Source organism: Lapidilactobacillus concavus DSM 17758 (genome assembly GCF_001435835.1).
Classification (GTDB): domain Bacteria; phylum Bacillota; class Bacilli; order Lactobacillales; family Lactobacillaceae; genus Lapidilactobacillus; species Lapidilactobacillus concavus.
The window spans coordinates 1-57,671 of record NZ_AZFX01000080.1 but is presented as its reverse complement, the minus strand read 5'-3'; the positions used below and the strand labels follow the sequence as shown (position 1 = coordinate 57,671).

Sequence of the window (57,671 nt, the reverse complement as noted above, 5' to 3'; positions counted from 1 at the left end):
GTTGAGACTGATCATCGACTTTCGTAATGCCGATGCTTGAACCTGCATTGGCTGGCTTCACATAAACAGGATAGCCCAATTTGTCAGTCACTTTTGCAAAAAGTAGTTCATGATCGGTGACGGTCTGATAATCTGTAGCTAAAACAGGAAGATATGGTACTTGCGGAATGCCGAATTCATCAAAGATGATCTTTGACATAATTTTATCCATAGCGACTGCACTGGCACGAATCTCTGCGCCAACATATGGCACATCAAGAACTTCAAGCAATCCTTGGATAGTCCCGTCTTCGCCATACGTCCCGTGGATCATTGGAAAAACAACCGTATCCTTCGCATTGGCTAGTTCTTCTAATTCAAAACGCGTCCCGAATGAATGTGCCGGTTCCTGACGCCAACTTGCTTCTTCTGCCACATCCATCTTAAGTGCCTGATCTGCGTCAACTGGCGCCGTGATTGGCAGCCCTTTGATGAACTGGCCTTCGTGGGTGATATAAACTGGAATCACTTCGTACTTACTGTAATCAATTGCCTCAAGTGCAGAATGTGTACTCATGATTGTGACATCATGTTCAACCGTGCGACCACCATACATCAAGTAAAGTTTCATCAGTTCGTGACCTCCTCATAATCAAAAAAATAATGTTTGAAAACATGGTGTTGCCAATTTGTCTTAAAAAACTATCATACTACAAAAGAACACCGATAAAACAATGTGACCAAAAATTTACTCAACTTATTTTACCTTTTTCAGGCGCTTAAGCCAACCAAATCAAAAAAAAAATAACAGCTGTCGTTAAAATAAATGTCGACGTGGTTGGGTTTCGTCGCACGATTCATTCGGATTCAATTCGACGGTATTCCCCAGCTTTTCTCCCACTGATTGCTGAATCAAAGTCTAAAAATCACGTCACTACTCGCACCAAAAAAAGGTTTCGAATCAGCATCTGCTCATTCGAAACGTTTTTGAAATCATTATTTTTTAGTTGTGGTCAACTCTCGAGTAGAAAAACGTACCCAGATGAGATTGATCATGACCAACACTGTTGATGAAATAAAGACACCACTGTAACCGAAAGAACCAGAAACAAATGATCCCAACATTGGCCCGATGACATTTCCAGTCGCTTGAAATGACTGATTATAACTGAAAATACGTCCGGTAATTTCGTGTGGTGCATACTTAGCAAGTAAGGTTTGAACCTGCGGCAACATCGCTGCATCGACGATGCCGACCAAGAAACGCAGGAATCCGAGTTGCCAAATATTCTGAACGAAAGCCTGTGGCCAATAGACTAGCAAGCCAAGCACTAGACCAAAGAGTAAAATCTTGTGGGTGCCAATCCGATCTCCCAATGCACCAAACCTTGGCGCGGCGATCAACGTCGCAATCCCGGGAATTGATGCGATAATGCCACTCGCAATATTTAAACCGCTTGATTGCCCCATCAACTGACGGACATAAAGACTCAGGACTGGGTTGATTGAATTATTTGATGCTTGAATAATCAGTGTGGTGACAAACATCCCAAAGATAATCTGTGGATGAGAAAGACTCTGAAATAATTCTTTGACTGGCTTCTGTTCACTTCGCGCAATTGGTGTGAAATGTTCATGAACCATGAACACCGTCAACAAGAAGACGATGAATAATAACGACCCCGTAATGAAGAACGTGGCACGATATCCAAAGGCAGTCGCCACAATTCCACCCAATAATGGGCCTAGGAGCGTTCCTGTGACGTTACCAGTAGTCAGTGTCCCGAGTGCCTGTCCACTACGCTCACGAGGCGTTTCTGTGGCAATTAAGGCATTAGCATTACTAATATAGCCTGAGAAAACACCTTGTAAAAACCGGAGCGCGACTAATTGATAAACATTGGTGACTAATCCCATTAAGGCGATGACAATGGCCATTCCCAAGGAAGCGCGCATCAGCATTAATTTTCTACCTTTAGCGTCGGCTAATCTGCCCCACATCGGCGAAATAACGGCAGTAACCAAAAATGTCGATGAGAAGGTGATCCCACTCCAGAGGTTCAATTGGACCTGAGAGAACTTGCCTAGCGAATCAATATATAGCGACATGAACGGTGTGATTAGACTAAACCCGATACCTGCCATAAAGTTACCAAACCAAAGGACATGTAGGTTCTGTTGCCATTCAGGCAGCTTTCTTTTTTTGTTCACTTTTGTCACGACTTCACTCCGTTCTGTGACGATTTGAAAAAATAGAGGCTAGAACAGGATGTCCTGTTCCAACCTCTATCCCAGATGATATCATCAATTAATTACTTGTCTGAGTTAGCATCTGTAAAACCATACTTCTTGTTAAAGCGATCAACACGACCATCTGCTTGGGTAAACTTCTGCTTACCAGTGTAGAATGGATGTGAGTCTGAAGTGATTTCCACACGTACTAATGGATATTCTTCGCCTTCAAATTCAACAGTTTCTTTTGATTGCTTAGTTGATCCAGCGACAAACTTGAAGCCAGTCGATGAATCCATGAATACAACTTTATGATAATCTGGATGAATGCCTTGTTTCATAATTTTCCTAACTCCTTTTCCCTAACATATTTGCTATGCTAGAGTCCATCTACTCAAAGTTTCTAACAATTACCAATGTTACCATGTTCAGGTTAAATTTACAATGCTTTTTTTTCGACAAGTGAATGATCATCCAGCTCAGTATCCTCTGGGTCCTCATCTTCATTCAGCATTTCGACATCGGCGCCCAAACGTTCGAGCTTCCACATCACACGATCATAGCCACGCAAAATATTCTCCACCTTATGAATCGTGGTGATGCCTTCTGCCATTAATCCGGCAATCATTAGTGAAGCACCCGCACGGATCTCATCTGCAGTGACATCTGTTCCTTGTAACTTGTCAGTATGATGTAACAAAATAATATCGTTCTCAACGGTAATATTGGCACCCATTCGCACAAGTTCGGGTACATGACGCACGCGTTTCGGATAAATCGTGTCGACGATCATACCTTCGCCTTGTGCTTTCAACAATAGTGGCGTGATTGGTTGTTGTAGATCGGTCGCAAAACCTGGGTAAGGCATCGTTTTGACCGTGACCATCTTCAGATCGCCAGTTGGATAAACATAAATACAATCTTCAACGATTTCGAAATGAACACCAATCTCCTCCATTTTTGCTAAAAAGGAGTCTAAATGTTCACTAATAATATTCTTCACCGTAATACCATTACCAATTGCAGCGGCCATCGCCAAATAAGTTCCTGCTTCAATGCGATCAGGAATGATGGTATGCGAATTGCGCGCGTACAAATGTGGAACCCCATCGATACGAATCGTATCTGTTCCCGCGCCCCGGATCTTAGCCCCCATATTATTCAGAAAAGTTGCTAAGTCGATGATTTCGGGTTCTTTGGCAACATTCTCGATGGTTGTTGTTCCAGTTGCACGAACCGCGGCTAAAATAACGTTGATCGTTGCACCAACGGAAACCATGTCAAAGTAAATTTTTGCCCCGTGTAGTCCCTCAGGTGGCGCTTGAATAAACATCGCCCCTCGCTCGTTACTGACCGTTGCGCCCAAGGCTTCAAAGCCCTTAATGTGCTGATCAATCGGGCGTGGACCAATATCGTCTCCACCAGGTAAACCAACGATAGCACGACCAAAGCGACCTAATAAGGCTCCCATAAAATAATATGAGGCCCGTAAGCTCTTGATTTTACCATTGGGTAATGGCTTAGAGATGATGGCCGTAGGGTCAATCTCTAAGCACGTTCCCGTTAATTCAGAAGGAACATTCATGTCAACCAGAATCGATCTTAAATTTGAAACGTCTTGAATCAAAGGAACACCATCAAGTTGAACCTTCGACTCGGAAAGAATTGAAGCGGGAATCAGTGCAACCGTACTATTCTTCGCACCGCCGATGACAACTTCACCGGATAATTGCTTTCCGCCGTGGATAATCATTTTTTTCATGTGGCAGGTTCCTTATCGTCTTGTAATTGCGAGAATAATTCGAAGTGATTTACGTTTTTTTCATTAAAAAACTTATCTTAGTATGATGCTAAAATGTTTGAGGTGCTGCATCTAGTCATCATCTACAATCATATAGAATTCAGCTATAAAAAACAAGACTTTTGTTGAAAGTACCTCATGAAAAGCCTTTCCATTTTCACAATTTAAAATGAGGGCATCCGTCAAAAACACCCATCGATTCTTTGAAAACAATCGATAGGTGTTTTAAAAAGTTAGTGTCTAGTCAACGCGATTACTTCGCTGCAACTTCCCAGTCATGTTCTGGTAAGTCAGAAGCTGCCTTGATGAATGCTTTGAACAAGCCTTCTGGACGCATTGGACGCGATAGAAATTCAGGATGGTATTGTGCCGCAACGAAGAATTTTTGTGTTGGTAATTCGATAATTTCAACGAGACGATTATCGGGTGAAACTCCCGAGAAGACAAAACCATGTGCAGCCATCTCATCACGGAACTTATTATTAAATTCATAGCGATGACGATGACGCTCTTGGATCACACTCTGATTGTCATAAGCAGCAGCTGCAACCGAACCAGGTTTGAGTTTGCATGGATAAAGTCCCAAACGCAAGGTACCCCCGATATTCTCGACGTTCTCTTGATCAGCCATCAGATCGATGATGTTATGTTTCGTATTGCTGTCAACTTCAGTTGTGTTAGCATCTTCATAGCCCAAAACATCGCGTGCAAATTCAACACAGGCCATCTGCATTCCCAGACAAATTCCTAAGAATGGAATGTCATTTTCACGTGCATATTTGATGGCAGCAATTTTACCTTCAAGGCCACGATTGCCGAAGCCACCGGGCACTAAAATCCCCTGTGTATCGCCTAAGATCTCAGCCGCATTCTCATTGGTGAGATCTTCTGCCTGAACCTTGACTAGGTCGATATCAGAATCGAATAAATAACCCGCATGCTTCAACGCTTCAGATACCGAAATATAAGCATCTTGTAATTCGACATATTTACCAACCAATGTAATTTTTGTCTTGTGGTCAAGATGTTGGACACGTTGTTCCAGCGTCTGCCATTGTGCCATATCTGCCTTTGGTGTGTTCAAGTGCAGATAATCGCAGACAATCTGATCCATATTCTGTTTTTGTAAGTTCAGCGGAATCGAATATAGCGTTTGAACATCGAGTGATTCAATGACTGCTTCAGGATCAACATCACAGAAGGAAGCAATTTTATTACGCATTTCTTGAGAAATTGGTTTTTCAGTACGAACAACCAAGATATTTGGTTGAATACCGACACTTCTTAATTCCTTCACACTATGCTGCGTTGGTTTAGTTTTCATTTCGCCAGCTGCACGCAAGTAAGGCACTAAGGTCGTGTGAATGTAAACAACATTCTCTGCACCGACTTCGGCTTTCATCTGACGCAAAGCTTCCAAGTAAGGCAATGATTCGATATCACCAACAGTCCCACCGACCTCAGTGATGATCACGTCTGAATCGGTTGTATTGGCAGCGCGCATGATTTTATCTTTGATCATGTCCGTAATATGTGGGATCACCTGCACTGTTGCGCCGTTATAATCGCCACGGCGTTCACGTTTGATGACCTCAGAATAAATTTTACCCGTTGTTACATTCGAATAACGATTCAAGTCGTTGTCAACGAAGCGTTCATAATGACCCAAGTCCAAGTCTGTTTCTGCACCATCGTTAGTGACGAAAACTTCACCATGTTGGTAGGGATTCATTGTGCCGGGATCAACGTTCAAATAAGGATCGAATTTTTGCATAGTTACTTTCAATCCACGGTTCTTAAGTAAACGGCCAAGTGATGCTGCCACAATACCTTTACCTAATGAAGAAACGACGCCACCGGTTACGAAGATATACTTTGTCATTTTGACACTCCTTTTGAAATTGTGAGATGCACAGGGGAATCTTAAAAAAACAAAACAAAGCCTCCTATCTCAGTTGCTGAGAATAGGAGGCTTTGACGCGATTGCCTTTACTCAAAGAAGTAAAGTGCCCAAAAGATATAGTACCTAGAATTGATGAAAACGTCAAGTCATTCTACCTCACATTTTCAAAAACTTGCTTTCACACAGACGTCAACATAAAAAAGCCAATTTCAAATCGCCGTCATACGACCGCCGGCTTCATCTATGACCTGTCTTTTGATCAAAATGACGTTGACTTTAAGCGTTAAACTAGCCCCGACTTCTGGCAAAATGTTATCTTAAAATTGATCAGAAGGAGGTTTTGACAATGGACAGTTTACAATCGGTCTTTAAGTTTATGGTTGCAAGTACCGTGATTGTTGGCGGTGTTTTAATCGGTGGCACACTGCTCGCATCTAAAAAAATTGATGAGGCCGGCGACAAACTACGACATAAATTACAGCGTTAAAGGATGACTAAGAATTCGCTGGACGTCTGCTGATGCCAGCGTTTTTTTAATTGTTGACAGCCGTGTTAATCATTGCGTCTAAGTTAGCTAAGCACACCAGAATCATTGGCATAGAAAAGAGCTACGATTCAATTTAATCGTAGCTCAGAAGAAACAGATGTGAATAATTAACGGAAAGGACTAGTTTTCGTCGTTAGTCTCATCGCCGTCATCATCAGTATCGGCATCATCGTCTGCACTGAAATCGGCATTGTCCGTATCAACGAGTTCATCATCATTAAACTCAGATAATTGGCCTTCAATGCCATCATCCAGTTCATCTGTATCATCGTCATCATCATTGTCATCGAGATCACTGATACTTGGTGTTGCTTTAAACGGCGCAACAGAAGGTGTATCGGTCGTGTCATCTTCCTCATCGGTGTCTGCCACGATCAACGTATCATCATCTTCTGGATCATCATCATTATAGTCGATGACGTCATCGTCGTCAGAAACATCTGCCAAGAAGGCATTGACCTTGTGACGACGTTTCTTACGAGGTGTTTCTTCATCATCTTCTGGATGGTTAACTTCTTCATCAACTGAATCGAATGGGTACCACTCGCGTAAGCCCCAAACATTCTCACCTAAAGAAATAAAGCTACCATCTTCATTTAAATCTGTATAAAATTGGCCTAAACGGGCACGAATTTCTTCGTCGCGTTTGCCTAAATAGGTTTGAATTTGGTTAACAATATCAGCAAAAGACATTGCTTCGCCGCGTTCTTCTAGAATCGCGTGAGCAACCTCAATCATTGATAGTTCGGATTTCTTCTGACCCGCAAAAATTTCTAGTTGCACGGGGACACATCCTTTCAGCAATCTACTTTTAATCATACTCGCCTAACGCTGGAAAATCAATCTTAATTGATATTTTCCTAACGCTTGTTGTTGCGTCAACAACTGATAATCAACTTCAATTCGACCACTCGATGCGTCGTCTGCGCGCTGAATATCGATTCGTGTCGTGTGAATCATCAACGGAATTTGACCGTACGGCGTCGCATAGGCCATTTCCACCTCTTGATTGAGATAAAAATGAAATTGGACCCGCAACTGACCTTGACCACGAGTGAGAATGATCCCGCCATCTTCTTGAAGTTTAAATGTGACTGGCGTTTGCGTACGTGTTTCTCGATCATGCTCCTCATAACGAAGGTAGCTCGTCGTCCCTATCTGGATCAATTGACCAGGTTCGTTGAAACGATGATCTTCAATCTGACCATCTTGTTCTAAATGCGTCCTTAATTGAATCTGAATAGGAATTTGCGTTTTGTTTTCCAGTTTGGATCACACCTCCTCACAACAATCATCCCGATAACTGACCCCACCTCACGATAACTCATGTCAAAATTAACTGAGATTGATTTAATTATAATTCATTTGCGAAACATTGGCAGATAAATTGCATTTTTTATGATAATTTATTCTTTTGTGACGCAAAAAGTCCCGAGTTACGCTATACTTAACTCAGGAAAATCATTTTTTAGTTTTCATCGTTACCTTGAACATCATGCCAACTAATGATTATTCTCATTATTTAGATAAGGAAGTGGTCAGATGCGAAATGTTGTCGTGCTGCCTCGTGAAAAAGTGCTTCGCGATCCTGTTCATAATTACATCCACGTCACACATCAAGTTATCCTTGATTTAATCAATACTTCAGAATTTCAGCGGCTACGTCGCATCAAACAACTGGGTGCCTCGGCCTTTACCTTCCACGGTGCTGAGCATTCACGATTCACCCATTCACTCGGCGTTTATGAAATCACCCGACAAATTTGCAATAATTTTCAACGCAACTATCCTTCAAGAACACCCGGCGATGGCTTGTGGGATGATCACGAGCGGATCGTTGCTTTATGTGCGGCGTTGCTGCACGATATTGGGCATGGCCCCAATTCACATACCTTTGAACATATCTTCAATACGGATCACGAGGCAATTACCCGTGCAATTCTCACGTCGCCCGATACTGAAGTCAATCATGTCTTGAAAGAAGTCAGCGATACCTTCCCAGAAGAAGTTGCCAGTGTGATTGCCAAAACTTATCCGAATCCACAAGTCGTTCAGATGATCAGCAGTCAGATCGATGCCGATCGCATGGATTATCTACTACGCGACGCTTATCATACCGGAACTAAATACGGCATGTTCGATCTTACTCGTATTTTACGTGTGATGCGCCCTTACAAAAATGGCATTGCATTTGAAAGTAACGGCATGCACGCCGTGGAAGATTACATCGTTTGTCGTTTCCAAATGTATCAGCAAGTCTATTTCCATCCCGTCAGTCGCTCGATGGAAGTGATTCTAGATCATCTCCTACATCGTGCTAAATTTTTATATGATCATGGCCAAATGACTGATGGCCAGACACCCACCTTACTCGTACCATTCTTAGAGAATGATTTTTCATTGAAAGACTATTTGAGACTCGATGATGGCACCCTGACCACATACTTCACCATGTGGCGTGATTTCCCCGATGATATTTTACACGATCTAGCTTCACGTTTCTTAGATCGTCGGCCGCTTAAATCTGCCCGGTTCACACAAGAGACTCGCGATTTGATTCCAGCATTACAACGTTTGATCGAAGAAGCAGGGTTCGACCCGAATTATTATACGGCGATCAACGATAGTTATGATTTACCTTATGATGCTTATGACCCTTCATCACGTGAGCCCAAAACGCAGATTGAATTGATGGAACAAGATGGTACGTTACGCGAGCTTTCCACAGTTAGCCCAATTGTGGCAGCAATTACCGGTAAAAGTACCGGCGACGAGCGCTTCTTCTTCCCACGGGAAATGATTTATCCCGATGAACTTCAACTATTCGAACCTCTTTATCAACAGTTCAAACAGTATCTACACAATGATAGTTTAGTGGACCCTGCTAAAGGCTAATTCGTTTCAAAAAATAAATAGAAAGCGAGCGATAAGATGTTTAAAGAATTCAAGATTTTCATCTCACGAGGAAATGTTCTCGACCTAGCCGTTGGTGTTTTAATCGGTGGTGCGTTTAATAACTTAGTCACCTCTCTAACCAAAAATTTACTCAGTCCGTTGATCGGTCTGTTCGTCAATTCGATCAACCTCTCATCCATTAAGTTTTCTGCTGGCGCGGCAACGTTCACCGTTGGAGCATTTCTAGATGACGTCATTCGTTTTTTGATCATGGCCTTCGTGATTTTCCTGATTGTGAAAGGTTTCAACCATTTACGCGATCGTAACGCGACTGCAGAATCCGAGGAAGAACCAGAAACAATTCCTGCAGAACAAGCCTACTTAAAAGAGATCCGCGACCTACTTGCGGCACAATCAACCCATTCTGACCAGCAATCCTAATTGTGTGTGATTGCAATCGATCTCAATTCAAAAAGCTTCACGACAAAATTATTGTCGTGAAGCTTTTTTCGATTGACGACTTGAATTAATTCAATGAATTAACAATTAAGGTTGAACGAAACGATTAACAAACAATGGGCTGACTGCCTCATTTTCATGAATACGGCGAATTGCATCACCAATTAATGGGCCAACAGAAACTTGAATCATCTTATCGATGACTTTTTCTTCTGGTAAGTTGATGGAATCAGTCACGACCAAACGTTTGATTGCTGAATCCGTGATTCGTTGAATAGCTGGGCCAGAAAGAACAGGATGTGTACAGCAAGCATAGACTTCAGTAGCGCCCGCATCAACCAACGCTTGTGCGGCAAGTGTGATCGTGCCAGCGGTATCGATCATGTCATCGATAATGATGGCGCGTTTGCCCTTAACATTACCAATGATATTCATCACCTCTGCGACGTTAGCTCTTGGCCGACGTTTATCGATGATGGCAATTGGTGCCTTCAAAAATTCAGCCAAACGACGTGCACGACTCACGCCACCATGATCTGGTGAAACGACAACGGCACCTTCTTCGAGGTGATTAGCCAAGAAGTAGTCTGCCAAAAGTGGTGATCCGACTAAATGATCCACCGGAATATCGAAGAAGCCTTGAATTTGAGCTGCGTGTAAATCAAGGGCAACGATCCGGTCGGCACCGGCACGTTGCAACATATCTGCGACTAATCTTGCCGTGATCGGTTCACGTGCTCTGGTCTTACGATCTTGACGCGCATAACCATAGTACGGAATAACGGCATTGATCGTCTTAGCTGACGCACGACGCAAGGCATCGATCATAATCAATAATTCCATCAGATTATCGTTAACAGGTGCTGAGGTTGATTGAATCAAATAGATGTCACAGCCACGAATACTCTCATCGATATTGATTTGAATTTCGCCATCTGAGAAACGCGTCACTGAAGATTTACCGAGCGGTACACCTACAGCATCCGCAATTTTTTCTGCGAGTGGTTTGTTCGAATTCAGTGCAAAAATTCTGAGCTTTGAATCTGCATAATTAGTTGTCATCGTTTCCTCCCAATTTTAGACCCATTAGATTAAATTTTATAACCAATTCTGGTCATGAGCAAGCGGTAATTTTTGCCAGTAGTCGTTTTTGTTCACTTGACGTGCACGAGCGATCGCCATCGCGTGTTCCGGCACATCGTCTGTAATCGTTGATCCAGCGGCGACGAAACTATGATCTTCTAGTTTAAGAGGCGCAATTAAATTACTATTACTGCCGATAAAACTATGGTCGCCAACTGTTGTATGAAATTTCTGAACGCCATCGTAATTCACGAAGACAACCGCGCAACCGACATTAATATCCTCACCGAGGGTAGCGTCGCCGACATAGGTGAGATGACCAATTTTTGTACGTGCTCCAATTGTTGCATTCTTGATTTCGCAGAAGTTACCGACATGAACTTGCTCACCAATGATTGCTTTTGGACGCAAATGACTATTGGGTCCAATATCCGAACCATTCATCATCTCAGCCTCTTCAATTGTCGAGCTGGTCACATGGACGCCATCGTGAAGCTTGGCATCGATGAGTTCAGAATGAGCGCCGATATAACAATCACTACCAATCTCAGTGTGACCTTTAATCGTCACTTCACCTTCAACAATCGTGTCAGCAGCAATTTTGACATCAATATCAATATGCGTCGTTGCGGGATCAACCAAAGTCACCCCATTGCGCATGTGTGCTTCATTGATGCGCTGTTGCATGATTTGAGTTGCCTTGGCAAGCGCGACCCGATCATTCACACCCAATGACTCTGAAAAATCAGGCATTTGATAAGCGGCAACAATACCGCCAGCCGCCTTGATAATTTCAATGACATCTGTCAGATAGTACTCGCCCTGTGCATTGTTATTGGTCACTTGATGCAGTGCATTGAACAGGGTCTGATTGTCGAAGCAGTAGACACCCGTATTGATTTCTGTCACGGCTGCTTCCTCACGTGAAGCGTCCTTTTGCTCCACAATTTTTTCAACGATGCCCAAGTCATTACGAATAATCCGACCATAACCCGTTGGATCATCTGCCTTAGCAGTTAAAATAGTGGCTTTTGCACCCTTTGCTTGATGATAGGCGAAGAGCTTCTCGAAAGTCTTGGCGGTCAATAAGGGTGTATCGCCACTGACGATCAGTGTCATACCTTCTTTATCACCGAGTCGTTCCTCAGTCTGCAAAACTGCGTGGCCGGTCCCTAATTGTTGCTCCTGAAAAGCATATTCACTGCGTTCTCCTAGCAAACTTTCAACGGCTTCAGCGCCGTGACCTACAATTGTCACAATCTGATCCAAACCCGCTGCTTCAACTTGTGTTAAAACATGGTCAACCATTGCGCGTCCACAAACACGATGCAAAACTTTGTAGAGCTTTGATTTCATCCGAGTTCCCTGACCTGCAGCCAGAATTACGGCATAACGACTTGACATAATGAACTTCCCTTCATCTCGTTCAAATTAGATAATACTTCTAGTTTATGATAGCTTACTACGACAACTTTCTCAATATCAATGCAAATAAAAGCAACTATTCCTGTGCAGCGGTCAGTTTATCTAGATAATTCCCCAACTGCACCTCAATCTGTGCAGCACGCGTATCGATCTCAACGACTTTTAATAATGAGGTATAGTCTTGAACCAATCGTTGACCACTAAAGTTGGCTTCGGCAAAAACGGTGATGCCAACAAGATGCGCGTTGAATTCTTTCAGAAGATCGTGCATCCCACGTACAGTACCGCCGCCCTTCATGAAATCATCGACGATTACGACGTTTGCTCCCTCAGAAAGACTCCGTTTAGAAAGCTCCATCTTTTGAATTCGGTCAGATGACGCGGAAACGTAATTGACGCTGACGGTAGCACCCTCGGTAATTTTGGCATCACGACGAGCAATCACAAAAGGAACACCTAAATAGCTGGCGACGCTTTGTGCAATGGGAATTCCCTTGGTGGCAACGGTCATCACCGCATCGACCTTCTGACCGGCATATTGGGCCGCAATTAATCGGCCGATAATCTTCAAATCGTTCGGATTTCCTAGTAAATCGGACAGATATAAATAGCCGCCGGGCAAGAGTCGCTCATTATCAGCGAGTTTCGTGGCTAAAGCCTGCAAAAATTCACGTGCAACCGCCGGACTGACACCTGGAAAATATTCGACACCACCCGCAGCACCCGGTAATGTCTGAACATTGCCGAGACCTCGCGCTTTAAACGCACGTTTGATAATCGCCAAATCTTCACTGATCGATGATTTAGCAGAATTGTAACGTTGCACAAAAAAAGGCAACGAAACTAATTGTCGTGGATGGTCTAACAAAAAGTTGGTCATATCGATTAAACGGTCACTGCGTTTTACTTTCATTTCCAATAACTCCTCAGTTTTAATAAGTGGATGAATCCGTTCATGAGCGCACGATAAAATGACTGATCATCATCGACCGTTGCCCAGTCACAACTTACGTCAGAAAGGTAACAAAACGAAGACTTTATCGATCATTGTTCGTCTTTTTATCATACCACAAAAATTATCTAAAATTATAGTCTTGATGCATAAACTTCGAGAAGAATCATGACGCAAAAAGAGACCACAGTCAGCACTGTGATCTCTTCAATCTAAATCTTATTCTGTGATAAACTCGTTCTTGTCGAATTCGATTGCAATCGATTTCGTTAGTAGGTCCGTGTAACTATATGACACTCGTTCAAAAGCATTCTCGTCTTGATTCAAATCAACGACGAAAACTGCGGGATATGTTTCCTTCAAAGTCCCATGGCGACGCGTGATCTTCTTACGACCAGCTTGCGCAACAACGGTTAAATGCTGACCGATATGATCGTCTAATTGATGCTTGATTGTTGATAGTGACATTGGCATATGCACCCACTCCTTGTGAAACATTATAACACGAATTATGAAAGAAGACAAGATGCTCAATGTTCGTTGAAAAACGTCGTCTAATCAAGCTATCGGCACACATTTTGTTTTAATGTTTCGCGAATCGTTCGGCGCATTGATCGGTTAAGGCAATGAATTGATCGATGGATAATTGTTCTGCGCGCACTTGTGCTGGTAAATCCAAGGATGAAATCAAATCAACAATCTGATCTCGCTGATTCTTACCGAAGATATGGCATAAGTTATTTTGAAGGCTTTTACGACGTTGTTGAAAGCTGCCAGTCACAATCTTTTCGAATAATTCTGGCTCGCTGATTCGATAAGGTGATTCGGTATAACGTTGTAGAACCAAGACGGCAGAATCAACGTTTGGTTGCGGGACAAATGCTGTTTTAGGAACGATTGCGGCAATATTTGTTGCCATTAAAGTCTGTACACTGATACTCAGCGAACCATAATGTTTGCTCTTTGGTTTGGAGGTAATCCGTTGTGCAACTTCCTTTTGCATCATTAGGACCAGCCGATCCGGTTGAATCTCACCTTGAATCAAATTAAACATGATTGGTGTCGTAATATAATATGGCAAATTCGCAACGACTTTAACAGCGCCATGACCTGGGTAGGACGCAAGCAGCGTCTTCAAATCCGTCTTTAAGATATCTTGATTGATCACCTGAACATTATCATATGGCGCCAACGTCTCATCTAAAATCGGCATCAATCTTGAGTCGATTTCGACCGCGATGACTTGCTGCACACGTCGAGCAAGTTGTTCGGTTAATGAGCCGATGCCCGGACCGATTTCGACAACAATATCTGTGGGTTGTAGGTCTGCCGCGTCAACGATTTCTGATAAAACTCGTTGGTTGGTCAGGAAATTCTGTCCAAGACTTTTCTTAAATTGAAACCCATAGCGACGCAAAATTGCTTGCGTTCGAATGGGATCCGCGATATCTAGCGCGTGTATTTCAACCATCAAGCCATCTCCGTTTCTATTTCCGCCATAGCCGCCTTCAATTCTGACAACGTGATTTGGAACATCTGCAATTTCGCCGCCAACTGTTTACCGTTCGCATAACCAATATGCAATCGATCCCCTAATAATTCGCGACGATGTTTAGCTTCGGGACCGGCAATCAATCCAAAATACATCAGAACCTCACGCGGAATCAAGTCAACCTCAGTCGTGTCTGTGCTTAAGATATTTTTTAAACACGCACGCAAATCTTCGGCAGATGCATGTTCAACGCCCAGACTACCCTTACCATTTGGCTTGGCTTGTGAGCGTGGTAGAAATGCTTGTTTCGCCTCAGGGACAACTTCTAAGACCTTACGGCGAATTCGCTCGCCATTAAAATCCGGATCCGTTAAGATCACGATCTCGCGAGTTTGTGCAATCGTTTCGATTTGTGCCAATATCGTCTCCGGCACTGCGGAGCCTTGTGTTTCGATCGTGTCGATCTCACCAAAGACTTCTCGCAGACGACGGGTGTCATCTCGGCCTTCAACTATGATTACTTGGTTGATCATCCTTCATCCTCTAAACTTAAATTAAAAACTTCATGAGCATTTCGATAAGTTTGCTGAGCAATCGTCGCCACAGGCAATCCCAACGTATCAGCGATTCCTGTGGCAACATAATAACTATAGCCTGGCTCGTTTTGACGACCGCGATATGGCATCGGCGTTAAGTATGGGGCATCCGTTTCAACCAGCAGCTTATCCAATGGCGTTTGACGCAGACTTTCACGCAGGTAATCAGCATTTTTAAATGTGACGACGCCACTGTATGATAGATATGCTCCGAGATCAAGAAACGGCTTGACCCAAGATGGCTCCGCGTTAAAACTGTGCATGATGATTCGACCCGCAGGCAAATTGGCAGCTTTCAGCAAGTCGTACGTTTCCTGCAACGCTTCTCGGCTGTGAATCGAGACCGGCAAGTCTAAGGCTTTTGCTAACGCCAATTGTTTGGCAAAAACCTCTCGTTGGACCTCACGCGGTGAAGTATCCCAATGATAATCCAGACCGATTTCACCAATTGCAATCACTTTGGGTAACTGCAATTGGTGCTTGAGCTCCGCTTCAGCTGCGGCATCGAAGTTCTTGGCATCTTCTGGGTGCCAGCCAACGATGGCATATAACTGGTCAAATTGCTCAGCAAGCTTAACTGCACCACGGTTCAATACTGTATTCGATCCCACGATCGCCATTTTGACCACACCGAGTTGTGCTGCATGTGCGACAAATTCGGCTTCTTGTCCAAGAAACGCTTCGTCGTTCAAATGCGTATGTGTATCAAAGATTTTAACCAATCAGTGCACCATTCTCATGTTCAGCACCTACAATAGCTAATTGAACATGGCCTTGTTCATCTTCGGAAGAGAGCAACATCCCGTTAGAAACTTCACCGCGAATTTTACGAGGTTTCAAATTCGTTACGGCCAAGACTTTTTTGCCAACCAATTCTTCGAACTGTGGATAGAATTCGGCGATGCCTGACAAAATTTGACGCTGCTCGTGATTGCCAAGATCCAATTGGAACTTCAACAACTTGTCTGCGTGTGCGACCTTCTCGACACTTAAAATTTCAGCAACTTTAATCTCAACTTGATCAAATTGTTCGAAGTTGATTTCTTTCTTGCCTGTTTCAGCGGGCTTTGTTTCTGGTGCTGGCTTCTTCTGTTCCTTCGCCATTTGAGCCTTGATATAAGCAATCTCTGCTTCACGATCTAACCGTGGGAAAATTGGTTCACCCTTTGCGACCACTTGACGCTCTGCAGGAAATTGACCGAAGACAGGATGGCTATCCTGTAACTCATCTTCACGCAATCCTAATTGGGCAAAGATTTTCTTTGGTGCGTGGGTCATCATCGGTTGAATCAAAATTGCAATGATCCGCAAACTCTCAGCTAAATGTCCCATCACATTCGCGAGTTCGTCTTTTTGTGCAGGATCCTTAGCTAAATTCCATGGCTCTGTCTCGTCAATATATTTGTTGGCACGGCTAACTAATTGCCAAATAGCTTCCAGTGCAGCAGGGAATTGATAATGATCCATCGCGTCATCATAATTCTCGATCGTTGTGGTTGCTGTCTGTGCAAGTTGAGCATCGAAGGCTTGACGCTCACTCAACGTTGCCGGAACTTTGCCAGCTTCATATTTGTTGATCATGGCAACGGTCCGATTCAATAAGTTGCCCAGATCATTGGCCAAGTCAAAATTGATCCGATCAACAAAATCTTCAGGCGTGAAGACGCCATCGTGTCCAAATGGAAAGGCGCGCATCAAATAATAACGCAACGCATCGAGGCCGTAACGTTCAACCAACATTTCTGGATAAACGACATTGCCTTTCGATTTTGACATCTTGCCATCTTTCATCAACAACCAACCATGACCATAGACCTGCTTAGGTAATGGTAAATCGAGTGCCATCAAAATAATTGGCCAATAAATGGTGTGGAAGCGGACAATTTCTTTACCAACAAATTGGACATTAGCTGGCCAATACTTATCAAATAAACTTTGATCATCCGAACCATAACCTAATGCCGTAATATAGTTCAACAAGGCATCGACCCAAACGTAAACGACATGTTTAGGGTTACTTGGAATCGGCACACCCCAATTAAAAGTCGTCCGCGACATTGCCAAGTCTTCCAAACCAGGTTTGATAAAATTATTGATCATTTCATGCTTGCGTGTTTCTGGCTGAATGAATTGTGGATTCTCATCATAGTAAGCAAGCAAACGATCGGCATACTTGCTCATTTTGAAGAAATAAGATTCTTCACTGACCAATTGCACTTCGTGGCCTGAGGGTGCCTTACCACCGATGACCTTGCCCTTTTCGTCGCGATAAACTTCGGCTAATTGAGATTCGGTGAAATATTCCTCATCAGAGACGGAGTACCAACCCGTATACTTCCCTAAATAAACATCACCTTGTTTAATCAAGCGTTCAACAATCTTTTGAACGGCTTTGACATGATACTCATCCGTCGTCCGAATAAATTTGTCGTTAGTGATTTCCAGCAGTTGCCACAATTTCTTGATACCTGCAGCCATTTTATCGACGTAAGCTTGTGGTGTGATACCTTGAGCTTCGGCTTTTTGCTCGATTTTAAGTCCGTGTTCATCGGTTCCCGTTAAGAAAAAGACATCGTAACCCTTAAGGCGTTTGTAACGTGCCAATGAGTCCGTTGCAATCGTTGTATATGAATTCCCAATCGTTAATTTACCTGATGGGTAATAAATAGGTGTTGTAATGTAATAAGTTGGTTTTGCCACTCGAAAAACCTCCAGCATTCGTTAATTCATAGTTGATATTATAGCACAGCCTGTGTGAAACCACGGGGTAAAATTAAGGATCTCTTGAGACCTTCGTTACTTTTTGAAACATAGTACTGATTGTCAGCAATCTTTGAAGCCTTCAACAGAATAAATCGCGCGCAATATAGGTTTAGAACAAATCGAGTTGCTCATCGCCTGGCGCTCGATAATTCAACCCGAGTAATTCACTAAATCGAAGCGCATTATCAGCCGCATCAAAATTGGCATTGTTGTTAAAAATAATATAATTGCGATCCACTTGCCGACTCACCTGCTGGACTTTCTCAGCAAGCTCGACCAGTTCCGGCTCAGAATAACGATACAACGTCCGCCCTTTTTTGCTGCCAAAACCCTTCTTCGCCCAATTCTCAGCGTTGCGTCCATGAAAGCGCCAAAAGCTTAACTGCGGCGTCGTGATCAGGGGAACTAATGGGACGCTTTCTTCACCAACGTCCGGCTCGTCGATATTTGCAATCGTGATCTGCAATTCTCGTAAGAGTGTTACTAATGACCGTTGAAACTCGGGTCGATACCAACTCCGGTGACGCAATTCCAAGAGTATCGGCAGCTCCGGTAATTGTTTGCGAGCAAATTTTAAATAATTCAATGTCGTTTCAGTTAAGGTAAAATCTGGCGGAAACTGTAATAAGATGCCGCCAACTTTACCCCGCTGTTGAATTGGTGCGATGGTCTTTAGAAAGTCCTGAAATAGCTGTTCATAAGTTTGATTGACTGCTAATTCTGTCTGCCAGGTCAGTTCGCGCGGCACCTTCAAAATAAACTTGAATTCCTCTGGCACCTGCAACGCCCACTTCTCAGTCACACTTGGGGCCTTTAAACCGTAGAAAAAGGTGTCCAATTCCACGATTGGAAAAACTTCCGCGTAATCACGCAGAGCTAGTTTTTTGAGATTTGGCAGCAAATGAGGATGTTCACTCCAAGTTGTTAAGCCTATCGCATCCATCTGATCACCTCACGTTTAGTTTACCTTAAAGCGAGTGTAATTGAAAAGCGTCATCTTTTGTTTTTATTGAATGCGGTTTCGCCAACTTGCACAAAAAGTTTTGTGCAAGTTGGCTGTACACACCGAAAACGTTTTCTTCTATGATGGACTTGTTATTTAAAGAAAGGTGTCTTGCATTATGGTAAAAGTAGACTTAGATCACATTTATAAGGAATATCCCGATGCGCAAGAAGGCGTTTATGCTGTCTCAGATTTCGATCTGCATATTGACGACCACGAATTCATCGTTTTCGTTGGGCCTTCTGGCTGTGGGAAGTCAACGACATTGCGGATGATCGCCGGCTTGGAAGATATTACCAAAGGCGATTTAAAAATCGGTGGCAAAGTGATGAACGACGTTGCGCCAAAAGATCGCGACATCGCCATGGTTTTCCAGAACTATGCCTTGTATCCACATATGACCGTGTTCGATAACATGGCGTTTGGTTTGAAACTGCGTAAATACGAGAAGGCTGATATCAAGAAACGGGTTGACGAGGCTGCTAAAATCTTAGGTTTAACCGACTACCTTGATCGTAAACCAGCCGCTTTATCTGGTGGTCAACGCCAGCGTGTTGCTTTAGGACGTGCAATCGTTCGTGATGCACCGATCTTCTTGATGGATGAACCTTTATCTAACTTGGATGCTAAGTTACGTGTGACAATGCGTGCCGAAATTGCTAAATTACATCAACGCTTGAACACAACAACTATTTACGTGACCCATGATCAGACGGAAGCGATGACGATGGCCGATCGAATCGTTGTGATGTCGATGGGTGAAGTGCAACAAATTGGGACACCACGGGAAGTTTATGAGACGCCTAAAAATAAATTTGTCGCCGGATTCATTGGTTCACCCGCCATGAACTTCTTCGATGCCCATTACGAAAACGGCGTGATCACTGATGCGGGTGATGGCATTAAATTAAAGGTACCTGAAGGTCGCGCCAAGATTTTGGACGACGATGGTTACAATGGCAAAGATTTAACTTTGGGTGTTCGTCCAGAAGATATTCATCCTGAAGAAGCCTTCATGGAAACATTCCCTGAAGCAACTGTCAGCGCTAAAGTTGTCGTTTCTGAATTATTGGGCGCCGAATCAATGCTCTACGTCACCTCAGGCAAGACTGAATACGTTGCTAAGGTTGACGCACGTGACTATCACAAACCTGGTTCAGAAATTAAATTCGGTTTCGATTTAAACAAAGCTCACTTCTTCGATAAGGATACGACTTTATCGATCGTTGAAAAGGCGAAAGACGAAAATCGCGCCTAGTGATTGAAATAGGCCTGCAAATCTAATTAGCTCTGAATCTCTAACTCTAAATAATCACCGCAAAATTAATCCACAACAAATCACCTATTTGTTGTGGATTCTTTATTTAACCTATCATTTCATTCAAATCTGACTTCATTCCTACAGCCAATTAATCGACTGAGGTAATCAAACTCATCTTGACGCTCCTTCACAAATAGCGTAATCTGAGAAAAGCAAAAAATAAGAATGGAGTTTACGACTATGTGGTTTCTACCTGCACTAATTACCTTGCTCGCTTGGGGAACTGCGGATCTTTTCTACAAGCTCGGCAATGACGAGCGTGAGAAAGACAGCGCCCTAAAAACCGTCGTGATGGTTGGCCTCGTGATGGGTCTACATGTGATTGGCTACTACTGGATCTATCAGGGCATCAACTATGATTGGAAGAACTTGATTGTTTACCTGCCCGTTTCTGCCATGTATATTTTATCAATGGCCGTTGGTTACTTTGGACTCCGCTATATCGAAGTGTCTATTTCGAGCCCAATCAGCAATTCATCTGGCGCCTTCGTCGTTTTGCTGTCATTTCTGTTCATGCATGGTAATATGAAGCCGCTGCAATGGTTAGCCGTCCTTATCATCATCGTTGGCATGTTCCTACTTGGCGTCTTCGAGAAGCAAGAAGCCGACGCAGAATTGAAAAAGAGTGGCGCAGTCATCGATAAAAAATATCGCGTGAGTGCGATTGCAATTATTTTCCCGATTATCTACGCCATTTTGGACGCGATGGGAACTTACTTGGATGGGGTTTATCTGGATTACAAGAAGATCCTACCCGAAGATCAAGCCAACATGAGTTATGAGCTCACCTTCCTCTTCGTTGCAATTCTCGTTTGGCTTTATCTTGCACTGGTCAAACACGAAACCATGAACATCTTCAAGGAACGTACGCGTGGATTGGCCGCTATTTTTGAAACGCTGGGTCAATTCTTCTATGTCGGTGCGATGGCTGGTAACTCTATCATCGCTGCACCAATGATTGCTTCATACAGCATCGTCTCAATCATTCTCGCCAGAATTTTCATCAAAGAAAAATTAAATGCGAAACAATATCTGGTCGTCGCCTTGATTATGGTCGCAATTGCGATTCTGGGCTTCTATGATGCTTAAGATCATTGACTGATTCTCTGGATACTCAGTCCCTCTAATCGGGCGCTAACCCGTTAAATTCGAACAATTTCATCACACCAAGCAGGGGCGACCATCAATGAATGATGGCCGCCCCTTTTGAATGTCCTCTTGTTAGTTTTGTTCAGCTTGATCTTGGATCTCTTTGATCAGATGTGCTTGATATTGCTTAGAGACCAAGATGAGGTCTTCAAACAAGGTATGCACATAGGGGCGAACTTCTGACGCAACTTGCTGGTCCAACTTGTCAAAAATTTCTTGTTCACGTGGTTTATTCGTCAATGGCTGATGTGTACGCGCCTTTTCTTGAGCAATCTCTTTAGCCACGGATAAACGGGCGACCATTAATTCAATCAGTTGTGCATCGATCGTGTCAATTTTTTCTCTCTTTGTTTCTAGACTCATTTATAAAACCTCACTTATTTTTTTAAAGACCGCCAAAGCATCATCCTGGATCATCTTGATGCCAGGTTCCCAAATGGGTTCGCGATTAATGGCATAGATTGCGGCAGATGCCGGCGCGTCTTGCAAAAGCTGTGCAAAAGGATAAACGCGAAAACTAGTCCCAACAATCAAGATCAGATCTGCCAGTTGCATCGTCATGACCGCTTGCCTTAATCGCTCACTGTCAATTGGTTCACCGTACAAAACAATTCGGGGACGAATAATGCCCTGATCAGCCTGATGATGAAAGTCGTGCAAATAAGTCGCTGCATCCACAGGTTGTCCACAAGTTTGACAGTATAGGTCATAAAGATCCCCGTGAAACTCGATCACGTGTGGATTGCCTGCCTTTAAATCGAGACCGTCCACATTCTGTGTGATCAACCGACCGCCATTTTGACACAGACGAGCGATTTCACGATGAATCAGATTCGGTTGGGCTTGTGGATAATACATCCGCGTCTTAACAAACTGATAGAACGAAGCTGGGTGTTGCCGCAAATTCTCGTGGCTCAGCAATTCTTCAGGACTAATTTGGTCCGCGTAGATTCCGGTCTTCGAACGGTAATCCGGAATACCCGAGTGAGTTGAGACGCCGGCTCCCGTTAAAAAGACCGGATGTTGTGCACGCTCAAGTGCCGCTACCAATTCATCAAAAGTTGACATACTAGTCACCTGCCCGTTCAAAAATCACGAGATCTCGTGGCGCAAATGGCAAGTGAGACGCCTCAAAAAAGGAACCAATTTTTGATTGATAAATGCCCATCATCTTTGCCTGTTGTTCAGCGTCAGATAACTTAGGCAAGCGCAGTTCAAAGGCAGCTTGTTGGTCATTACGCCCTAATCCAAGATAAAGGCCAGCCGAATCGGTGACGTGATAGAGTTGAAATAACTGGCGGACGTCTAGCTTTAGCTGGCGGTCTGAAAAAACCGGTGTGACGATCAAATCACGACTCAAATCGATTGCGGCTAATTCCGTTGACTCGAAGTAATCGGTCAAGGTCTGATTTAATGCCAAGAACAGATGCCGAAGATGTCGGTTAGTCGCTAGCGGCGCATCCTGCATTAACTGCCACATACGTTCTGCTAGCATAAAACTGCGCGGATAACGGACACGCCACGCCGGAATTTGACCAATGAAAGTAAAGGTATCCATCATTTGTAGGGCGGTCAATACAATCTGCAAATGACTCGATTGCGCCGTTTCTGCAGGCAATTCTTGCTCGAAAGTTGATTGCACAATTAAGTTGAAACGCTCAGTGAATAACTCAAACTGCTTAAGTTGCGAATGCATACCCTGATGTAACACCGTATTCATTAAGCTTTGACTAATCACGTACAAAACTTGCACTAATTGTTGATCTTCAAGACGAACGAATCCAATCTGAACGATTTGCTGGCGTTCTTGTTGTAAATGGATCAATTCATGGACTACAATGAAATCAGCGAAGGCTTGATTCCAAACTGGAATCTGAATGTTACCCTGATCATCGTGTCGGGTTTCAAATTCCTCGGGATCAAATGATCCAGCTGGTAACTGAGAAGTCTTTAGCTGTAGTTCAATCGTGTGTGGTGCAAGTGTCGCCCGCATTTCCTCTAGAAAAGCAAGCACTGACGCTGAAAGCTGAATCGATGCTGTCATGAGTTATCTCCTTGATGAATTGATTTTAATGGTCATTGAAGAAAGCAATGGACGGGAAAGTTGGCATTGTTGGTGGCGAACCGCATCCCTCACACTTCTTCGAACTTAGTTCCGATTCGTCCGTGATCACGACTACCTAGCTAAGGGGGTTGAACCAACTATCGCTTGGTCCGCATGAACCACCACAAGTCATCACTTTATTATAGCCCATTTCATAAAATCGTGAAGATTGGAGTTGTTCTGATGAAAATAGATATTCCGCTGACCCCTAGCGGTTATTTGCCAGATCGTTATAGCAAACATGCCGCATCCACTGAACTTTATCAAGGGTATCCCTTGGTCTCACCACCCTTGACCATTACCGATATTCCTGCAGGAACGGTAAGTCTGGCACTCACTTTTTTGGACTTCGATGCCGTACCCGTTGGTGGATTCGTCTGGATTCATTGGTTAGCTGCAAATATAGCCCCACAGGAAGTCGTTCAGATTCCTGAAAATGCTAGTCAGCTGACCTCAACCGATTTCGTTCAAGGACGCAACAGCAATGCCGGTAAATTGGTCAACATCACCGATGCAAAAATTTCGCAACACTATGTTGGCCCTCAACCGCCCGATCAAGATCATGACTACCAATTATGCGTCTACGCGCTTAATCGACGACTTGATTTAAACAACGGTTATTGGTATAACGACTTTCATCGCCAATTAGAAAATTCAGTCATCGCTTCCACAACCATTCACGTCCCTGGTTGTGTGTAGTATAATGAGCTTGAGCCACATGTAGGCAAGCACCATTTGCATTAAAATGATCTTTAGGAGGCTATTATGCGTCAAGTAAGCATAGGACTAGATAATATCAACGCATCAGAAATCGCACTCGGCATGATGCGGATTGATAGCAAGACGACTGACGAAACTGTCAAGTTACTAGAAACTGCCGTTGAACATGGCGTCAACTTTTTCGACAACGCCGACATTTATGGCGGTGGTGATTCCGAGCGCCGTTTCGGAGATGCTCTAGCTGCATCTTCAATCAAGCGTGATGACATCCTGATTCAAACCAAGGTTGGTATCAAGAAAGGTGAATACGATTTTTCGAAGAAACATATTCTCGAGTCGCTCGATGGCTCACTTGAGCGCATGGGACTCGATCACGTTGATTTTCTTTTGTTGCATCGCCCTGATATCTTAATGCAACCAGACGAAATTGCCGAAGCCTTTTTTGAATTACAAAAATCTGGCAAGGTCCGCGAATTCGGTGTCAGCAACTTCAACCCAATGCAAATTGAATTGCTGCAACAAGCTGTTGCTCAACCACTGGTCATTAACCAATTACAACTTGGCCTGATGCACACGGGCATGCTCGATTTTGGCATTCACACAAATATGACCGATGCACGCAGCACGAACCACGATGGTAGTGTTTATGAATATTCACGCTTGAATAATATCACGATTCAAGCATGGAGCCCTTATCAATATGGCTTCTTCGATGGCGTCTTCATTGACAATCCGAAGTTTCCAGAAGTGAACACCGTCTTGAAAAAGATGGCTGATAAATATAGCACCAACGTTAATGCGGTCGCTGCTGCCTGGATCTTACGTCTGCCAACCAGCGTCCAAGTGATCGCCGGCACGACCAATCCAGAACGTCTAGCCCAAATCTGTGAAGCCGACCAAGCCCCACTCACGCATTCGGAGTGGTACGAACTGTACTTGGCAGCTGGCAACGATTTACCTTAGCGATTACGTTTCATCATCAATTCGACTTAGCATGCTGAAATTCGGCATGCTTTTTTGTTTGCGATTTTAAGTTGGCCCCCTCCTGACCTAAAAGCAGGACCCACAGTTATCTCATCATAATTAAATCAACAAATTAAAAGAGCCTGCGTAAAAAACGCAGGCTCTTTTAACACCGATAACGATGAAGTTGCACACTGTTTTGAAATAGATTAAGACTCAATCACGTTTTCTGGCTCATCGGCTAATTTTCTCAAGTGTCTCATTGTTCGAACATAGGAACTGATCAAAACGAGTAGCGAGCCGATCCAAGCGAGTGGGTTGGCCATACTTGCACCAGCAAAGCCAAACATTCCGACTAAGACTAACCCGGCGAACGTCCGCATCAACAATTCCATGATACCGGCAAGGGTTGGCACTAAACTCTGGCCTAAACCTTGCAACGTATAACGTACCACGAACAAAATCGATAAGAGCCAATACAAGCTACTGTTGAAATGAAAATAAGTTTGGGCGGTGCTCGTCACAAGTGGTTGATTATTGCCGATGAATAGATTCACCAGCAGCCGGCCGAAGATAATGATCAATGCACCAGTCACTGCGGAAAAAATCACAGACACGGCCAACGTTTGCAAAACGCCTTGACGAATCCGATTAAATTCGCGCGCACCCAAATTCTGAGCAGCAAAGGTCGCCATCGTGATACCGAACGACATCGCTGGCATCGTCGCCAAGCTGTCGATTCGTCCCGCAGCCGTATACGCAGCGACTGATGTTGACCCCAACGTATTCAACATCAATTGTAAAATCACTGAACCCATCGCAATGATCGACGACTGAAATCCCATCGGTAATCCCATTCGTAAGTGTTCCTTGATCTCGGCTTTCTCTAATTTGAAGTCGGATTTCGAAATCTGCAATAACGGAAATGATCGATAAATAAAGACCAGACACATGATTGCCGAAATAAATTGGGCAAGTAATGTCGCGACTGACGCACCAGCAATTCCCCATTTAAACACGAGAATGAATAATAGTTCGAGACCGATATTGATGACACAGGCAAAAATCAAAAAATATAACGGTGTTTGACTATTGCCCATCGCCCGGATCATATTGGCAAACAAATTATAGGCGACAATTGCAAAAATACCGCCAAACTGAATACTCAAAAACGTATAAGAGTTCGCAATTATATCCGGCGGCGTTTGCATGAGTCGTAAAATTTCACCACAAAATGTCAATCCAATCACCGAAAGAATCAGTGACAGTGCCAAGCTGATGACAATACTCGTCGCAAAACTTCGCTTGACACCACGTAGATCACCGGCACCATATCGCCGCGCGGCAATGATGGCAAATCCATTCGTTGCGCCTTGCGCGATCCCGATGATCAGAAACGACAAGCTCCCCGTTGCCCCAACTGCGGCCAGTGCCTTAACACCAATCGTTCGCCCAACAATAATCGTATCCGATAGCGTGTAGACCTGTTGAAACATATTCCCAATCAACAACGGAATCGTAAAAAAGATAATCTGAATAATTGGTTTACCCTTAGTTAAGTCGCGCAATAGTATCCTCCATGTCGGTGACGCGTTAATCAATCAAGCGCTTCACCATTTTACTTAAAAAAATAAACTCAACTGAATTGGTTTGTACAAGTATTGTAGCATTTTCCCAGATAAATTAAAGATAGCTGCGCTAAAACTTCTTAAAAAATCTGCGAATTTGAACCATAAATTTGATTAACGCAACGATTCAAATCAATTTGATCAAAATAAAATATAAACCGTTTTCTTTGCATAAAAATTAGCACTTTGTTATGATGACTTCGCAACAAGTTACTGAACTCAAAAACGGAGGACATCCCCATGGAAAACGATTATCAATATCCACAGACCAAAGATCAGTTGAACCAGCTTGTCGCCGATATCAGTCAGTTAACGGTGAACATTCACCAAATACACTGGTATATGCGCGGTCGTGAATTTTTCCGTCTGCACCCTCTAATGGACGACTACATGGATCAGCTGAATGAGCAGCTCGATGAAATTGCTGAGCGACTGATTGCAATCGGCGGTTCGCCATATTCAACGACTCAAGAATTCATCGACCACACTGGTTTGTCTGAAGAACCTGGTGAATTTGGTAAATATTCACTCAACGAATACATGCAACGTCTAACAGATCAATTCAAGTATTTACGGGATCAATACCAGAAAGGCATGGAGATTTCCGACAGCGAGAAAGATTGGCCAACGCAAGATATGTTGAACGGCTTCAAAGCAGCTGTTGATAAAAATATTTGGACACTGAATGCATTTCTTGGGCAAGATGCTCAGGCATAATACATGGTGCTAAAAGGAATGAGGCTCGAACCCAGTTTAGTTGGATTCGAGCCTCATTTTTGCGTTGAAGTGGTTTGACGAAGTTGCTACGGAAGATGGTTGTTCCTGCTGTGGGGCCGGCTTCCGCCTTTTTGTAGCGCGCTTCGCTTGCTGCAAAAATGGCTCCAGCCTAAAATTGGAGCCTTCAAAAACGTGCTCCACAAGGCAACTATCTGTGCTTAACAACAACTTCTAAACGATTCGCAAGCGAATCATTCAGAAGTTATCGTTAATGCTCGATAGCTGACCGCCTTGTTCCACACTCTATTCAAAGTCTCCAATTTACCCGTTTTGTAAGACTGCAAGAAGCATGCAGTCCAACAGAACTTTCACAGCCTCACAACCATTTTCCTCCGCAACTTCTGATTTAGTCTAAACTATTGAATAACTGGCTCAGTGATAATTATGAATTTCTACTTCTTAATTTTACATCCCAACTCTGCCTTCACATCTGAGTCAGGGAACGGAGTGGACTGACGGGTCAAATTCAACCCGTGAGCTGTCACACTCTAACCGCCTTGTTCCGCACTCTAGTCAAAATAATTTAATCCTATTGCTGCTCTTACTTCTTGCAAGGTTTGCTCTGCAACTTCATTTGCTCGCTCGCTGCCTTCTTTTAACATCTGGTAGACTGCTGGGATGTCTTTTGCGAATTCTTCTCGGCGCTGGCGAATTGGTCCAAAGGTTGCTTCTAGAACTTCATTTAGGTAGCGTTTAATTTTCACATCACCTAAACCACCATGCTGGTATTCTGCCTTTAATTCAGCGACATGTGCCTTGTCATCGTCAAAAATGTCCAAATAAGTGAAGACCATATTGCCTTCAATTTTTCCGGGATCTGAGACGTGAATATGGTTGGGATCGGTATACATCGACATCACTTTTTGTCGGAGTTCATCCGCGGTGTCGGCGAGATAGATCGCGTTGTTCAGCGACTTGCTCATCTTCGCGTTGCCATCTAAGCCTGGCAAGCGCCCTTGTCCCTTTGGTGGAAAATAGCCTTGGGGCTCAACTAAGACATTCGTTTGATACGTGGTGTTGAATGTTCTGACGATCTCACGCGCTTGTTCCATCATCGGTTCTTGGTCATCGCCAACAGGAACAGTATCGGCCTTAAATGCTGTAATATCTGCGGTTTCACTGACAGGATAAACTAAGAAGCCTGCTGGGATCGATTGTCCAAAGGCTTTTTGCTGAATCTCACTTTTGACGGTTGGATTTCGCTCTAGCCGTGAAACAGTCACAAGATCCAAGTAATACATTGTTAATTCATTTAGCGCGGGGATCTGTGATTGCACGAGGATCGTCGATTTTTTAGGATCGATTCCGACAGCTAAATAATCCAAGGCGACTTGAATTAAGCTTTGACGAATTTTCTCGGGGTTACGTGCATTATCAGTCATTGCTTGCACGTCGGCAATCATAACGTAGGTGTTATATTCCCCTGAATTTTGTAGCGCAACACGGTTCTTGAGTGAACCTAAATAATGACCAATGTGTAGCTTACCGGTTGGTCGATCCGCTGTTAAAATTGTTTTCTTAGCCATTTGAATTTCCTCCAAAAATAAAATTAATGCATTAAAAAAGTCCTATGATGATCTTCAAGATCACAATAGGACGAAATTTTTCCGCGGTACCACCTAAGTTGCGTTCAATAACACGCCAACTCGACTGATTTAAGGCATCATCTACCGTCACGACTTGCGCCTGTGACTCCCTTAGGATCCATTCGGACATGTGTTGATATAGTGTTGCAGCAACCCACTACTCTCTGAAATAAACACACGTCTTACTCTTTCCTAGACCATCTGTATCCATGGCAACTATTAACGTCATCATAGAAAATCTGCTGGCAAAAGTCAAGCGGATTCAAAAACGAAGACGCCTAACCAGCAACAAGCTTTGCAAATAGACTCGTCAAACCAATCTGCCGACGACAAGATTTGAGTGGTCAGTCACGCGAGGAATACTTTAGAAATTTTAAAGAGTCGCCTTAATTATCGCAATCTCAGTGGCTTTATTGTATGCTCATACTTAGTAAATACAAACACATTATCGGTTAGGGTTGAATCAGATGAAAAGTCCAGCATCATTAATTGGCAATCTTGTGCGCTATACTATTTTTATCGCGATGGTTCTCATCACGACTTGGCTCAAAGATCAGGCGTTTGAGCAGGGTAAGCTTTCGGGAATCTTTCTTGTGCTCTGCTTGTCGGCGGCAGCGTTGAGTTTGCTCTTCTTTATTCGCCAATTCAATTTGGAGCAGAAATATTTCTCAGACAGATTGAATTCACGGCCTAAAGTCCTCGCGAATGCCTTTGGATTTTTGTTTTTATTGGTTCTGATTATCGGTGGCCTCAACTTAGTCATTGGTTGGTTGCAAGTTGCCGGATCCATTCCAAAATTTGAAACGACGGTCACGAAATTTGATCTCAAAGATGGTGGGTTCTGGCTCAACATCTTGATTGTCGGTATCATCCTGCCAATCTTGCAGCAATTCATCGCCACTGGCTTCTTCTTCAATTATTTCTTCCGACGCGCAACGCCAATCAACACCGTGCTTGGCATGTTGATCAGTGGCTTGATCTTCGCCGCGTTACAATTCCAGCCTTTCTTCATGCCTGCCTTCTTGCAACTCTCCCTTGGCTGGCTGTTCGCCTTGAGTTTCCTTTACACACGACGATTTGAAGTCCCCGTTTGCTTAAACATCTTCAGTGCGATTCTGATGATCATCTTAGCTTAAAAAAATAAGAGACCATCGAGCCTGCCATTGTGGCGGGCTCTTTTTTTCGTGATCACTGATGCGATATGCCAGTAAAAATCGGTGCTTCTCATATTTTCTCAGACAATTTCCTCATCATTCGTTAGAATCAATTCATGAGGTGACACAAATGAAACTGGCAGTCGTAGAAGACAATCTTCAGACACAGCAACAAATCCGTACACTATTAAACGCGGTTAACTCCCACAGGCAGCCGATTATCACCACTTTTTTCGATAGTGGTGAGGCTTTTCTCTTTCAATTTTCAACCCAACAAGAGGTCGATTTAATTCTGTTGGACATTCAACTTGGCGGTCAGAACGGGATGACGGTTGCGCGCAAAGTTCGTGAGTTTGATCCACAAGTCGCGTTAGCCTTCCTGAGTAACTATGACGATTATGTGTTCGACGGCTATGATGTTGGGGCACTAGGCTACATCATGAAGCCGCTAACGGCTGACAAACTGCGTGCACTCCTTCAGAAAGTCGCCGCACAAACGCAAGTGGCGTATTTTCTCGCCGAGGTCGAACACGAAGCCATCAAGATTCCCTTATTTGATATTCTCTACTTCGAGGTTCAAGATCATCAAATAAATATTCATACGCAAACAAAAGTCTATCAGATCAAGTCGCAGTTAAAAGAAATCCAACAACAACTAAGTCCCGATTTTATTCAGACTTATCGTTCTCTGATCGTCAAATTGAATTTTATCAGTCACCTGACGAAGACTGGCCTGGTACTGAATGATGGCACCTCGCTACCGGTCTCACGCCAACAACGTGCTAAGGTCAAGCAAGACTTTCTCACTCATTATCGAGGACTCGCTCATGATGATTTACACTAAACTCACCTTCATGCTCATCCTATTGATCTGGTCAACGCGTCATTACTGGCTGCTCGATTTCAAAGCCATCATCGCGTTGGTCGTGATGATCTCATTGGGATTTTTAGCGACCGTCAATCCAGTTGGGTTGATGGTGTACAGTTGCTTGATTGCTAGCGTCGCGATCATCCGCTTCGGGCACAAAAAAGACCACGGACTAAACGCCATCATCGCCGGAAGTTGGTTGGGGCTCGCCGTCGCTGCAGCTTTTCTGACAGCAAGTTGGTTTAACTGGGCAGTCCTGCTCGTCACGATTGTCATTAATTTGATTGAATTACTCAAGCAACAACACCACCGGCCATTAATCGTCATGACGATTTGCTTCGATACATTGGTTTTAACGGTGTTTCCTTTCGTTGATGCCCCGCTACAATTAGTGCTGACTAGCTTGGCGGGACTGATGATTTTAATCACGACGAGTTTGATCCACTACCTTTTCCAAGAAACAGACATGGTCTTCGCGCGTTCACTGGATAAGATGATGACTAGTTATACCCAGGAAGTGCAGACACTGTATGAAGGCATGCGAGGCTGGCGACATGATTATCATGATCATTTGCAAACCTTGAAAGCCTATCTGGATCAACAAGAAGTTAAAGAAGCGCGTCACTATTTGGATGACCTTGAGGATAAATGACAAGAAGTCAATCCGATCGTTCATTCAGGTAATCCAGTTTTGGATGCCGTGGTCAATAGCAAGCTTACGCTAGCCGAGCGCTTAGATGTCGAAACGAATGTCAAAGTCTTCGTTGGTACACAGCCGTTGATCCACGACGTCGATCTTGTGGTCATTATTGGTAACTTGATGGATAATGCGCTGGAAGCCATTGCCGAACAAAACAGTGATGAGCAGCGCCTATTGCGAGTTTACATCTCTATTCTCAAACAACAACTTTATATTTCGATCACCAACAGTCGATCAGCCGATCAAATCATCGACCCAGAATACGCGTCAACCAAAAACGATAAACGTGGTTTGGGCATCCGCCGCATCAACCACCTCGTTGATAGTTATGACGGCATGATCAATCGCCAATATCAACCAGGCGTCTTCGTCACAGAAATTTTATTGCCATTGACGACCATTCACGCGGCCAAATGAACCACTGACGTTAAAAACGACTCAATTGGGTCGTTTTTTTGTAAGCTGATAATGTCTTAAAGTGATTCATTCGACAATCGCCCTCTTTTTCCAACGATTCAGTGGCGAATGAATCAGATCTCAAGGAGGTTCATCCCATGATACAACCCAAATCAGTGGCCACCCACTATTCATTTCTCAATAACTGGCGATTTTATTGGCGAATTGCCCGCCAATCGAGTCCGACTTTACTTCCAACGCTAATTGGTTACGCCGTCTTAGAGACATTCCTAAATCTCGGCACGATTATTTTGCCGACTCTGGTTGTACAACTCCTGACTCAACAAGCCGGTTTGCCTTATTTAGCAGCCGTTGTGATCAGTTTCGGTGTTGCCTTAGCCGCAATCACAGTCGGGCACGGCTTTCTCGATATCGTTGGCACCGACCATTCAACCATCCCTCGACTCGAAATGGCCAACCAACTCAATGCAAAAATAATGGCAATCGACTACCAAATGACTGAAGATCCAAAAATTCAGCAATTATTTTCAACTGCGTTTAATAATGGTCTTAGTTATACCTTAGCGGGTGGTCAAGCTTTCTTCTTCGGAGTTGAACGACTCTTGCGAGACATCTTAAGCCTGATTGCACTGACCATCACGATTTCATTCTTCACGCCGCTGATTTTCGCCTTAATTCTTTTTTCAGGAGTGATCAGTTACCTGATGTTGCAATGGTATCGTCGTTGGTACACGCTGAATCACCATACAAAGGATGAGACCAAACGCCGGCAAGAATATTTACGCGAGAATGCCTATGCTACCGAGAACGGCAAGGACGTCCGCTTATACGAGATGGCGACTTGGTATCATCAACATTTTGAGCAGTTGAACCACGATCTCGATCAGTGGCAACAGAAAGAATCTACCCGCCAATTCATCAGTGATCTCGTTAGCGATGGCGCAACGATTATCCGGGACGGTTTCGCCTATTTGTACCTCGCGCTGCAGATCATGGCAAAATCAATCACGGCGACACAACTGACGCTGTTTTTTACGACCATGACTCAATTTTCTCAATTGATCGACGGGACGATCCAAGATCTGCACATGTTGCAAACGGCCAGCGTTGATTTACAAGAGCTACGGCAATTCTTGGACTTACCGGAAGCGCCAAAAGTCAGCACCTTAACGACAACACAACAAGACCAATTACACCAGTCAAAGACACAGATCCAATTCAATCATGTGAGCTTTACCTATCCCGGCGCGGCCCAACCGACGATTCGCGATTTATCCTTCGCTATCGCGCCCGATGAAAAAATCGCCTTGGTTGGTGCAAATGGTGCTGGCAAAACGACGATCACACAATTAATGATTGGATTGCTCAAGCCTACCAGTGGTCGAATCCTGATCAATGGCATCCCAACCTCAGAATTAATTCCGACCGAACAATATGAACGCTTCAGTCCCGTTTTTCAAGATTCAACCATCATGGCTTTAACGCTAAAGGAAAACATCTGTCTATCGACTCATCCAGATGATGCTCGAGTCTGGCGAGTCTTAGAACAAGTTGGTTTAGCCGATTTGGTTAAAAAATTGCCACAACAATTGGAGACGCCAATGACTCGTTACGTTGATCAAAATGGTGTCGAATTCTCCGGCGGTCAGATCCAGAAACTGATGTTGGCACGAGCGCTGTATAAAGACGCCCCATTTCTGGTCTTAGACGAACCAACCGCCGCACTGGATCCAATTGCCGAGAGCGACATGTATCAACAATATGCCGCAATGACCATTGGCAAAACTTCACTCTTTATCTCTCACCGGTTGGCCTCCACCCGCTTCTGTGATCGAATTCTCTACGTCGATCAGGGTGAGCTGAAAGAAAGTGGCACCCACGACGAACTCATGAGCCAACACGGTGATTACGCCCATATCTATGACATTCAAAGTCACTATTACCAAACAAAAGCATCCCCAAAGGAGGTAGCGGAATGAACTCGAACAAAAATATCGTCCAACAATTTTGGGGACTCTTGAAATTGATCCAGTGTTATGAAAAACATGTCCTGTTCTACGCTTTCATGAAGGCCCTGACCGAATTATTACAACCCTACCTCGACTTTCTATTCTTGGGTATTTTCCTGGCCCAACTCACGAGTCATCATCAACAATCTCTGACGATTCTGGGGATCTATCTTGGATTGCGGGTCTTGATTACCCTGAGTTATCGCCTATTCACGAAACTCGCCGCGGACAGTAATGCACGGCTTGGCAATCGCATCGATACCGATGCCGGGGAAAAAATGCTCAAGATCAAATACGCCGATCTAGAAGATCCCAAAATTCGTCAAGCTTATCAGACTGCCATTGAAGGCCAACATTATACCGGTCCAATTGGTGCCTTCGTCAAGGATTACGCCACTCAATTATTCTCGTTCATCATCTCGTTGATGTTCGCGCTAGCGACAATTATCACGCTAACCACGCAAAAATCGGTCCGACTTTCCGCAATTGCTCAATTCAGCAACTCGATCTGGTATGGACTTCTCGTGGTGATTTTACTTTTTATTCCTGGATTCATCGCATTCTTCGCGATTAAAAAGACGACACAGATTCAACAAGACATGATTACTAACGTCGCCGACTCAAATCGCAAGTTTGGTTATTTCGCCCAGTTTTTCTTCCAGTACCAAAATGGACGCTTAATTCGACTTTTTCATCTTCAACCATTTCTGACCAAAATTGCCAACTACAACAAATTAGATGTCCAAGATACGTATTATCAAGGTCAACTCATAGCCTATCACTATTTGATGCTGCCGCAAATTCTCAGCAATATTCTGATTGGCGTCCTCTATCTCCTAGTCGGTGCCAAAGTGGTTGTTGGCGCAATTGCCCTGAGTTACATTGTCACCGCAGTTGGCTATCTTCATCAATTCATGACGACCACCAATGAACTAGTCGAATTGATTGGCTACATGATCAATATGATCCATTATTTGCAATACTACGTCGACTTTCTCAATCTGCCAGAAGGTCAAGCTTCAGGCACATTACCCGTTGAGAAGCGTGATGATAACGACTTCGAGCTTGCTTTTCACGATGTCTCCTTCAAATATCCCGATTCCAATCAATGGGTCCTACGCCATATTGATCTGACCATCAATGTCGGTGAACGTCTGGCCATCGTTGGCAAAAATGGGTCTGGCAAAACGACCCTGATCAAATTACTGACTCGGTTGTTCGTCCCAACCGAAGGAACGATCACCCTCAATGGCATCGACATACAGAAATACAGTTTAGCGGAATATCGTAGCTTGCTTGGCGTCGTGTTCCAAGACTTCAAATTATTCGCTTACTCACTCGCCGAGAACGTCAGCGCCAATCAAAACTTCGATGAATCCCGCATCTGGCAAAGTCTTGACGTCGCCGATGTCAAACAGCGGGTCACCGAAATGTCGAATCAGATCAACACGCCGTTGACTCACAACCTGGACGAGAATGGTGTCGAGATTTCCGGTGGTGAGGCTCAAAAAATTGCAATCGCCCGCACCTGGTACAAAGACGCCCCGATTATTATCTTAGACGAACCAACCGCCGCGCTCGACCCAATTTCTGAGTTCGAAATTTATCAACGTTTTGATGACTTGATTGGTCACAAAACCGCCATTTATATTTCACACCGAATGAGTTCTACTCAGTTTTCACAGCGTATTATCGTGATGGATCAAGGCCAGATCATTCAGGATGGTAATCACGACACTCTAATGGCGGTCGACGGCCTCTATCGCCGCCTTTTCAACGCTCAATCGCAATACTATACCGCAGATAAAATTGCTGCCGAACGAAAAACCAACGACGAATCGTTCGCCATCTCCTAACCCGGCACGACTAACTCAATCCAGACACGCAAAAAGCACTCAGAATTCTGAGTGCTTTTTTTCGGCTAGTCATTCACCATGAGCCACACTGTCATTAGCAAGCAATCGGCATTTCGGTCTGATCAAGCCTGTGCTTCAACTGAACTTCCATTGCGCGAATAAAGTGACGGCGGTAATTCAGTCACAATGTGCGTAGGTGTGCCTAGTGAGAGCAAGATCAATTCATGCATTGCTCGTGACGCGATTGTGTAGAGAATTTGGTGGTCACCCGGTTGTGAGAACGACTTTTCGGAGACATTATAGCCAACCACAGCATCGAATTCGAGTCCCTTCGCAAGGTAAATTGGCATGATCATCACCCCATGATTCAGTCGCCGCTTATTTTCCGTCATCAGCGTGACTTCGGCGTCAACTTGTAGCGTTGCAAAGATTTGTTCAGCCTCGGCCTGCGTCTTCGTCAAGATCGCGATCATCCCATATTTCGCCAGCAATCGGGTACACGACCGACTTAATTCGCGATTAAGATCGACCAGACGCGGACAAACCAGTAATTCTGGTCGCGGACCGGGACGGTTAAACGCAATGATCTGCGGTTGTTCCGGTAACAAGGCACTCGCAAAATTCGTGATCTGAATCGTCGAACGATAGCTATTGTTCAACTCATGAATCTGCACCCGTTGCTGCGGAAATAACTGTTTGACCGTCTCAATAATGTTCGTCGACTGATAATTTCCTGCAAATAGATCCTGAGCATAATCTCCGAGCAGCGTCATTTTTGCGAGTGGAAACGCATGGTGCAAGTAGAAAAGTTGTGCTGCCGAATAATCCTGCATCTCATCCACAAATAAATATTGGATCTGACGATTCTGACCGCCACCGGTTAATTGGTCCCGTAAATATAAAAAGGGGACCACATCACTCAATCGAATCTGATGGCGTTCGAAACGTGTCTTGACACTTTCCAGACGCGATTGCCAAGCAGACGCCATAATTTTAGGTGGTTGAAGTTGACCCAGTAGCTGCAAATATTGCCGTTCGATGTCTAAAAATTGATTATTATAGATGGCTTCATAGATGGGATAAAGCCGCTGCCGGGCGACCTGTTTCAAAAGAAAAGCCTGTTCAGCAGCAACTGAGTGGAAATGATGGTCAATCACGAGATCTTGATAATCGGATTCATCCATCAACTCCAATTGTTCCTGCGCCCAATCGGATGCGGCTAGTTCACGGACTTTTTGCTGTAAACGACGAATCAAACGATTTTTTGTGGCAAGCAGCTTATCGCTCAAACTCAGGTGACTTGCCGTTTCCTGATAGATTGCCTGAATCTCCGACACGGCAAAGACAACTTCGCCAGCTAACATTAAATCGTTAAAATACAAGTCTGGCCGCGACCCCTGCAAGTGAAGGTCGATGGCTTCTAAGACGGCTGTACTCTCCAAATATCGACGCATGACCTTCGTTGATTCCGGTAATGACGCCTGATCCTGCTCGAAACGCTGGAATCGATCCTCCACGTGAAGCCCATGCAATCGCTGAACAAAGAACTCATTCAACGTCACCTGACGCATATTTTTCTCTCCTAAGCTGGGTAAGACTTGGGAGATATAATGACTAAATAAATGATTCGGTGAAAACATAATGATCTGGTCCGAATCCAACTGAGTGCGGCTATGATACAACAAATAAGCCACCCGTTGCAAAATTGCGGAAGTCTTACCGGAACCTGCCGCACCTTGAACCACCAGCACATCGGCATTTGTATTGCGAATGATCTCGTTTTGCTCACGTTGAATGGTGGCGACAATATTCTGCATGTAAACATTGGCATCCGTACCCAACACCTGCTGCAAGATCTCATCACCAATCGTCTCACTCGTATCAAACATATTGGTGATTCGATCCTGCTTGATCGTGAATTGCCGCTTCAACTTCAACTCGGTCTCTTGTCGACCATCCGGTGTTTCGTACGCAATTTTACCCAGCGTACCGTTATAATAGATTCCCGCAATTGGTGAACGCCAGTCATAGATCAAGAACTCAGTCTCATCATCGGTCATCAACGAGGCAGTCCCAATATAAAGCGAGTCCTGCGAATCATCTTCAATATCGATTCGACCAAAATAAGGCGAATCTTGCAGACGCTGGAGCCGATTGACCTTATGCTTCAAAATCGTCTGGTTTTCAACCGACAAAGCAACTAACTGTTTCTGTTGCTGCACAGCGGCATTCGTTTCCATCTGATCATCGATCTCAACGGTATTGATCTTGGCCGTGTCACCATAATTCTGCTCGATCAAATGCGTCTCAAGTTCCGCATTAGCAAGCTTCACAGTCATCTCCGTCAACTGCCGTTTGATCTCTTCGACAATAGTACTCACTCGATCTGCTTCAGATTGACGATCTTTCGGTGCAAACATTTCCAAAACTCCATTCTCTTCTTAGCATCACCTAACGAAAACAGTCCTCATCATCCAAATCGTTCAGAAGCTATTTAAGAAGCTCACTGAATGATTTGATCGAGGACTGAGACTCATTGGTCACCTATACATTTGAATCGTTAAAAAGGACTTGATATTGAGCGTAACCTTCATCGGCTAATTTAGTTGCCGGAATAAATCTTAATGCTGCCGAATTGATGCAATAACGCAAGCCACCTGCTTCAGCCGGACCATCCGTAAAGACATGGCCCAAATGCGAATCAGCTTCCTGACTTCTAACTTCAGTACGCATCATACCATGCGAACGATCTAAGTGTCGCTTAATCAACGACTGATCAATCGGCTTCGTGAACGATGGCCAGCCACAACCAGCATCATACTTATCCGTCGAGCTAAACAAAGGCTCACCACTCACGACATCAACATAGATCCCAGCCTCGTCGAAATCATCGTACTGTCCACTAAACGGACGCTCTGTCGCCGCGTGTTGCGTTACCTCAAAGGCCAACTCACCGATCTTTTGCTTTAAATCCGCATCTTTCTCAGTACTCACGGCTAAAACCCCTTTCCATTTTGTACCCGATCTGAATTGATTTGTTTATCTATCTTGAGCCCAAATCACCCACACGTCAAGTCATTTGCACTAACTACTCATTTGCATCAGCAACTAAAAATCAATTCGTTAAAATTAATTCAAGTTTTCGCAATCAGATAGGTTATCAGTGTTGATCCACCAGATGATGTGTTATAGTAAAGTTAATTAATCAAGCGCTTCATGGAGATGAATGCATGCGTAAATTATTATTGATCCTTCTACCCGTTGTAGCCGTCTTCTTTCTATCTGCGGCTTTTGTCACTCGTGCAATTGCCAAGTTGGCAAATTATCCGGATTAACTTAGTTGTCTAAATTCAGGCGCTGCGATGAGTCGTGGGGCAATATTTTGGCGGTCGAGGCGTGAGTTTGTGCGTCTCTTTTTTTGTTTGGACTTACTGAGCTGTCTTCAGACCCGTCAGTCCTCTGCGTGGAAAGTTGTTGCCTTTGCTGTGGGGCCGGCTGCAGGTTTATTCGGCTCGTGCTTCGCACTCGGCGAATAAATCTTCCGCCTTAAACATTAGCCTTCGCAAACGTGTTCCACAAGGCAACAACTTTCCACTCCGTTCCCTGACTCAGATGTGAAGGCGGAGTTGAGCTTTAAAATTAAAGAGCAGAAACTAACAATTATCACTGAACCAGTTCTTCAATTATTTAGACTAAATCAGAAGTTGCGGAGGAAAATGGTTGTGATGCTGTGAAAGTTTTGTAAGTCTGCACGCTTTTTGCAGACTTACAAAACGGGTAAATTGGAGACTTTGAATAGAGTGTGGAACAAGGCGGTCATCTATCGAGCATTAACGATAACTTCTAAACGATTCGCAAGCGAATCGTTTAGAAGTTGTTGTTAAGCACAGATAGTTGCCTTGTGGAGCACGTTTTTGAAGGCTCCAATTTTAGGCTGGAGCCATTTTTGCAGCAAGCGCAGCGCGCAGCAAAAAGGCGGAAGCCGGCCCCACAGCAAGAACAACTATTATCCGCAGCAACTTCGGCGGCTAGCAATAAAAAAATTCGATTTTATTAATTTGTCATTCTAGACACACGACTAATACAAAAATTCACGCCAAAATACTTGCCATTTTCAATCAAATGAAGCAAGTAATTTAGCGTGAATCTGAAAATTAGTCGTATCTCAATTTCACCATTTAACGCAATCACGATTTTATAGTCTGATCATGATTTAATATTCGAAGAAATAGGATGCCAGCAAATCACACCCAGTTATCTCGAGTTGCCGACTAAATCAGAAGTTGCGAAAGACAATGGGCATGATTGCAGTGCCCGTGCTATAAGCTCGAAATGCGTTTCGAACTTATAGCACGGGCAAAACTTTAGATTTCGTGTAACAAAAGCTACAAGTTTTAGGCGAAAGCTCCTTTAGAAGCTTGCTTCTAAAGAGCTGCAGCCGGCCCCACAGGCTAGCATGCCCATTGTCTGTAGCAACTTCGGTCCAACGCATGCCACAGCAGGAACAACCGTTTTCCGTAGCAACTTCGGTTCGACACATCCCACAGTTAAGACCTAAATTCGTTGATGCTTCAGTTTTGGAAAAATAACTCGATCTGCAAATCCGATGATGAATCCCTGACACAACAGCGAAAAAATCGTCCCAATATTGATTGCAAAAATCTGGTGCGTCAGCATAAACGTGACCAGTGTTGCGGCTAACGGTGGCATGAAGGAAGCGAGTTGTGCCGCCCATGCCTTGCCATGCAACAGTTTAAAGCGAACGAGTTGCATCATTTCATCGGTTGGGTGGAGAACGATATTCAGCCGTTGATAGATTGAGATTGCAACGCCGATCATCTCGATTCCGACAAAATCGAGTAACACTCTCGCTGGTAGTGGCAGATTAACAACGGATGTTTGTCGAAAGAAGTTCGCAGACCATCCGACTAATACGCTGAATGGTATCGTGAAAATCAAATTGCCCAGAATTGCACGCCAACTCACGTGCCCACGTAGAAAAATATTGACAATGATTGCGAATAAAGCAATCAACATCATGACTAGATTAAGTTGTAAGCCACTGGCGTGCGCAATATTGACGGCAGAAGCTGTCCACAGTGCGCTTCCTAGATTAAGCGCAACAGTTAGTCCATTGCCGATGCCATTGATCACGATTGAAACGACGAAATAAAAAACTTGTTGTCGAATGGTCAGACGATTTGTCATGAATTGTGCCTCATTAATTAGTTTTTAAACAGCTTGATGGTAGCATAACCATCACTTGAAAAATACGATGATTTTCCGAACACATCATGAAACTAAAACGGATTGAAAACAGCTTGAACGATTCAGAAAAATAGGTGTAAATCTAGTGGCCATCTTGAAATGATTTGCATAAAAGTGCTATGATAGTAAACGTTTGTGCAGATTCTGGGGATGAAAATAATGAATATTTTTTTAAATAGTCTTTCTGGTGTGCTAACGATTCTCGTGATGATCGTTGTTGGCTATGGGTTGACACGGATCGGTTGGTTCAATGAATCTATCAGTCGGTTGATTGCCAAGCTGGTCACGCAAGTTGCTTTACCCCTATATATGATGACAACAATTATGACTCGCTTTTCAAAGAAGGCTTTGGTTCAGCTCTTGCCTGATCTACGCTTCCCCGTTATTTCAATGTTATTACTGTTCGCCCTCTCTTTTCTCGTGGTGAAACTTTTACATATTGATCAATCTAAGCGAGGACTTTTCAAATCGATGTTTTTTAATTCCAATACAATTTTTGTTGGATTACCAGTGAATATGGCACTCTTTGGGCAGGATAGTTTACCTTATGTCCTCGTTTATTATATGGCGAATACCTTTTTCTTTTGGACTTTAGGCGTCTACTTAATCAAGCAAGATGGGCAAACGAAAGAGCCTTTCAGCTGGTTCGCAACGCTGAAAAAAGTTTTCTCTCCACCCTTGCTCGGTTTCATGATCGGTGTTGTTTTCGTACTACTTGGGATCCAGCTGCCGACTTTTTTACTCTCGGATGCGCAATACATTGGCAATCTCACGATCCCGCTTTCGATGTTCTTCATTGGCATCCAATTGGCTTTGGTGGGCCTCTCACACTTGACCATCAATAAAGACAGCTTGGGGATTCTCGGTGGCCGTTTCATTGCAGCCCCGCTTGTGATGGCGCTACTCGTGATGACCGCGCCCTTGCCATTACTCTTGAAACAAGTTTTCATTATTCAAGCTGCAATGCCGGTCATGACCAACGCACCAGTTGTCGCCAAATTATATGGTGCAGACGCGGATTATGCGGCGGTGATGGTGACCGAAAGCACGTTAATCAGTATGATTGTGATTCCGATCTTGATGGTTTTGATTCAAGGAATTCATTAGTTTTCTCAGCTATTTTCAGACGTCATTAATCGTTGACTCCATGGTTACATTTTTTTAACGATTACCTTGTGTTGATCATTAGGATCAGCCTCAACTTCGAACCGTCTTCAAATTATCATTAAAAACGAAAGGTGTTTATTTTGCGAAAAACTTTTTTCTTGATTTTACTTTCAACCTTCCTCTTTAGTTCTATGGAAATTATGTTGAAACTTGCCGGCAGCAGTTTCAATCCGATCCAGCTGAACTTCCTCCGTTTCTTGATTGGTGGTCTCTTCCTGTTACCATTCGCCATTCACGCCATCAATAAGAACCAATTGACAATTGATCGCGCAGCAATTGGCAGTTTCGCACTAACTGGTTTAATCTGCGTGCTGATTAGTATGACGCTTTTCCAGCTCGCCGTGATGTATGGAAAAGCCTCTATTGCCGCGGTTGTCTTCAGTTCTAACCCTGTCTTTGCACTGTTGTTCTCCTACTTAATACTTCACGAAACGTTATCGCGTCCAAACTTGATCTCCGTGATTATCTCGGTGATTGGATTAGTGATCATCATGAATCCATTGCATCTGACGAATCCATTAGGTATGGTGCTTGCCTTGCTTTCTGCCGTTACATTTGGTCTTTATAGTATCGCCTCTCGCAAGGTCTCTCAAACTAACCATTTCAACGGCATCACAATTACCAGTTTCACGTTTATCTTCGGTAGTCTTGAATTAGCCTTATTGATGGGGTTAAGTCACATTCCAGTCATTGCGGAGCTGTTGCACCAAAATCCAATCACGGCTAATTTTGCGATGATTCCTTATTTTGCCGGAATCAACGCACAGACTATCGCCATGATTCTCTACTTAGGTATTGGCGTCACAGGAATCGGCTTTGCGACTTACTTCATCGCAATGGAGCGTTCAGACGTCGCTACCGCCTCTCTCGTTTTCTTCATTAAGCCCGTTTTAGCCCCAATCATGGCGTTAATTATCTTGCACGAAGCGATTCTCTTGAACACTTGGATTGGGATTGCCGTGATTGTCGTTGGCTCCGTGGTCAGCTTCGTTGGCCAACGTGCTGTCACCACTGAGAATACGATGGTTCACGAAGATTATCTTGAGACTGTCGAGCATGAAGGAACCCAAGCAGATCAACTAGTCGCCGCAGAAGTCGCAACTGCTAAAAAAGCATTACAGCGAAAAGAGCAAGCGTTGCAGGCCACACATCAAATGCCAGCGGCTAAACAGTCTGAAGATTAAGACTCATCAAGCATGTCTGTCATCAAAATATTAAAGAAGGCCCATGATTCGGATGTCATCCCCGAATCATGGGCCTTTTATCTCTCATCTTGAATGATCATTAGCTTGCGTTGAACCATCAAGCCATGACGATTGGCAATAAGTGTAACAGATTGTCGATTTCGTACGTGGGTTGAATCAAATTAGCAGCTTGGTGTTGGGGATTGAACCAAACGGTTGGAATGCCAGCATTGAGTCCGCCTTGAATGTCAGAAGTGAGCGAATCGCCAATGATCAGTGCCTGTTCAGGTAGGAAATGGTCGATCCCCTTTTGAACTGCATCAAAGAATTCAATCGCTGGCTTCTGATGGCCGACTGCTTCTGAAACGAAAACTTTGGTGAAGAATGGTGCTAATCCACTGGCTTCCAGTCGCAACCGCTGTGTTTTAGCGACACCGTTGGAAACAATGTAGAGATTGAACTGGTGCGATGCCTGCAACCGTGTCAATAATTCTTGTGCATGCTGAATTTGCACGTAACCCTGATTCAAGCCTTCACGATAACGTTGCTCCGCGGTTAGGCCGTCTTGCGGACCGGCAAGTTGAAATTCTTCAAACAATTGTGGAAACCGACGCTCAAAAATCATTTCGCGGGTAATTTCTTGACGCTCGAATTGTTCCCACAACTGACGATTGATCGCGGCGTATCGCTCCCGAATCACGGGAGTTAGATCGATTTGCAGCTGGCTAAACAAGCCTTGCAGCGAACTTTCTTCTGCTGCACGAAAGTCTAGCAGTGTATCGTCAATATCAAATAATAAATCTCTATAAGTCAAAATAACGCCTCATCAATTTCAATTATATTTTCGCAATTATCCAGCGACTAACTCACCGGCGCGAGTGGTTCATCATCTTGATACTTATTTTCTAATCGACTCATCCAGAAACTCAAGGCGGCCCCGGCGAGGAACAAGACTGCTGACGCCACAATTTGTAAGAAGGTGAATCGAACGCCGAATGGAATGATCATCACGGTCGACGCGAATACAACGCCAAGAATGAAGTGGAACATTCCGGCATACGTCCGCTGGAAAACATAATCAGCAATCTTAGACAACAGCAGGACCGATCCCACGCCACCAATCAGGATTGGTAAAATTACGGCTAGATCCATGTTGTGAATCCCGTCTGCCATGTCTTTGTACATCCCCATGTACACCAGAAAGTTAGATGGGCTTAACCCTGGCACGATCATCCCGAGACCCATCAAGAATCCGGCTAATAACCACGTCCAGAAGTTTTGTGGCACGCCGGAACCGAAGAGTTGGGCGCCATACATCAAAAACGCCAAACTAATCAAAAAAGTGACGATCAAAATACCATAGTGTTTACGTTGACGTCCCTTTTTGCCTGCTTGTCGCCAAAGCGCTGGCACTGTCCCGACGATTGCGCCGACAAAGAACCACAGGATCTGGTGCTCATACTTACCTAGCGCGAAACTGACGAGAAACGAAAAGAGATAGACACCGGCGATCCCGCCTAGACCTAACGGAATAAAATACAGCACGTTTTTCTTAAAATTCTTCGTCATGTGTGCCAGAAACGCAATGATACGCTCATAAACACCAAAGACAGCGGCTAACGCACCACCGCTGACACCTGGTAAAATAAAACCGGAACCAATAAAAATTCCTTTAACAAAACGTAGAACCCAATCAATCATCTCTTATCCTCATACTTTAAATTTTAATTGGCAACTGGTCGACTGACCCATTGCCATTTGTTTGCACTTTTTGCAATTCGTTCTGATTATATCATGCGTCAGCAGCTAAGCTTGTCCGTCCTCAGACCGACTTTGTTTTGAAACAAAATTGTGCCGACGAATCGCCCAATTATTCCTGTGAGACACGTCGATCACCTCTCATTTCAGTGCGGCTAGTCGACGACTTTTGCCCCCAGCGTATTCTTGAAGTGACGCAGCGCCCATTCATGCCCCACTGGATCAAAACTGGCCACAGCTGATTCATGGATCACGAGTTGATAGCCGAGATTATAGGCGTCGACGGCGGTATGCAGGACACAAATATCGGTACAAACGCCCACGAGATGCAGTGTTGTGATCTGACGCTCGCGCAAGCGTAGATCAAGATCGGTGCCACAGAACGCAGAGTAATGCCGTTTATCCAGCCAATAGATTTTGGAACGATGGGCCTGATAAAAATCAGCTAACTCGCCATACAACTCGCGTCCTGGTGTGCCCACTAGATTATGTGGTGGAAATAGTTTGTTTTCAGGATGGTAGGTATCGTTTTGATCATGGCGATCCACCGCCATCACGACAAAATCTTCGTTCGTCACAAAATCGCGTGCAATCTGAACTAAGTTTTTCTCAATTGCTTGCCCGGGTTGGCCGGTCGTTAGCGCCCCATCGGTTGCGACGAAATCATGCGTATAATCAATGACAACTAAGCCTTGCATAGTCACACACTCCTCTCGAATTAAGCCTATTATCGCAAGTCTAATCCTGATTAGCAAGCGTGAGTTCACTCAGCCACACATGTTTCAGACCGGCGATGACTTCCGACTTATGTTAAAATGGAACAGCATAGAATTAAGTTTGGAGGATAAATCAAGATGATCAAAAATGTGGTTTTTGATATCGATGGCACGTTGATTGATACTGAGAAAGCTTATATGAACGCTTTACTGAAGGTGTTGAACGAACAACGCGGTCTAAGTTTCACTTACGATCAAGTCGTTGCAATCTATGGTATCACCGGTGTCGATGGCCTGAAACAATTAGGGTTTAAAGACGATGAAATTCCGAGTCTTGTCCAAGATTGGTACGCAGCGTTTCCAGAGTTTGAATCACTTGTCGGTATTTTCCCCGGCATCATCAACACACTTAAGACACTCCCACAATACCAAGTTGAATTAGGTATTGTCACATCGAAGACGCGAGATGAATTCGATGCGGCATTCGAGCCGATCGGCCTGCTACCCTATTTCAAAAACGTCATCACTTCATCAGATACCACGAAGCATAAGCCAGATCCCGAACCACTCTTAAAAATGGTTGAGATTTCTAAGATTCCGGCCGAAGAAACACTCTATATTGGCGACACACGTTTCGATTTGGAAACGGCAAAATCCGCCGGTGCTAAGTTTGGTCTTGCTAGCTGGGGTGCGCACGATCACGGCCAGTTCCAAGAAATGGATTACTTCCTTTCCCGCCCCGCAGAAATCATCGACTTAGTTCGCTAATCAACTCGATACTCAATCAGACGAACGATTTGATGAGCGGCAATGACATCGACTAACCTCGGTCGCACCTAACCTTGAAAAGAATGCACAAATAAATTTAGGCAAGTTGCCGAAATTTATTTTTTATTTTTGAAAGCGTTGACAGAACTCTCGTAGCCAACTATGCTGGAATTAAATCGCGAAGGAGCATAACAACAATGTCTAAAAAAGAAGTCTTCTCAGAGTTTAACGGTGAAACAATCTACAAATTATCGTTAACTAATCAAAACAACATGAGTATTTCCTGTTTATCATATGGTGCCAATTGGTATGAGTTATTAGTTCCAACCAAAAATGGCAAACAAAATCTACTGCTAAACTTTCCAACGATTGAGGATTACGTCCGCACGAATGAATACCTCAACATGTCGATTGGTCGAACGGCCAGTCGTATTGGCAAAGGCGAATTTGTACTCGATCAGCAGACTTATCACGTGGATCACAACGAAGGCGGGAATACCCTTCACGGTGGTCCCCACGGCTTCAACCGTTTGAACTGGGAAAGTCGCATCCAGGGCAACCAGATTATTTTTGACCGGCGGATCACACCTGCAGACGACAGCTTCCCTGGGACTCTCGATGTGACCATCACCTACACGCTGACCAATGATAATCAGGTGCTGATCGATTATAAGGCAAAGAGCGACGCGCTAACGGTCTTTAATCCCACGAGCCATGCTTACTGGAATTTAAACGCGGATGATCGCAACGTGAACAACCTGAATCTCTACGTCCGCAGCGCTGAACACCTCGAACTCGATCATGAGAAAATCCCAACCGGCAAGACGGTTAAAAATAGCGGCACGCCATACGACTTCCGCCACCTCAAGCCAATTGGTCAGGCGATTGAGGGCTTACAAGACATCCCCGAGAAAGGCATCGACGATGTTTACATCCTGGATGATCACGACGACTCGCTACCTGACGCCATCTTAGAGAACCCCGAGCAAAAAATCAGCGTTGAGTTTTATACAGAGCGCAACGCCATCGTTCTCTTCACATCGAATGCCTTCGGAGAAGATCAACCATTTATCAATAAGACGGGCCAACCGCAAGTTGGTGTTGCACTCGAAGCACAAACGGCACCCAATGCTATTTTCGATTCTCGTTTCGGCGACTTCACCATCGATAAAGGTCAGCCTAGACATTACCAAACTAAATATCGCGTCATCTTCTAACCAGCGTCCAAAGATAACACAAAAGCAATCGACAGACGGGTTATTCTCTCCCCTTAATCAGGAGTGGGAATAACCTGGGATCTGTGGATTGCTTTTTTTTGACGATGAATGATCCCACTTCAAAAAACGTTAACCTCACTTTTGGCCTTCGACTCGCTCCAACAACTGTCTGACATCGACGCCGGGATCGACTTGTTGATTATTTAGAAAGGTATGCGTATAGGCATGCCGATAATCACTCGGCGTCAAATGCATCTTCTGCTTGAACAACCGCATAAAATATTTCGGGTCGGCAAAGAACGACTGCTCGCTCACCTCCACAATGGATAAGCTCGTCGTCAACAACAAATACTTCGCGTAGTCGAGCTTGACCGCATTCATATAGGCTTTAACTGTCATTCCTGTGGCCGACTTAAACAGTCTCGTCAGATAATCGGCGTTGATTGAAAAATGAGCTGCGACCTCGACAACTTTTAAATCTTGTCCCATCTGAATACGAATCCATTCCTTCACCTGATTAACAATGTTCTGCTGGTCATTAACAGCATGTTGCTGTTGCCAATAATTATTTGCCAATTCAACCAACAACATGCTCTCAGCATAATCTGCTGCAACCGGTGAATAATAATTGCCATGTGCAACATCCAATAGCTGCTGTGCAGCAATCATCACCTTTTCGCCTTGCTGTAAATGAAAGGTTCGCGGTAAAATCGCCGTCATTTCTGCCGGTGTCCCATGAGTGCTCACCTTTGACTGCTGATCCCGGCTGATGAGATGCAACCAAATAAACTGGCTAGGCTCGAGCGTCGGCATCGCGCCTTGAATCGTCTCGTATGGAAAAACAGTGAGTACATCACCCTCACCCAACATCAAATGTTGATCTGCCACGGTCAAACAAATTTGTCCACTTGTGACCAGAATAATTTCTGTGTCATCACCATGCGTCATGGCATGATGTTGCCAGCCAATCTCTGCGATAAACTGGCCAGATTGTAGATAACGTACCGGCTTTTTCAGCGGTATTCTCAGGTAACTTTGATTCATTTCATCACGTCGCTTTTATCCACTTTTTCTACCATTATATCAGTTTTAAAGGTAGCATTCGTCATTTACAATCGGGTTAAAAGCAAAAAAGGAAGAAGTGCCGATCATGAGAAAACTTAAAACCAGCATTGACGATCAATTTTGGCAAAACTATCGTCAACTCGTCAAAGATGAACTAATTCCCTATCAATGGTCAGTCATCAACGACGAGGTCGACGTCAAAATTCAAAAGGAAAATGCCAATGCCTTTGACGCTGTCGAGAAAAGTCACGCGATTCAAAATTTGAAAATTGCTGCAGGACAAGCCAGTGGTGAATTTTATGGTTTTTGGTTTCAGGATTCCGACGTTTATAAATGGTTAGAGGCGGTGGCCTACGCATTGCGCTATTCACCGGATGTTCAGCTGCAACAAAATGCGGACCAGCTGATCGATTTAATCGAGGCTGCACAACAACCTGATGGCTATTTAGACACCTACTTCCAATTGACCTCACCAGAATTAAAGTTTAAACACGTTTCATTCAGCCATGAACTTTATTGCATGGGTCACTACATCGAAGCTGGGGTGGCCTACTACCAAACCACCGGCAACCAAACTGCACTGGACATTGCCGTTAAAATGGCCGCGTGCATCAGCCACCATTTTGGGCCAGAACCAGAAAAACTGCATGGCTATCCGGGACATCCTGAAATCGAACTGGCACTCGCCAAACTTGCTGACGTGACTGGTAACCCACAATACACCGATCTTGGTAAATACATGATCGATCAGCGTGGCACTGAACCTAACTTTTTCGAAGTCCAAGCAAAGGCACGTCAGAACTCAGGCGTGCAAGATCGTTTCGACAGTTTTGATAACGAGCCCCGCGCTAAATATTTCCAGAATCAATCCCCCGTGCGTGAAATGACAACTGCAGAAGGACACGCCGTGAGAATGACCTATCTGTTGACAGGAATGGCTCACGTGGCTCGCCAAACACGGGACCAGTCTCTGATGGACGCTTGCCGTCGGCTTTGGGATAACATTACCCGCCACCGGATGTATTTGACTGGTGGCATTGGCTCGACAGTCTCGGGCGAAGCATTTACCTTTGATGATGACTTACCGAATGACACGATGTATGCCGAAACATGTGCGTCCTGTGCCATGACGTTTTTTGCTAAACAAATGCAAGAAGCCGCACCCGATGGTCAATATGCCGATCTAATGGAGAGAGAATTGTTCAACGGGACAATCAGTGGCATGTCGCTAGATGGCAAACATTTCTTCTACGTGAACCCACTTGCTGTTGATCCACAGGCCAGTGCCAACGATCCCACAAAATCCCACGTCAAGGTCACTCGTGCAGATTGGTTCGGTTGCGCCTGCTGTCCGCCTAATTTGGCGCGCTTGATTGCATCGGTTGATGAATATATTTATACCATCAAAGATGACACCATCTATCTCGACCAATTTATCGGCAACGAATCCGAGTTCGACAACGGTTTAAGCCTCCATGTTTCTGGCCGATATCCTTGGACTGATCAAATTGAGATTGTAGTGACTGCCAAACAACCGATAGCAACCAGACTAGCCATTCGCATCCCGACGTGGTCGCAGCAGAATTTTCAGGTTTCAATCGAAGGGAGATCAAATCCACTCCAAACTGGCACTAATGTCTCCGCCACCGATTTACGCAATGGCTACCTTCTATTGGACCAGACCTGGTCCGGGAGCACCAAAATCAGCCTTAAATTAGATTTAAGCGTCCGTCAGACTCAAGCCGACCCTCATGTCGTCGCAGATCTCGGAAAAATTGCGATCGAACGCGGCCCTTTGGTCTACTGCCTAGAAGAAGTCGACAATGGTAATCATCTACCTCAGCTCAGTCTGCCACTTCACACGACGTTTACGGAGACATTCGATAAATCATCACTTGCGATTCCGTTCATCAAACTCACAACGAGTGGACAACGAATCACGACTCAGCCCCAACATTTATACGAAACTGCAGGTCTGCAAACAACCACAACACAGACGGTCGAACTAATTCCTTACTTTGCCTGGGCAAATCGGGCACCAGGTGAAATGATTGTTTGGGTCGATGAGGCGACAGCGGAATCAACAGTCTAACCAATTAAACTCAAAAAGAGGCAATGACACATCGAGCAAGTGTCATTGCCTCTTGACGTTATCCGATGATAACCATCCTATTCACAGCGGATCAATTTTTAAACAGATTGCTTGATTAATTCATGCTCACTTTCGAATCATCATCACTGGCTCACCGTTTTGATCGGTACCCGTGAATGTCATGGTTTGTTTTTTGGTCAATTGATTCCACTCCGAAAGGAAGTAACCAAGATACTTCTTGTGACCGATCGTTAATTGGCTTTGATTACCATTATTTTCAAAATCCAGAGTGGCTTGATCCTTACCAGAAATTTTACCATTAGCCTTAATTGTCAGTGTCGTGAGCGTCGTGATCTTAGCAGTAATTTTCTTGTTCATCTGCACGACTTGATAATCTCCAATAACTTGATCTAGCTGATACTTCGCAATTGTTTCACCCGCATAGCGTAGTGGTGCAACAACTGGCCAACCGGATTTCGTAAAGAACATTTGATGGACACGATCTTGATAGGCTTCACCCGTACTTGGAAAACGGGAATGGAAAATCAAAAAGTATTTTTGACTTTTTGCATCATAGTAGGCAGAATTATGACCCGGTGACACGTAGCCGGATCTAAATGGCTTTTTCGTATCCCAGGTGTGATTGCCCATAATTTTGACCCCATACTTTTCGATTGCGTCATCATCAAACGTTGTTCCCACCGGCCCTTTGATTTTAGTGAAGTCATGACCTTGTGAATCAACAAATGGACCGTCTGGGTTCTTCGAACGACCCACTCGAAGATTGTAGCCGCCAGTTGCGTCTAATCCGCCAAAAGATAAGAACAGATAGTAGTAGTCCGTCTTCGAATTATAGAGCAGATATGAACCTTCAATTCGCACATGATTTCCACCTAGAAGTCGTTTACCATAGCCTTGACCAGCCATTGGTAGTCCCGTCTTCTGATTCATTTTCAAAATGAAGATTCCACCAGAATAAGAACCATAGACCATCCAGAGTTGTCCATTTTTATCATAGAAAGTTTGTGGATCGATCGCGTTAGGTTGAGTTGTCGCGTCGTAAGAGACGTTCTCATCCTTGATGGCATTGCCTGAGCGCAAGAAAATACCTTGATCTGTGTATGGTCCAGTGACTTTATCGGCAGTCGCCAGGCCAATCACTGCCGTCGGATTATCGCCTTCGCAAGCCGTGTAATACATATAATATTTCTTGTCCTTAAGCTGTTCAATATCGCCAGCCCAAAAGGTATTCGTGTTTGCATCCGTAAAAGCGTCCGCTAACTGTGTCTGAATGTCCGTAAATAATTTCTGGTCATTAACGTTGTTTGAAATTTGCTGCCACTTGATTAAATCAGAAGACTTTGCCATTTGCATATGAGATCCAAAAATGTAATACTCCGAACCAGACTTAAGAATCGAAGGATCATGCACTGAAACATCCGTAAATTTGGGATCACTCAAAGTTTGTTTCACTGCTTTCGGCTTTGGTTTACGACAACCAGCTAACAGGCCCACACTGAGTAAAATCCCAGCTGCACTAATAAGCATCTTCATCTTTTTTTCATCGCTAGACACCCTCACTTCCTCGTACGTGCTTCATTCCTACCTAACTAATGCTTAAATCTTGACGCTGAATAGGTTGCCCTATTCATAAAAATGCTCAAGATGATTATTTTTTATGAGCATCCGGTATTTTTGCCGCCGTCACTTCAGCTGGCAGTCCTAGTTTGTAGCGTTCAATAAACGCATCATACCCTTGAACGCCCACCGGATTTGGGGTGCAGGTGCTGCGCTCTGGCGAAACGAAAACTTGTTCATCCAAATAATTTGCCAATGAGCTCGCTGAATCACGGTTGAGTGTATACTGAGCGAGAATTGCCATTCCCCAAGGCCCACCCTCGCCTGCATTTGCCATGACTGTGATTGGCGTATTCAACGCGTCAGCCAGAATTTGTTGTGCGACCACTGGTGTTCTGAAGAGCCCACCCTGTGCAATCAAGACATCCGTCGAAATTTGTTCCTCTTTCGTCAGAATGTCCATGCCGATTTTTAAGGGTGCGAATGCCGAAAAAATTTGTGTCTTGATGAAATTTGCCAAATTAAAATGACTATTTGGTGTGCGAACAAATAATGGTCGCCCTTCTTCAACGTTCGTGATATTTTCGCCAGACAGATAAGCGTAATTAACTAAGCCACCCGCATCCTCATCGCCATCTTCTGCGGCATGGTTGAAGAGTTTCGCATACAGCTGGTCAACTGAAAACGTGCTACCAATCAACTGACTAAATTCTGTCAAAAGTTTCATCCATGCATTCACATCAGAAGTACAATTATTTGTGTGTACCATGGCAACCGGGGCGCCCTCTGGGGTTGTGACAAGATCAATATCACGATGAACTTTAGCCAATGGCTGATCCAAAACAACCATCGAAAAGGCAGAAGTCCCTGCCGAAATATTTCCGGTACGCTTTTTGACACTATTGGTGCCCGTCATGCCAGTTCCTGCGTCGCCTTCCGGTGGTGCCATCACTGAACCTGATTGCAATTCACCACTCATGTCTAAACGACGCGCACCTTCATTCGTCAGATGACCTGCGACTTCACCGGCAATTAATGGACGGGGTAATAGCTGCGCAATATCGAAGTCATAACCTAACACTTTAATTAAATGATTGAACTTTTCCATCTTATCTTCATCATAATTCAAGCTAGCCTCGTCGATAGGGAACATCCCCGAAGCATCACCAATCCCAATCACCTTTTGACCGGAGAGTTGCCAATGAACATAACCTGCAAGTGTCGTGAGGAAGTCAACTGACTTCACGTGTGTTTCTTGATTCAAAATAGCTTGATAGAGATGGGCGATGCTCCAACGTTGCGGAATATTAAAATTAAATAGCTGGGTCAATTGTGTGGCAGCTTCTGCCGTGGAATTATTTCGCCAAGTTCTGAATGGAACTAGTAGCTGTCCGTCTTGATCAAATGGTAAGTAACCATGCATCATCGCGCTTACGCCAATCGCCGCAATTTTAACTAAAGATTCGCCATACTTCTCCTGAACCGCAGCTTTCAGTTCGGCATAACTGGATTGGATCCCATGCCAAACTTCTTCGAGTGAATACGTCCAATAGCCATCCACAAGTTGGTTCTCCCACGCGTAACTTCCTGAAGCCACAACGGTGTGATCGGTTGCCACCAGTACTGCCTTGATTCGTGTAGAGCCTAACTCAATTCCCAAAACTGTTTTGCCATCGATAATTTCTTCATTTACATTAATTGTCATCTTACACCTCGATCGATCTTCACTGTGAAGATCTCTTAATTAGCTTTTATGCCTTCTTCAAGCTTGGTTTTTAGCTCACATCGGTAAAAAATAGCCGGGTGATCAACGATCATCACCCAGCTAATGACTGCCCTTATTTATCAATTTGCTGGACAGTTTTGACGATTTATTGAATATTAATGAATTTTAGGTCAAATAATTGGGCAAGATCAGTCACTTGTTGAACAGAAACCTCGGTTGTGAAGACGGTATGATGACCCCCGCCGTTTTGGATCCATTGCGTGGCACCAGCTTTTAATCCTGCTTTTGGCACCCAAAGTTGACGAGCAACTGGCAGATTAGGTGCTGGCTTCTCGGCTTCTTTAGCTTCGACTTCATAACCAATCAAACGATAGCTATCGCCAAAGTCCGACATTGTCACATCAATGCCATCGCCAACTTGGCCGTCAAAAACAAGCCGTGCAGGATCCTCGCGATCACCGATTCCTAGTGGGTGAACTTCTACTCGTGGCTTGGTACTTGCGAGTGTTGGATCAACTTCAAGCATGTGTGAACCCAAGATAACTTCATGCCCCTTGCGCAGATCTAACGTGTAATCTTCCATGAATCCAGTCTTCTGATTATGGCTGACGATTTTCAACAAACGATCGAGTGCTGCTGTCTTCCAGTCACCTTCACCAGCAAAACCATATCCTTCACGATTCAACAATTGAACTGCCAAGCCAGGTAATTGTTCAATGCCCCAAAGATCTTCGAAATTGGTTGTGAAAGCAGAATAACCACCGCGTTCAAAGAAACGCGCCATCGCAATTTTTTCTTTCAATTGGTAACGTACTTGCTTCTTGAAAAATTCTGGATCATTATGACCAGCTTCGGGAACCAAATCATAGCGTGCTTCTAAATCAGCGTATTCAGCGTCGACATCTGCTTCAGAAACTTGCTTGATTTCTGCCACTAAATCCCCGATTCCGAAATAATCGACGGTCCAACCGAATTGAGCCTGTGCTTCAATCTTGTCACCCTCAGTGACTGCAACATTGCGCATGTTGTCACCAAAACGTGCGACTTTAATGTTGAAGCTTTCATTATAACCAACCGCCACATTCATCCAATCGGCAATCTCACTTTGAACTTCAGCATCGCCCCAGAAACCATAGACCACTTTATTGTGCTTGCGTAAACGTGCATTGATAAAGCCATATTCGCGATCGCCATGAGCACTCTGATTCAAATTCATGTAATCCATATCGATCGTATCCCAAGGAATATCATTGCGGAATTGGGTTGCTAAATGAAGCAAGGGTTTCTGCAATAATTTGGTTCCACGAATCCAATTCTTAGCAGGTGAGAAGGTGTGCATCCAAGTTATCACACCGGCCACTTCATCACGGTAATTGGCTTCTTTCATTGCAGAAGTAATATTGGCAGCGTCAATAGCGACTTCTTTGAATTCAACGGGATAAGGTAGCTGACCACTTTCATTCAAGCCGGCAACTAATGCCTTCGCATCTTTTTCAACTGACTTTAGGTCGTCTTCGCCATACAAGGCTTGACTACCAACAATAAACCAAAACTTATATTCAGGGACTGACAACATGATCCATTCCTCCAATAATTAAACTTAACAACTAGCTCACTAGTTATTCTTTTGCCCATAATAGGCATTTTTGCCATGCTTACGGTAATAATGCTTGTCCAACAAATATTGTGGTGTTGCGACATCTTGAGCAACATTTGCGAATTGTTGTAGCATCATCGTGTGATAACTCATTTCTGCGCAAACCTCCAAGACCTTGGCGTTATAAACAGCCTTTTCTGCAGTCGCACCCCAGGTGAACGGGCCGTGATCTTGAACCAAGACAGCCGGCACATCCATCGGCTTAATGCCACGTTCCTTGAACGTGCGGACAATTACCTTACCCGTATTTTCTTCATAGGCGGACTCAATTTCCTCTTGCGTCAAGGTATCAGAGACTGGCACCGGCCCATAAAAAGTATCCGCATGTGTCGTTCCTGCAGCAGGTAAATCCAGTCCTGCTTCTGCAAAAGAGACCGCCCAAGGAGAATGAGTATGCACAATACCACCAATTTCTGGAAACGAATTATATAAAACAGTGTGCGTCGGTGTATCGCTAGAAGGATTCAAGTCACCTTCGACAACTTCACCCTGCAAATTGACAACGACCATATCATCTGGCGTCAACCGATCGTAATCAACCCCACTAGGCTTGATCACGAACAATCCTTGCTCCCGATCGATGGCACTCACATTGCCCCAAGTAAACGTCACCAGATTGTATTTTGGCAACAACATATTGGCTTCGTATACTTCTTTCTTCAATGCTTCTAACAAAACTTGACCTCCTGAATGAAAAATTGAGATGATCCAAATAATTGAAATGACAGCATAAAATAACTCGCACTTTATTTATACGTCACAATTAAATGTATGTCAATATTTGTACGTAACATTTTCAAATATTTCTCAATTACAATTGCCAATTATTTGATCTTTTCTTGTCCAATTTAAAATAGTTTTTCAGCCAACATCGCCTAAAACTACTTCGAAGATTTTTTTAACCAAAACGGACAGCTGTTTTTTAAATAGCCTAGCTCATAAATGAACTGGCATTGTTGCTCATAATCATAACTACAAATTGTGATCTGATCTTTGACTTGTTCATGAAACTGTCCATCAATCATCGTGAGCTTGGATTGGATTGAAGTCAATATTTGAGACAGATTTTAAGAGACATTCAGAACCGCGTTTA

49 protein-coding genes, 1 pseudogene and 1 other annotated feature (1 of these 51 running past the window's edge) are annotated in these 57,671 nt (G+C 44.1%); of the genes and pseudogenes, 18 read left to right on the top strand and 32 right to left on the bottom strand.

Translation table 11 applies throughout. The features are described 5' to 3' along the window. The 5 genes from FC15_RS07165 to FC15_RS07145 form a co-directional block, all read right to left on the bottom strand. On the bottom strand, window positions 1–610 hold the 5' portion of the coding sequence (locus FC15_RS07165; protein WP_057825312.1) for a D-alanine--D-alanine ligase family protein. Its footprint begins 485 nt before the window's first position; the window shows 610 of its 1,095 coding nt (coding positions 1–610); the start codon lies at window positions 608–610; its stop codon lies beyond the left edge, outside the window. 365 nt (window positions 611–975) lie between these two features. Next, window positions 976–2,199, bottom strand: coding sequence for a multidrug efflux MFS transporter (locus tag FC15_RS07160; protein WP_057825311.1), 1,224 nt, complete (start codon window positions 2,197–2,199; stop codon window positions 976–978). Window positions 2,200–2,291: 92 nt separating this feature from the next. After that, the gene (locus FC15_RS07155; RefSeq protein WP_057825309.1) at window positions 2,292–2,552 is read right to left on the bottom strand and encodes a type B 50S ribosomal protein L31; all 261 of its coding nucleotides are present in this window, start codon (window positions 2,550–2,552) and stop codon (window positions 2,292–2,294) included. Between the two features lie 98 nt (window positions 2,553–2,650). Then, window positions 2,651–3,973: a UDP-N-acetylglucosamine 1-carboxyvinyltransferase gene (locus tag FC15_RS07150; RefSeq protein ID WP_057825307.1), complete on the bottom strand. Its 1,323-nt coding sequence runs from the start codon at window positions 3,971–3,973 to the stop codon at window positions 2,651–2,653. Window positions 3,974–4,265: 292 nt separating this feature from the next. After that, window positions 4,266–5,894 (bottom strand): CTP synthase, encoded by a 1,629-nt coding sequence (locus FC15_RS07145; RefSeq protein ID WP_057825306.1) that lies wholly within the window; start codon window positions 5,892–5,894, stop codon window positions 4,266–4,268. Between the two features lie 367 nt (window positions 5,895–6,261). Here FC15_RS07145 and FC15_RS09260 point away from each other — a divergent pair, with 367 nt between their 5' ends. Continuing rightward, window positions 6,262–6,402 carry a hypothetical protein gene (locus FC15_RS09260; RefSeq protein ID WP_169790187.1) on the top strand — a complete coding sequence of 47 codons (141 nt, stop codon included), beginning with the start codon at window positions 6,262–6,264 and terminating at the stop codon, window positions 6,400–6,402. A gap of 180 nt (window positions 6,403–6,582) precedes the next feature. Here FC15_RS09260 and rpoE read toward each other — a convergent pair whose 3' ends face one another. Together rpoE and FC15_RS07130 are read right to left on the bottom strand one after the other, a co-directional pair. Continuing rightward, a complete protein-coding gene (gene rpoE, locus FC15_RS07135; RefSeq protein ID WP_307724956.1) occupies window positions 6,583–7,245 on the bottom strand; it encodes a DNA-directed RNA polymerase subunit delta in 663 nt (220 codons plus the stop codon). Between the two features lie 42 nt (window positions 7,246–7,287). Continuing rightward, window positions 7,288–7,698: a YwiB family protein gene (locus tag FC15_RS07130; RefSeq protein ID WP_268872206.1), complete on the bottom strand. Its 411-nt coding sequence runs from the start codon at window positions 7,696–7,698 to the stop codon at window positions 7,288–7,290. Window positions 7,699–8,004: 306 nt separating this feature from the next. Here FC15_RS07130 and FC15_RS07125 point away from each other — a divergent pair, with 306 nt between their 5' ends. Continuing rightward, window positions 8,005–9,357 (top strand): HD domain-containing protein, encoded by a 1,353-nt coding sequence (locus FC15_RS07125; protein ID WP_057825299.1) that lies wholly within the window; start codon window positions 8,005–8,007, stop codon window positions 9,355–9,357. A 36-nt stretch (window positions 9,358–9,393) separates the two neighbouring features. After that, window positions 9,394–9,798 carry a large conductance mechanosensitive channel protein MscL gene (gene mscL / locus FC15_RS07120; protein WP_057825298.1) on the top strand — a complete coding sequence of 135 codons (405 nt, stop codon included), beginning with the start codon at window positions 9,394–9,396 and terminating at the stop codon, window positions 9,796–9,798. 105 nt (window positions 9,799–9,903) lie between these two features. Here the strand turns inward: mscL and FC15_RS07115 are convergent, their stop codons facing one another. The 9 genes from FC15_RS07115 to FC15_RS07075 all read right to left on the bottom strand — a co-directional run bounded on the left by FC15_RS07115 (window position 9,904) and on the right by FC15_RS07075 (window position 19,070). After that, on the bottom strand, window positions 9,904–10,878 hold the full coding sequence (locus FC15_RS07115; RefSeq protein ID WP_057825296.1) for a ribose-phosphate diphosphokinase: 975 nt from the start codon (window positions 10,876–10,878) through the stop codon (window positions 9,904–9,906). A gap of 36 nt (window positions 10,879–10,914) precedes the next feature. Further along, entirely contained in the window at window positions 10,915–12,303 is a 1,389-nt protein-coding gene (gene glmU / locus FC15_RS07110) for a bifunctional UDP-N-acetylglucosamine diphosphorylase/glucosamine-1-phosphate N-acetyltransferase GlmU (protein WP_057825295.1), read from the bottom strand. Window positions 12,304–12,400: 97 nt separating this feature from the next. Then, the gene (gene purR / locus FC15_RS07105) at window positions 12,401–13,237 is read right to left on the bottom strand and encodes a pur operon repressor (protein ID WP_057825293.1); all 837 of its coding nucleotides are present in this window, start codon (window positions 13,235–13,237) and stop codon (window positions 12,401–12,403) included. Between the two features lie 258 nt (window positions 13,238–13,495). Further along, window positions 13,496–13,750, bottom strand: a complete 255-nt coding sequence (locus tag FC15_RS07100) for a Veg family protein (RefSeq protein WP_057825291.1) — start codon at window positions 13,748–13,750, stop codon at window positions 13,496–13,498. Window positions 13,751–13,859: 109 nt separating this feature from the next. After that, complete coding sequence (rsmA, locus tag FC15_RS07095; RefSeq protein WP_057825289.1) at window positions 13,860–14,747, bottom strand: 16S rRNA (adenine(1518)-N(6)/adenine(1519)-N(6))-dimethyltransferase RsmA; 888 nt, start codon at window positions 14,745–14,747, stop codon at window positions 13,860–13,862. After that, window positions 14,747–15,301 (bottom strand): ribonuclease M5, encoded by a 555-nt coding sequence (gene rnmV, locus FC15_RS07090; RefSeq protein ID WP_057825288.1) that lies wholly within the window; start codon window positions 15,299–15,301, stop codon window positions 14,747–14,749. The genes rsmA and rnmV overlap by 1 nt, the downstream gene beginning before the upstream one ends. Then, a complete protein-coding gene (locus FC15_RS07085; RefSeq protein ID WP_057825287.1) occupies window positions 15,298–16,086 on the bottom strand; it encodes a TatD family hydrolase in 789 nt (262 codons plus the stop codon). Before FC15_RS07085 ends, rnmV begins: the two co-directional genes overlap by 4 nt. Continuing rightward, window positions 16,079–18,082, bottom strand: a complete 2,004-nt coding sequence (gene metG / locus FC15_RS07080; protein ID WP_057825285.1) for a methionine--tRNA ligase — start codon at window positions 18,080–18,082, stop codon at window positions 16,079–16,081. The genes FC15_RS07085 and metG overlap by 8 nt, the downstream gene beginning before the upstream one ends. 154 nt (window positions 18,083–18,236) lie before the next feature. Beyond that, a complete protein-coding gene (locus FC15_RS07075) occupies window positions 18,237–19,070 on the bottom strand; it encodes a DUF72 domain-containing protein (RefSeq protein ID WP_057825283.1) in 834 nt (277 codons plus the stop codon). Between the two features lie 178 nt (window positions 19,071–19,248). Between FC15_RS07075 and FC15_RS07070 the strand changes: the two genes are divergently transcribed. Both FC15_RS07070 and FC15_RS07065 read left to right on the top strand, forming a co-directional pair. Next, window positions 19,249–20,388, top strand: a complete 1,140-nt coding sequence (locus FC15_RS07070) for an ABC transporter ATP-binding protein (RefSeq protein ID WP_057825282.1) — start codon at window positions 19,249–19,251, stop codon at window positions 20,386–20,388. A 243-nt stretch (window positions 20,389–20,631) separates the two neighbouring features. Further along, entirely contained in the window at window positions 20,632–21,540 is a 909-nt protein-coding gene (locus tag FC15_RS07065; protein ID WP_057825280.1) for an EamA family transporter, read from the top strand. Window positions 21,541–21,672: 132 nt separating this feature from the next. On the opposite strand, the gene FC15_RS07060 is transcribed toward FC15_RS07065, so the two are convergent. From FC15_RS07060 to FC15_RS07050, 3 genes are read right to left on the bottom strand one after another with little or no spacing between them, the layout of a single operon-like run. Next, entirely contained in the window at window positions 21,673–21,963 is a 291-nt protein-coding gene (locus FC15_RS07060; protein ID WP_057825278.1) for a chorismate mutase, read from the bottom strand. Next, a complete protein-coding gene (locus tag FC15_RS07055) occupies window positions 21,964–22,668 on the bottom strand; it encodes an NAD-dependent protein deacylase (RefSeq protein WP_057825276.1) in 705 nt (234 codons plus the stop codon). It lies immediately after the preceding gene. A gap of 1 nt (window position 22,669) precedes the next feature. Continuing rightward, window positions 22,670–23,644, bottom strand: a complete 975-nt coding sequence (locus FC15_RS07050; protein ID WP_057825275.1) for a hypothetical protein — start codon at window positions 23,642–23,644, stop codon at window positions 22,670–22,672. A 243-nt stretch (window positions 23,645–23,887) separates the two neighbouring features. On the opposite strand from FC15_RS07050, the gene FC15_RS07045 reads away from it, so the two are divergent. Together FC15_RS07045 and FC15_RS07040 are read left to right on the top strand one after the other, a co-directional pair. Further along, window positions 23,888–24,403 (top strand): YbhB/YbcL family Raf kinase inhibitor-like protein, encoded by a 516-nt coding sequence (locus FC15_RS07045; protein ID WP_057825273.1) that lies wholly within the window; start codon window positions 23,888–23,890, stop codon window positions 24,401–24,403. A 66-nt stretch (window positions 24,404–24,469) separates the two neighbouring features. Further along, window positions 24,470–25,387, top strand: coding sequence for an aldo/keto reductase (locus FC15_RS07040; protein WP_057825272.1), 918 nt, complete (start codon window positions 24,470–24,472; stop codon window positions 25,385–25,387). A 209-nt stretch (window positions 25,388–25,596) separates the two neighbouring features. On the opposite strand, the gene FC15_RS07035 is transcribed toward FC15_RS07040, so the two are convergent. Continuing rightward, window positions 25,597–26,955 carry an MATE family efflux transporter gene (locus FC15_RS07035; protein ID WP_057825270.1) on the bottom strand — a complete coding sequence of 453 codons (1,359 nt, stop codon included), beginning with the start codon at window positions 26,953–26,955 and terminating at the stop codon, window positions 25,597–25,599. A 300-nt stretch (window positions 26,956–27,255) separates the two neighbouring features. Between FC15_RS07035 and FC15_RS07030 the strand changes: the two genes are divergently transcribed. After that, window positions 27,256–27,732 (top strand): Dps family protein, encoded by a 477-nt coding sequence (locus FC15_RS07030; protein ID WP_057825269.1) that lies wholly within the window; start codon window positions 27,256–27,258, stop codon window positions 27,730–27,732. A gap of 569 nt (window positions 27,733–28,301) precedes the next feature. Here the strand turns inward: FC15_RS07030 and trpS are convergent. Further along, on the bottom strand, window positions 28,302–29,318 hold the full coding sequence (trpS, locus tag FC15_RS07025) for a tryptophan--tRNA ligase (protein WP_057825267.1): 1,017 nt from the start codon (window positions 29,316–29,318) through the stop codon (window positions 28,302–28,304). A 63-nt stretch (window positions 29,319–29,381) separates the two neighbouring features. Further along, window positions 29,382–29,581 (bottom strand) — a binding site (T-box leader). A gap of 264 nt (window positions 29,582–29,845) precedes the next feature. Between trpS and FC15_RS07020 the strand changes: the two genes are divergently transcribed. The 5 genes and pseudogenes from FC15_RS07020 to FC15_RS07000 all read left to right on the top strand — a co-directional run bounded on the left by FC15_RS07020 (window position 29,846) and on the right by FC15_RS07000 (window position 36,382). After that, complete coding sequence (locus FC15_RS07020) at window positions 29,846–30,514, top strand: CPBP family glutamic-type intramembrane protease (RefSeq protein WP_057825265.1); 669 nt, start codon at window positions 29,846–29,848, stop codon at window positions 30,512–30,514. Between the two features lie 148 nt (window positions 30,515–30,662). Then, a complete protein-coding gene (locus FC15_RS07015) occupies window positions 30,663–31,376 on the top strand; it encodes a LytR/AlgR family response regulator transcription factor (RefSeq protein ID WP_057825263.1) in 714 nt (237 codons plus the stop codon). A gap of 250 nt (window positions 31,377–31,626) precedes the next feature. Beyond that, a pseudogene (locus FC15_RS07010) lies at window positions 31,627–32,517 on the top strand (sensor histidine kinase). Between the two features lie 137 nt (window positions 32,518–32,654). Next, a complete protein-coding gene (locus tag FC15_RS07005; protein WP_057825261.1) occupies window positions 32,655–34,496 on the top strand; it encodes an ABC transporter ATP-binding protein in 1,842 nt (613 codons plus the stop codon). Continuing rightward, on the top strand, window positions 34,493–36,382 hold the full coding sequence (locus tag FC15_RS07000; protein WP_057825259.1) for an ABC transporter ATP-binding protein: 1,890 nt from the start codon (window positions 34,493–34,495) through the stop codon (window positions 36,380–36,382). Before FC15_RS07005 ends, FC15_RS07000 begins: the two co-directional genes overlap by 4 nt. 122 nt (window positions 36,383–36,504) lie before the next feature. Here the strand turns inward: FC15_RS07000 and helD are convergent, their stop codons facing one another. From helD to FC15_RS06985, 3 genes are all read right to left on the bottom strand, one after another. After that, the gene (helD, locus tag FC15_RS06995) at window positions 36,505–38,802 is read right to left on the bottom strand and encodes an RNA polymerase recycling motor HelD (protein ID WP_057825257.1); all 2,298 of its coding nucleotides are present in this window, start codon (window positions 38,800–38,802) and stop codon (window positions 36,505–36,507) included. 124 nt (window positions 38,803–38,926) lie between these two features. Further along, on the bottom strand, window positions 38,927–39,376 hold the full coding sequence (gene msrB / locus FC15_RS06990) for a peptide-methionine (R)-S-oxide reductase MsrB (protein WP_057825255.1): 450 nt from the start codon (window positions 39,374–39,376) through the stop codon (window positions 38,927–38,929). A gap of 1,560 nt (window positions 39,377–40,936) precedes the next feature. Next, a complete protein-coding gene (locus tag FC15_RS06985) occupies window positions 40,937–41,590 on the bottom strand; it encodes a DUF6198 family protein (protein WP_057825253.1) in 654 nt (217 codons plus the stop codon). A 219-nt stretch (window positions 41,591–41,809) separates the two neighbouring features. Between FC15_RS06985 and FC15_RS06980 the strand changes: the two genes are divergently transcribed. Next, complete coding sequence (locus FC15_RS06980; RefSeq protein ID WP_057825251.1) at window positions 41,810–42,757, top strand: AEC family transporter; 948 nt, start codon at window positions 41,810–41,812, stop codon at window positions 42,755–42,757. Between the two features lie 140 nt (window positions 42,758–42,897). Continuing rightward, window positions 42,898–44,001 (top strand): DMT family transporter, encoded by a 1,104-nt coding sequence (locus FC15_RS06975; protein WP_057825248.1) that lies wholly within the window; start codon window positions 42,898–42,900, stop codon window positions 43,999–44,001. Window positions 44,002–44,119: 118 nt separating this feature from the next. Here FC15_RS06975 and FC15_RS06970 read toward each other — a convergent pair whose 3' ends face one another. The 3 genes from FC15_RS06970 to FC15_RS06960 all read right to left on the bottom strand — a co-directional run bounded on the left by FC15_RS06970 (window position 44,120) and on the right by FC15_RS06960 (window position 46,457). After that, the gene (locus FC15_RS06970; protein WP_057825246.1) at window positions 44,120–44,815 is read right to left on the bottom strand and encodes a YjjG family noncanonical pyrimidine nucleotidase; all 696 of its coding nucleotides are present in this window, start codon (window positions 44,813–44,815) and stop codon (window positions 44,120–44,122) included. Between the two features lie 47 nt (window positions 44,816–44,862). Then, a complete protein-coding gene (locus tag FC15_RS06965) occupies window positions 44,863–45,702 on the bottom strand; it encodes a DUF368 domain-containing protein (RefSeq protein WP_057825244.1) in 840 nt (279 codons plus the stop codon). Window positions 45,703–45,914: 212 nt separating this feature from the next. Continuing rightward, window positions 45,915–46,457 (bottom strand): cysteine hydrolase family protein, encoded by a 543-nt coding sequence (locus FC15_RS06960; protein ID WP_057825242.1) that lies wholly within the window; start codon window positions 46,455–46,457, stop codon window positions 45,915–45,917. 156 nt (window positions 46,458–46,613) lie between these two features. Between FC15_RS06960 and FC15_RS06955 the strand changes: the two genes are divergently transcribed. Both FC15_RS06955 and FC15_RS06950 read left to right on the top strand, forming a co-directional pair. Beyond that, window positions 46,614–47,243 (top strand): HAD family hydrolase, encoded by a 630-nt coding sequence (locus FC15_RS06955; RefSeq protein WP_057825239.1) that lies wholly within the window; start codon window positions 46,614–46,616, stop codon window positions 47,241–47,243. Window positions 47,244–47,440: 197 nt separating this feature from the next. Beyond that, window positions 47,441–48,460, top strand: coding sequence for an aldose epimerase family protein (locus FC15_RS06950; RefSeq protein WP_057825236.1), 1,020 nt, complete (start codon window positions 47,441–47,443; stop codon window positions 48,458–48,460). 135 nt (window positions 48,461–48,595) lie between these two features. Here the strand turns inward: FC15_RS06950 and FC15_RS06945 are convergent, their stop codons facing one another. Continuing rightward, window positions 48,596–49,504, bottom strand: a complete 909-nt coding sequence (locus tag FC15_RS06945; RefSeq protein WP_057825234.1) for an AraC family transcriptional regulator — start codon at window positions 49,502–49,504, stop codon at window positions 48,596–48,598. Window positions 49,505–49,610: 106 nt separating this feature from the next. Between FC15_RS06945 and FC15_RS06940 the strand changes: the two genes are divergently transcribed. Continuing rightward, window positions 49,611–51,617: a glycoside hydrolase family 127 protein gene (locus FC15_RS06940; protein ID WP_057825232.1), complete on the top strand. Its 2,007-nt coding sequence runs from the start codon at window positions 49,611–49,613 to the stop codon at window positions 51,615–51,617. Between the two features lie 126 nt (window positions 51,618–51,743). On the opposite strand, the gene FC15_RS06935 is transcribed toward FC15_RS06940, so the two are convergent. The 4 genes from FC15_RS06935 to FC15_RS06920 form a co-directional block, all read right to left on the bottom strand. Next, window positions 51,744–53,192 (bottom strand): glycoside hydrolase family 43 protein, encoded by a 1,449-nt coding sequence (locus tag FC15_RS06935; RefSeq protein WP_235803360.1) that lies wholly within the window; start codon window positions 53,190–53,192, stop codon window positions 51,744–51,746. Between the two features lie 94 nt (window positions 53,193–53,286). After that, window positions 53,287–54,900 carry a xylulokinase gene (locus FC15_RS06930; protein ID WP_057825229.1) on the bottom strand — a complete coding sequence of 538 codons (1,614 nt, stop codon included), beginning with the start codon at window positions 54,898–54,900 and terminating at the stop codon, window positions 53,287–53,289. 166 nt (window positions 54,901–55,066) lie between these two features. Next, complete coding sequence (gene araA, locus FC15_RS06925) at window positions 55,067–56,497, bottom strand: L-arabinose isomerase (protein ID WP_057825227.1); 1,431 nt, start codon at window positions 56,495–56,497, stop codon at window positions 55,067–55,069. A gap of 39 nt (window positions 56,498–56,536) precedes the next feature. Next, window positions 56,537–57,253, bottom strand: a complete 717-nt coding sequence (locus FC15_RS06920; protein WP_057825225.1) for an L-ribulose-5-phosphate 4-epimerase — start codon at window positions 57,251–57,253, stop codon at window positions 56,537–56,539. Window positions 57,254–57,671 lie beyond the last annotated feature (418 nt).

Bases quoted from the DNA above. Each gene is read 5' to 3' on its own strand.
- FC15_RS07040 (WP_057825272.1), top strand. From the start codon at position 24,470: ATGCGTCAAGTAAGCATAGGACTAGATAATATCAACGCATCAGAAATC.
- FC15_RS07075 (WP_057825283.1), bottom strand. From the start codon at position 19,070: ATGGATGCGATAGGCTTAACAACTTGGAGTGAACATCCTCATTTGCTG.
- FC15_RS07155 (WP_057825309.1), bottom strand. From the start codon at position 2,552: ATGAAACAAGGCATTCATCCAGATTATCATAAAGTTGTATTCATGGAT.
- metG (WP_057825285.1), bottom strand. From the start codon at position 18,082: ATGCTGGAGGTTTTTCGAGTGGCAAAACCAACTTATTACATTACAACA.
- FC15_RS07020 (WP_057825265.1), top strand. From the start codon at position 29,846: ATGAAAAGTCCAGCATCATTAATTGGCAATCTTGTGCGCTATACTATT.
- FC15_RS07000 (WP_057825259.1), top strand. From the start codon at position 34,493: ATGAACTCGAACAAAAATATCGTCCAACAATTTTGGGGACTCTTGAAA.
- FC15_RS07115 (WP_057825296.1), bottom strand. From the start codon at position 10,878: ATGACAACTAATTATGCAGATTCAAAGCTCAGAATTTTTGCACTGAAT.
- FC15_RS06985 (WP_057825253.1), bottom strand. From the start codon at position 41,590: ATGACAAATCGTCTGACCATTCGACAACAAGTTTTTTATTTCGTCGTT.
- FC15_RS07045 (WP_057825273.1), top strand. From the start codon at position 23,888: ATGAAAATAGATATTCCGCTGACCCCTAGCGGTTATTTGCCAGATCGT.
- mscL (WP_057825298.1), top strand. From the start codon at position 9,394: ATGTTTAAAGAATTCAAGATTTTCATCTCACGAGGAAATGTTCTCGAC.
- FC15_RS06980 (WP_057825251.1), top strand. From the start codon at position 41,810: ATGAATATTTTTTTAAATAGTCTTTCTGGTGTGCTAACGATTCTCGTG.
- rnmV (WP_057825288.1), bottom strand. From the start codon at position 15,301: ATGATCAACCAAGTAATCATAGTTGAAGGCCGAGATGACACCCGTCGT.
- FC15_RS07050 (WP_057825275.1), bottom strand. From the start codon at position 23,644: ATGACAGCATCGATTCAGCTTTCAGCGTCAGTGCTTGCTTTTCTAGAG.
- FC15_RS06955 (WP_057825239.1), top strand. From the start codon at position 46,614: ATGATCAAAAATGTGGTTTTTGATATCGATGGCACGTTGATTGATACT.
- FC15_RS07065 (WP_057825280.1), top strand. From the start codon at position 20,632: ATGTGGTTTCTACCTGCACTAATTACCTTGCTCGCTTGGGGAACTGCG.
- FC15_RS07100 (WP_057825291.1), bottom strand. From the start codon at position 13,750: ATGCCAATGTCACTATCAACAATCAAGCATCAATTAGACGATCATATC.
- FC15_RS06945 (WP_057825234.1), bottom strand. From the start codon at position 49,504: ATGAATCAAAGTTACCTGAGAATACCGCTGAAAAAGCCGGTACGTTAT.
- FC15_RS06930 (WP_057825229.1), bottom strand. From the start codon at position 54,900: ATGACAATTAATGTAAATGAAGAAATTATCGATGGCAAAACAGTTTTG.
- FC15_RS09260 (WP_169790187.1), top strand. From the start codon at position 6,262: ATGGACAGTTTACAATCGGTCTTTAAGTTTATGGTTGCAAGTACCGTG.
- FC15_RS07125 (WP_057825299.1), top strand. From the start codon at position 8,005: ATGCGAAATGTTGTCGTGCTGCCTCGTGAAAAAGTGCTTCGCGATCCT.
- FC15_RS06960 (WP_057825242.1), bottom strand. From the start codon at position 46,457: ATGCAAGGCTTAGTTGTCATTGATTATACGCATGATTTCGTCGCAACC.
- helD (WP_057825257.1), bottom strand. From the start codon at position 38,802: ATGTTTGCACCGAAAGATCGTCAATCTGAAGCAGATCGAGTGAGTACT.
- FC15_RS07055 (WP_057825276.1), bottom strand. From the start codon at position 22,668: ATGTCAACTTTTGATGAATTGGTAGCGGCACTTGAGCGTGCACAACAT.
- FC15_RS06940 (WP_057825232.1), top strand. From the start codon at position 49,611: ATGAGAAAACTTAAAACCAGCATTGACGATCAATTTTGGCAAAACTAT.
- FC15_RS07015 (WP_057825263.1), top strand. From the start codon at position 30,663: ATGAAACTGGCAGTCGTAGAAGACAATCTTCAGACACAGCAACAAATC.
- FC15_RS07150 (WP_057825307.1), bottom strand. From the start codon at position 3,973: ATGAAAAAAATGATTATCCACGGCGGAAAGCAATTATCCGGTGAAGTT.
- FC15_RS07145 (WP_057825306.1), bottom strand. From the start codon at position 5,894: ATGACAAAGTATATCTTCGTAACCGGTGGCGTCGTTTCTTCATTAGGT.
- araA (WP_057825227.1), bottom strand. From the start codon at position 56,497: ATGTTGTCAGTCCCTGAATATAAGTTTTGGTTTATTGTTGGTAGTCAA.
- FC15_RS07030 (WP_057825269.1), top strand. From the start codon at position 27,256: ATGGAAAACGATTATCAATATCCACAGACCAAAGATCAGTTGAACCAG.
- rsmA (WP_057825289.1), bottom strand. From the start codon at position 14,747: ATGGTTGAAATACACGCGCTAGATATCGCGGATCCCATTCGAACGCAA.
- trpS (WP_057825267.1), bottom strand. From the start codon at position 29,318: ATGGCTAAGAAAACAATTTTAACAGCGGATCGACCAACCGGTAAGCTA.
- FC15_RS06965 (WP_057825244.1), bottom strand. From the start codon at position 45,702: ATGATTGATTGGGTTCTACGTTTTGTTAAAGGAATTTTTATTGGTTCC.
- FC15_RS06950 (WP_057825236.1), top strand. From the start codon at position 47,441: ATGTCTAAAAAAGAAGTCTTCTCAGAGTTTAACGGTGAAACAATCTAC.
- FC15_RS07060 (WP_057825278.1), bottom strand. From the start codon at position 21,963: ATGAGTCTAGAAACAAAGAGAGAAAAAATTGACACGATCGATGCACAA.
- FC15_RS07005 (WP_057825261.1), top strand. From the start codon at position 32,655: ATGATACAACCCAAATCAGTGGCCACCCACTATTCATTTCTCAATAAC.
- purR (WP_057825293.1), bottom strand. From the start codon at position 13,237: ATGAAAGTAAAACGCAGTGACCGTTTAATCGATATGACCAACTTTTTG.
- glmU (WP_057825295.1), bottom strand. From the start codon at position 12,303: ATGTCAAGTCGTTATGCCGTAATTCTGGCTGCAGGTCAGGGAACTCGG.
- FC15_RS07070 (WP_057825282.1), top strand. From the start codon at position 19,249: ATGGTAAAAGTAGACTTAGATCACATTTATAAGGAATATCCCGATGCG.